Raw genomic sequence first — 57,671 nt, 5'->3', positions numbered from 1 at the left:
GTTTGCGTCATCAAGTTAAGGAACTGACTCGCCTGGCTATCGACCCTAGCAGTCATTGAAGCAATTACTTCGGTATTTACTGCTGCCTCGTTGGCGGCATCAGTCACAATAGCCGTCAAATCAATGCCAGGCTCTCTACCTTGCTGAACTTGTTGCTGAAATTCATTAATACCAGCAATGATATTTGCCTTCACTGCTTGTTGTTGTGCACCACTTGGTATTACTGTAACTACACGTTCAGCAAACGCCTCGGTAGCCTTTTGTGCAGTTTGTGGGGGAAGTTCACTTAACGCAGTTAATAGGTCGCTTTGTGAATCACCAGACATTTCAAAGCTAGTATTTGAAGGTATAGCACTTTGAGAAATAGCATTTTGGGCATTCATTACTGACGCTTTGTCAGTTACCTTCTTTTTGCCTGCTCCGTTAGTATTTACATCACCATTTTCTACGACAGATCCGTCAATGGCTACTTCAGCGGCTATGTCAGTGATTGTGTCAGAATACAATGCTTCTAACTGAGAGCTGGCTTCATCTGAAGATAATTTTTGCATCGCTTTAAGCTCATCAGATAACAGACTCAACACAAGAGATTCATCTGATGCGTTTGTACTATTTGTCAGCGTTTCCTCAGCTCTATTACTTGCACTTTGATCCGCATCGATATCGCTTTCTTTTTGCTGCATGAGTTGTGCAATTAGCGCAGAAAGTTCACTGGCATTTGAATCTAATTTATCATTGGCGAGGAGTTGTGAAAGCTCAGCGTTTACTTCGCCGTTAGCACTATTTTGTTCGCTTTCAGCGCCAAGCAATAGTGCGGTTAAAGCACTCAGTGTTTGTTGTGCTTCAGTAGAAAGGGATTCTATAGCGATTTCTCCCTCACTGCTGTCACTATTAAGCTGAGAAAGTAAATGCGCCATGACCGAGGGCACGTCGCTGGCATCTACACCATCTGGGATCTTCCAAAGCTTTCCGTTTTCTTTTACAGAAAGAACATTAACCGTCTCATCTGAAACTTCAGAAATACCATTGGTTGTTCTGTTACCAGGATGCTCTTGTGTTTGCTCTTTGTTATCAGTCTTACCAAAGCGTTCTGCTAAAGTTTCAACATAGGCAATCCAGTCGGGCTCTTCATCAGCCTTATCCGGCTTTCCATCAGGCGTACCTGGTGTGGTAACAACGCCTGCCTCAGCATCTTTTCTGCCGCCTTCTCCGATAACAAACTCTGCTTCGGTTACGCCTTTTTGTTCAACCCCACCTTCAGTGTCATCTACTGCCAAACTGGCCTTTTCTTTTTCGCCCGAGTTGAGCTGTGCTTCTGTCTCTTTTCGAGCAAAGGCTGCGTTTTCTTCTTTTGTACCTGGCGCTGACTCTGTAGGATTGTCTGTTACTTTCTTTTCAACAGGAAGATTGGTATGTCCGGCATCGCGGTCTTTACCCTTCTTCACCGTTTCATTAGAAACTGAAGTGTTAGCTGATGAGCCTGTCGAACGGGTTGTCTCCCCGGACTGAGCGCGTATAGCATCTTTGTCATTTAAAACAAAATCTGCTTTGCTCGATTTTGCTTCCTGATAAAGTCGATTAAATGCTTGGTTGTTTTCGCTATTCGCTTGCTGTTGCGTACCAATACCTGTTTCAACCGCTTTAGCTGTGCTAGAAGCAGAGAAAGGTAATGCGGCAATGTCTGTTTTATGTGCGGCAACTTGTTGCATATTGTCCTACCGTCCTACATTTATCTCGTCTTTCACCAAGAAGACTTTATGTGATGCGAATAAATCACTGGGCGTTATTTTTAAACAAACCGAGAGAAATAAATCGCAAACCCACCAACGCTTATCTACATTTCAAACACTTAGCTCTACTCAGATAACCTCTATGGCTATCGTTTGGCTTAAGGTTTTATGCTCGCTATCGTTGAATTTCCTACTTTGTAATAAGTGTAGAACTTCAAACAAACACTCTTAGAGCGTAATAGCCATTGCTTTAAAACTAAGGCGCGCTGTTACATTTCATATTGATTTTGCAAGGGTTGAGCCAAAGTGGCTTAAGAAGGTACTAATTATTAGAAAGGTGAGCGCTTAGCTCTGAAAAATCGTTGGGTAGCAAACTCATCCATCATGGCCTGTTCTGCCTTGGCTTCTTTTTTCTGCTCTGCCAATTTTTTCTTATCTAGTAGCAAGGAAACGGCTTTCACTTTTTGCTGTTGCTTTAACCACATTTGCTTGCGCTGGTCCGCTGCCATTTGTGCACGGGCAATCACTTGCATTTGCTGTTCACACGCTTTATCTAATTTTCCAACAAAGGATAAGTGTTGTTGATAATAAGTAGCCGTAACGCCGGTTTGACCGGTTTGTTGAATACCTTTGATATAATCAATGCGATACTGCTCAAGGCTAGTTAATTTTTGCTTTTGCTGATTAACGTTTTGCTGAGCCTGCTGGTAATACCGGGCTTCTCGCTGCTCTTTTTCTCGCTCAAACTCGGCTAGACGCTCTAGTTGTTTAGACATTTTTGGCTTCCTCACTCACGGAGCCTAATTGACTGTTCGTTAAAGCCCATGCAGCCGCTACTGAAAAACACATTATCCTTGCCCTAACCCTTTGGCGAGGGCGGCCATGCCTTCCAAACTTTCATCATAAGGAATGACTTGCTTCATTCCTTGCTGCAACAAAGCATTGATAGCGGGCTCTGCACGAATGGCTAAATCAATACGTGGGTCCGACCCTTTTGCATAAGCACCAATAGAAATAAGGTCTTGGTTTTGTTTGTAGTTGGAGTAAACCTGGCGAATGCGACGAGCCATAAGTTGATGTTCTTCACTCACCACCATTGGCATTACACGGCTTATCGACGCTTCAATATCAATTGCAGGGTAGTGACCACTATCGGCAAGGGTTCGCGATAAAACCACGTGACCATCCAAAATGGCACGAGCAGCGTCTGCTATGGGGTCTTGTAAATCGTCGCCTTCAGTGAGTACCGTATAAAAGGCCGTGATAGAGCCTTGCCGCTCGCTGCCATTACCAGCTCGTTCAACTAATGCAGGTAGCCGAGCAAAGACCGATGGCGGATAGCCTTTTGTTGCTGGAGGCTCACCTACAGCCAGCGCAATTTCACGCTGCGCCATGGCATAACGGGTTAACGAATCAATGAGCAACAGCACTTTCATGCCTTTGTCACGAAAATACTCCGCAATAGTTACCGCAGTTTCACAGCCCTTTAAGCGCATAAGCGGTGAAGTATCGGCAGGTGCAGCTACTACAACCGCACGTTTGCGTTCTTCTTCTGTTAGGATTTCGTGAATAAATTCTTTTACTTCTCGGCCACGCTCTCCGACAAGCCCTACAACAACTACGTCGGCTTCACAGCCCCGGGTCATCATGCCTAATAACACACTTTTACCCACGCCACTTCCTGCGAAGAGCCCCATACGCTGACCGACACCCACCGTATTGAGTGCGTTAATGGCGCGTACGCCTACATCCATCGGGGTGTTTATGGGACGGCGGATAAGCGGGTTCATTGGCGGCCTAGTCGTCGGCGCGCGGGCTTCGGCATTTATTTCACCTAAACCGTCAAGGGCCTGACCATTACCATCTACCACGCGCCCTAAAAGCCCCATACCTACCGGCAAACCGCTTTGTCGATTTAGCGGCATCACGCGACTTCCTGGTACAATACCGCGTACCGCTTCGGTGGGCATTAAATAAGTTATATCATCGCCAAAACCAACCACTTCGGCTTCTATCTCACCTTCAATGGTCTGTACTAAACACTGACTGCCAACGGGTAGCTGACACCCCACCGCTTCGAGAGTTAAACCGATACCACGAACTAACTTGCCGGCAGCGACTACCGGCGGAGAAGAGACCTGTTTTGTGAGGGATTCAAAATGCGAATGCCAAGGGCTAGTCATCTGACAAACCTTGGTTTAGTAAAAATTTATCTATAACGTTACGGCATCGGCGCTCAATAGACACATCTACGGCGTTTTGTGCAGTGGTAATATCGCACCCTCCGCGTTCCATCGCCGGGGCTTCAACCAGACTCCATCCTTTTTTGGCAATTTCTTCGTCGCCGAAATGCGCTTTTACCAATTCAATATCGTCTGGGTTCATGTGAATTTGATAATCTGCTTGATTAATGGGTAACGCCTTAATGCCTTCACTTAACGCTTGAAGTATCACTTGTTGATTAGTGCTGACCTCTGTTTTAATAACTGCTTTTGCAAGTGTTACAGCAAGTTTAACCAGCTGGTCACGGGTTTCATCGTTAGCCTGAGAAAGTGGGTCGTGAAATTTTTCAGCAAGCATTTGCCATACTTCGGCTTGAGTTGCCATTTGCTGGCGACCTTCTTCTAAGCCCTGTTCAAGACCTTCGTTATGACCTTGTTCTTTACCTTCGGCCAAGCCAGTTTCAAGACCTTCAGCTTTACCTTCTTCAAAACCTTTTTCCTTGCCTTCCTGAAAACCTTCGTCATAGGCAGCCTGGCGAATAGTTTCTATCTCTTCAGCAGTAGGAGGCTTAATTTCCTCTTCAACTTCAGGGGGCTCATACTTCCAATCTGAGCGTTTGTTCAGTGCATTGGTTGTCTCGTCTTTTCTAGCTGCCCGTGGATCATCGACAAACGGTAGATCCCACGCTTTAGCTTCGTTTATTTCGTTTTCACTGAAATTTTTATTACCAGACATTTTTTATTACCAAAGACTTTTTATTTCGAGGCTCTTTATTAAAAGACCTAGTTCTACCTCAGCTACAGCGCTAAGGGCATCAGAGTGCTTACAAGAACTCTTCACCGCCACCGCCGCCAAGCATGATTTCACCTGAGTCAGAAAGTCGACGGGCAACAGAAAGAATTTCTTTTTGTGCAGTTTCCACTTCACTGATACGAACAGGGCCAAGCGCCTCCAAGTCATCGCCAAGCATTTCAGCAGCACGCTTAGACATATTGCGCATAATCTTATCTTTAAGCTCTTCGTCAGCACCTTTAATCGCTTTAAGCAGCGCATCTTGCTGCACTTCTCGCAATATTGCCTGAATGCCTTTGTCGTCTACATCGACCAAATTGTCGAAGACAAACATAAGATCCTGAATTTGCTGACTCATCTCTTCGTCTTGCTCGCGAATAGCGTCCATCAGCTGACCCTCTATCGCGGTATCCAAGTAGTTCATGATGTTCGCTGCAGACTTCAAGCCGCCCATTTTCGCCGCTTGCGTTCCCGCTTGACCAGCAAACTGCTTCTCCATAATTTCGTTTAGTTCTTGCAATGCTGCTGGCTGAACTTCTTCTAGATTCGCAATACGCATCAACAGATCAAGACGTACTTTTTCTGGGAATTGCGCCAAAATTTCAGCGCTTTGCTCAGGCTCTAGATAAGACAGTACAATGGTTTGGATCTGCGGGTGTTCGTTGCGAATAATGCTCGCCACCTGCTTAGAGTCCATCCATTTCAATGAATCTAGACCTTTTGCGCCACTGCCCATTAGGATCTGATCGATAAGGTTTGCCGCCTTGTCTTCACCTAAAGCCGCAGTTAGTGCTCGCTTAACAAAGTCTTGGCTCTGGAAGCCAATAGTGCTGTAGTTCTGAATCTCTTCAATGAAGTGTTTGTGAACTGACGTAATTTTGGTCTGCGTCATATCGTCCACTTTCGCCATTTCAGAACCCAGCTTCTGCACTTGTTTTGGTTCAAGGTGCTTTAATATCTGCGCCGCATCTTCTTCAGATAAGCTAAGTAGTAAGATGGCAGCTTTTTCTACGCCTTCTAATTTACTGACGTCGTATGACGGTTCTTCAACATTGGCAAGTTCTTCAGCCATAATCTTATCTCACTACTCGTCTTGCATTAACCAGCCCTTAACTACCTGGGCTGATAATTCTGGTTCATTGGCCACTAGCGCGCGTACGGCTTTAAGTACATCTTCGTCTTTGTGCAAGTCAGGTAGCATAAGTGAACCATCTGGCGCAAAGCCTACCTGTCCTTCGTCAAAGTCAGACGTTAACATGCTAATTGTGTCATCGCCTAAGTCTAAGCCTTCATCGGCATCAAATTCATCTGCCTCGTTAGACTCATCTGGGTTAATAAGACGACGTAGCATAGGTCGAATCACAAAGATGATAAGTACTATTATAACCAAGCCACCAACAACTAGCTTAAGAATTGGTAGAAAACCAGGCTGTTCCCACAAAGGCGCATCTTCAATTTCACCTGCATCCATACGAGTAAAGGGTACGCTAACCACTTCTAGCGAGTCGCCGCGGGTTACGTCAAAGCCAATACCGCCTTGTAATAGTCTTCGAATATTAAGAATTTCTTCTTGTTTGCGTGGCGTTGGCGTCATAGCGCCGTCTTCACCTGCAACTTGGGTATAGTCCACTGCCACCGACACACTTAGTCTGCGGATTACACCTGTCTGTTTTTTAGTATGACTAATGGTGGTATCAAGCTCATAGTTGCGCGTTGACTCTTTTGCCGTGCGCCCTGGCATGGTTTGTTGACTGCCGCCCACTGCGTTTTCTGGAATATTGGAATCTAACGGAGGCTGATTTGATAATGCGCCAGGAATACCCCCAACGCCGCCACCCACGCTGTTCTCTTCGACGATCATTTCACTGCGAACCGCAGGCAAGTCTGGGTTGTAGCTACGCTGGGTTTGCTCCATCGCCGTGAAATCCATTGTAACGTCAGCTTGCGCCGTGTAGTTACCTATACCCAAAACTGGAATCAATATAGCGTCAATTTTTTCTAGATACTCTTGCTCGCGCTGACGTTCAATTTCGTACTCTTTTCTGGCACGAGCACTCATTGAATCTTGCGAGCCAGAGTTAAGCAGACGACCGTTGCTGTCAGTTACCGTTACTTTAGACGGCTCCATGTTTTGTACTGCAGAAGCCACGATATCAACGACCGCATCAACCTCTTCACCAGCAATGATGGCACCACGTTTAGCGGTTAATACCACTGTTGCGGACGCTTTCTTCTCTCTACGGGCAAACACGTTTTCTTTTGGCATCGCCAGCAGTACTCGAGCTTTTTGAATACTTGCGATATCTTCGATGGTCGAGGCAATTTGCTGTTCACGCGCATGTTTAAGACGTTCCATCTCAACACGCTGACTTACACCAAAACCCATGTCCTGCATGATGATATCGGTACCAGCATCTGAGGTTTTAGTTAACCCTTGGCGTGTCATACCCAGGCGGATATTTTGGAATTCGTCACTTCTTACATAAACAGTATTGCCTTCAAGCTTATAGTCGATTTGATTCGCATCCATATAATCGAGAGTTTCGATAAGCTCTTGGGTTTCCATCTTAGCAAGGGGACGATAGTCAGGCTCTTGTGACCAAATAAGGATGAAAATAGCAATAGCCACACAAATAACCAAAACAACCACAAGGGCCATTTGGCGCATCATATCTGCGCTACCTAACGTATCCATGAAACCAGATTTATTCTCTGGCTCATTGTCCGCTGTTTGATTTTGATCAGGAACCGTAAGGTTTGTACCTGTTGCTTCAGCCATAACCTACTCCACCTATACCGGCATATTCATTATTGTTTTATAGGCTTCAAGTACTTTGTTACGTACCTGAACAGTAGCTTCGAAAGCAATGCCCGCCTTTTCTTTTGTCAGCATAACTTGCGCTAAACTTAAACTTGGGTCGCCCATTTCAAAACGTTGCTGTGCATCTTTTGATTCAAGCTGCATACCGTTTACACCGTCAACCGCATTCTTAAGCATGGTCGAGAAATCGCTTGCAGAGGTGTTTACTTCAGTAAGCGATTGCTGCTGAGGCTCGTTAACTTGAAGACGAGTTTGCCCTATCATGTTTTGCATTTCTTGATACAAACTATTGGCTTTAACGTCCATACCCACTCCTAGCGTTTCTTTAAAAACCGCCTGAACAACGGCGAATAACTAATTATATGAGTGATTTAGCAAGGGGCTTGCCAACTTTAAAAACCCATACATATCAATATGATAAGAGCAAAAAAAGGGAGGAAGCCAAATTTATGGCGTTTGATTTGATGGGAGCAACAAAAAACCGCCGCCTTCTTTACTACAGAGGCGACGGATAACGGGGTTAAACGAGAGGTTCAAAACAGCAGTATTAAGCCGGTACTTCAATGCCGTCTTCACGCATGCGCGCTAGTTTATAACGAAGGGTTCTAGGGCTAATGCCAAGTTTTTCCGCAACGTCCTTGCGCTTACCATTGCACGAAACTAATGTATCAAGAATAATTTGGTGCTCCTGATAGCGAAGTTCTGAGCCCAATTTGTTGTCTTCAACCTGCTCTTGTGTAACTTCAAGCGGGGCCGACATGTCTTCGTCAATCATTAGATCGCTTGCATCTATTTCATTGTTTTCACAAAGAATAAGTGCTCGCTGAACCACATTCTCTAACTCTCGAACGTTTCCTGGCCAGCTGTATTGCGACAATTTATTGCGTGCTGCAGCACTTAACCTGATTGTGCCTAGGCCCTGTGAACTTGCATGACGCTGAACAAGGTGCTCCGCAAGTGGCACAATGTCTCCCGGGCGTTCCGATAGAGGACGCCATTCAATAGGAAATACGTTTAAGCGGTAGTATAAGTCTTCTCTGAATTCACCTGCATCTACTGCTTTTCTTAAATCTCGGTTACTCGTAGCAATAACTCGCACATTTAGTTTAACGGTTTTTCGGCCGCCAAGACGTTCAACTTCACGCTCTTGCAGCACGCGCAGCAATTTAGCCTGAAGCGCCAAATCCATCTCAGTTATCTCATCAAGTAGCAGGGTGCCGTCTTGAGCTTGTTCGAACTTACCTGGGCACGCCTGAATAGCGCCAGTAAAGGCTCCTTTTTCGTATCCAAACAAAGTGGCTTCCAACATGTTTTCTGGAATAGCAGCACAGTTGATGGCAACAAAAGGCGCATCGCTTCGCGGAGACTGGTCGTGAATATAGCGGGATAGCACTTCTTTACCCGACCCACTTGGGCCCATGACCATAACGGTAGCTTCAGACTTCGCGACTTTCCGCGAAAGCTCAAGTAGCTTCAAACTTGAGGGGTCGGCTACGATTGGCGTACGTGATTCAATTTTTTGTGCAGGGGCGTAGCGCCCCACTAAGTTTAGCAATACTTCTGGCGCAAAAGGCTTTGAAAGGTAGTCCGTAGCGCCATCACGCATCGCTTGTACCGCATCATCAATAGTGGCGTAGGCCGTCATTAACAGCACAGGCATATTAGGGTATTTAGCTTTAATGCTTTTTAGCAGCGTTAAGCCACTCATTTCGCCCATTTGTATATCGCTAACCACCAGATCTACACTCTGAGAGGACAGCATCATTAATGCTTCTTCTGCACAATCGGCGGCAATTACGTTGTAATTACCTAATAATAGAGTATCTAGGAGCGCTTCGCGTAAACCCGCATCATCTTCAACAATTAGTATGGTAGTTTTAGACATTATTCTCTCCTATGACTTACGCGACATGAGTCAATGTTTGTGAGGTTTTAGCATTCGCCGAGCACGGTAAGGACACGCTAAAACATGCTCCGCCCTCGGGTACGTCAATTACATTAAGTGCGCCGCTATGCGCACTTACCACCGACTTCACCACAGCAAGACCCAAACCGGTACCGTGAGTTTTAGTTGTAAAGAAGGGTTCAAAGATTTTGGTTTTTAACCGTTCTGGTACACCAGGGCCTTTATCTATAACTGAAACATGTAAACGCTGATTGCTTACCGATGCCTGAACATGTACACACTCACCTTTCGGGGTGACTTGGCTTGCATTATGTATGAGGTTTAACAACGCACCTTGAAGAGCAGTCAAATTCCCAGTTATTGCTACGTTTTGCTCAAAACCTGAAAACGTTAGCTTTTGCTGCGCTTGAGTTGTCATGCTTTGTGCATTCCCCTCAATGGCACCGAATAATTCAGCGAGACTAATTTTACTTACCACTTGCTCTTCGCCCGATTTAGCAAAAAGCAGCATGTCATTAACCTGGCTTTCCAGCTCTTTAAGCCTGTCTGTTAATTTGTTCGCAAATTGTGTTTGTGCATCTTCCCCTAACCCTTTACGCGTTAAGTTTGACGCATAAAGCATGGCTGCAGAAAGTGGAGTTCTGATTTGATGGGCTAGTGATGCCACCATTTTTCCAAGAGAAGACAACCGTTGCATGTGACTTACGCGCGCTTGCAGCTGACGGGTTTCAGTTAAGTCTGTGATAACAATTAGCTGACCTGGCTCATTGTCTAACGGGGTAATGGAAAGCTTCACTCGTCTACCATCAACGAGCGATACTTCATGACCATCATCTGCGCGAGGCTTGAAAGAGCGAGTAATAATACTGCGCCACACTTCCTCTTCCAGCGGTTCGCCTAACAATGCTTTTGCCTGCTCGTTGGCTTGGCGAACAATACCCTTGCCATCAATAACAATAACACCCGCTGGCATTACTTGAAGTAAATGTTCGAGTCGACTCGCCTGCAATCTCAGGGATTCAATATCATCATTTTGCGACGTTTGATAATCATCTTGAGATACCGCAGAGCCGCCGTTAAGTGCATAGGCAGATGCGAAATACTCTGTAGATTGTTGTGTGCTGTCGAAAGCCATATCATCCTCGTCAAATTGCAGACGCTGTTTAACTATGGCTTAGATAAAGCAGAAGACATGCCAACTCAACATTGGCTTATTTATCAGTAAGATAGCTGGTATTTTTGAGAGAAAGCGTAACGTCAATTAGCTGACATTACGCTTCTTCGGTACGCTGAATATCGTATTTTCGCATTTTTTCAACGAGCGTGGTTCTGCGCATTCCAAGCTTGTCGGCGGCACGTGCGACCACCCAATCTTGGTTTTCTAGGGCTTGTTTTATGAGATTCACTTCTAGCTCAGAAAGATACTCTTTAAGGTTAACCCCTTCTGCAGGTAACGATGACGACACCATACCGTTTAGGCCGTCGTGACTCTGCTCGCTAACGTCTTCTTCTGGCTCTTGCGCTGCAGCCTCAGCAAATAGTTCATTAAAGGCTTCACGCTCAAGCATTTCTTCTGGATAGTCTGGCTCGTAAGCTTGAACATCCCCGTACTGGTACTTTTCCGGTAAATCAGCAATATCAACAATCTGCCCAGGGTAAAGGATTGTTAATCGCTCAACTAAATTTGAGAGCTCTCGAACGTTCCCCGCCCACTCATGCTCCATAAGCGACGCAATCGCTTGCTCGGTAAAGCGTACGCTTTCAACGCCATCCCCTTGAATTCGGCTATTCAATTCCTGAAGTAATAAGGGGATATCGTCTTTTCTTTGTCGAAGCGCAGGGCTGTCGATTGGGAAAACGTTGAGTCGGTAATACAAGTCTTCTCGAAACTTGTCTTCGCTGATCATGGTTTCCAAGTTGCGGTGCGTTGCCGCAATAATACGTACGTTGCATTGAAGGGGCTTATTCCCGCCTACGCGTTCAAACATACGTTCTTGCAACACACGTAATAACTTAACCTGCATTTGAAGAGGCATATCACCGATTTCATCGAGGAATAATGTGCCGCCTTCGGCTAATTCGAAACGCCCTTTACGTGCACTGATAGCACCTGTGAAAGCGCCTTTCTCGTGACCAAACAATTCGCTCTCTAAAAGCTCGCCAGGAATAGCGCCGCAGTTTACCGGAATAAATGGACCGTCTTTTCGTTCGGATAAAAAGTGAACATTGCGCGCAACCACCTCTTTACCCGTACCAGACTCACCTAAAATCAACACGGTAGCGTCGGTGGGTGCGACTTGCTCAACTAAGCGCCGCACAATTTGGATTTGCTCACTTTTGCCCACAAGGCTTCTAAACAACCGGGTTTTTGTGCCTGCCGCACGAGATAAGCCTGGTTTGCGTCGAGAGTACTCTTGGCAACGGTGTATAGCCTGCGTTAAAACAGGGTACGTTAATGGTGTTGCAATAACACTAACCAGGTTACAGCTTGCAGACGCCTGTGTATTGCTCTCAACTAAAGCGACAAACGGTATATGTGGAAACTTTTCTACCAAATTACTTACAGCGGTGGGCGAGCGGTACTCAATAAGCACGGCGTCTGCACCACTTTCATGGAGGTATCGCTCGCATTCACTGAAGCCTCGTGACTGGCACGACTCTCCCATGAAGGTAACGATAGTTTCCAAGTTTTGAATAAGTTCCTGATTATCACTAATCAGCAAAATGTTCTTCATCAATTCCCCGAGAACGCTTTGTTATTATTTACAGTTTAGCGCATTTCTAAATTGTAACGACAAAAGATCGGAGCGCAACCGCTGTTTTGGGAAATATATCAATAAAAAAAGCAGGTTACCCTGCTTCTTTCGATTAAATTTAGCCTAACCTACACCATTTAGTCTAGCTTAATAGCGATAAAACTTGGCTTTGCTGCTGGTTCGCCTGCGCTTGAACAGTAAGTGCAGCTTGCCCTAATACGTCGTTTGAAGCTTGTTGCGAAGTCGCTTGCGCAAAATCTAAATCTTGAATACGACTTCGAGCCTCTGCAGTATTTACGTTAGCTTGAGTGAGTGAACGCGCAGCACTTTCAAAACGATTTTGTGTAGCACCTAAATCGCCCCGCGCACTGCCGAGGGTTTCTATAGCCGCATCTGCTGCACCTAGTGCATCTTCAATACTAGTGCCTGACGTAATATCGATAGATAGAACATCGTTAAGCTGCGCCGCAACATCCTGCGTGTTAACGCTAATCGATTGACCAGGGCTAGAACCTGACTGAAATTCTAGTGAGCCATTTTCAGATAATAACGGCGTGCCGGCAAAATTTGTTTGCTCAATAGTTTGCGAGATGTTTTCTTGTAGCTGAGTTATTTCAGATTGAATAGCACGGCGATCGCCACCGCTAAGCACACCATTACCAGACTGCAAAGTAAGCTCGCGAATACGGTTTACATCATCATTAATGCTGCCTAGACCACCTTCTGCAACCTGCGCGACAGAGATGCCATCATAAACGTTGTTTAATGATTGACGGTTACCTTCGACTTCTGATGTTAATCGGTCAATGATTTGTTGGGCCGACGCATCATCTAAGGCATTGTTTACCTTTTTTCCAGAAGCCAGCTTCTCAAACAAGTTGTCCTGCTTTTCTTGGATTTGACCAATTAGCGATGTTGAGCTGCTGTTATTGATTTGCATAATTGCGCCCTCTCATTAACACTTCATCCAAATATAGCATAACGCTGTATAACTTCTAATCAACACAAAGTATAAAAATTCATACTCTCTAAGGTAAAACTATAAACGAGAGGCGCTTTTGAGCCTAAGCCTTTGGCACTTTTTAAATAAACATACTGGTAGTTGAATACCTTTATTTTGTAATTATTTTTGATGAATAATCGTTGTGGCCTAATGGTTTATGGCATTGTTGCCGACACATGATATATTTAAACGATAATCATAAAAATCGTGGGCGATCTATGTTTGACGGTAAGTCTATATTGATAACAGGTGGTACAGGTTCATTCGGTCATAAATACACCGAAAACTTGTTGTCACGCTACAACCCCAAGCGCTTAATCATTTATTCGCGTGATGAACTCAAACAGTTCGAAATGCAGCAAAAGTTTAACGCTCCATGCATGCGCTATTTCATAGGCGATGTGCGAGACAAAGACCGTCTTACCCGAGCAATGCAGGGTGTGGACTACGTTATTCATGCAGCCGCTATGAAACAAGTTCCCGCTGCTGAATATAATCCCACTGAATGTATCCGCACTAATATTGATGGTGCTGAGAATGTTATTAACGCAGCTATTGATAATTCGGTAAGCAAAGTCATTGCCTTGTCGACAGACAAAGCGGCTAATCCTGTAAACCTATACGGCGCTACTAAACTTGCCTCCGACAAGCTATTTGTAGCGGCAAATAATATGGTGGGCTCAGGAAAACCTCGATTTTCGGTAGTGAGATATGGAAATGTAGTAGGCTCTCGTGGCTCGGTTGTTCCTTTTTTCGAAAAGCTCATTGCAGAAGGTACAGACCATATTCCTGTTACGCATACAGATATGACCCGCTTTTGGATAACCCTTCAACAGGGCGTAGACTTTGTTCTAAAGAATTTCGAGCGGATGCTTGGCGGCGAAATATTCGTTCCTAAAATACCATCAATTAGAATCACCGATTTGGCCGAAGCTATGGCACCAGGTGTGCCAATAAAAATTGTGGGCATTCGACCAGGTGAAAAGCTTCACGAAATGATGTGCCCCGGCGATATGGCTTTTCATACTTTCGAGTATGACGACCACTTCGTGATTGCGCCGGCTATTAAGTTTTTCAATAGAAGTAACGACTTCACTGCAAACGGGCTAGAAGAACAGGGTAAACCAGTATCTGATGGCTTCGAATATGTTTCCGACACCAACCCTCATTTTCTTACGGTTGAAGAAATCATTTCTTGTAATAAGGACGCTGCTAAGTGATCCCTTACGGACGCCAGTCAATTGATGAAGATGACATTAACGCTGTTGTCGACACACTAAAATCAAGCTGGCTAACGCAGGGGCCTGCTGTTCCCGCTTTTGAAAAGTCCTTGACTCAATTTTGTGGCGCCGAGCATGCGGTCGCAGTAAATAGCGCTACGTCTGCGCTGCACCTTGCTTGCCTCGCGCTTGGGGTACAGCAAAACGATATTGTATGGACAAGTCCCAACTCTTTCGTAGCTTCAGCAAACTGTGCTGTTTATTGTGGTGCGACAGTCGACTTTGTTGATATAGAGCCTAACACTGGCAATATATGTGTTAATGCATTAGACGCTAAGTTAGCACAGGCCAAAGAGCAAGGGACTCTCCCTAAAGCTCTGATCCCAGTGCATTTCGCAGGTCAGTCATGCGACATGAAAGCGATTTCCACACTTGCTAAGAAATATAATTTTTATGTCATTGAAGATGCTTCCCACGCGATTGGTGGGAAATATTGCGAACGCCCCGTAGGTAGCTGTCAGTATTCAGATATTACGGTTTTCAGTTTCCACCCCGTAAAAATAATTACGACGATGGAAGGAGGCGCGGCGTTAACGAACAACGGTAAGTTAGCGCGTCAAATGCAATTGATGCGTAGCCATGGTGTGACTGCTAATAAAGGTGAAATGACTGAAGAATCACACGGGCCTTGGTATTATCAGCAAATACAACTAGGGTTTAACTACCGCATGAATGATGTGGAAGCGGCCTTAGGTACAAGCCAGCTAGCAAAGCTAGAGCAATTTGTTGAGCAAAGGAACGAATGCGCGTTTTTTTACAATGATGCATTCAGACAACACGATAAGATTTCGCCGCTTGAGGTTATAACCGAATGCTACAGTAGCTATCACTTGTACGTGATTAGATGCACAGGTTTAAACCCAGATTCACACAAAGCGGCAATCGAAGCCTTAAGGGAAAAAGGAGTTTTTGCTCACGTTCATTACATTCCTATTCACCTTCAGCCATATTATCAAAAATTAGGCTTTAAAAAGGGTGATTACCCTCAAGCAGAACAATACTACGAACACGCGATTACGCTTCCTCTATATCCTTCACTTACCAGAGAAGAAGCGCAATATGTAGTTGATACAACAGTTAATATTGTTAATCAACTATCGCGCTAACTTCGTCAGCTAATATTGGGTCGCCAATATTGTAAGCCTTTGATGCATTTTGACTTAGAAGTGCGTCTAAATGTTGCGGGGCCAAGCCAAAACCTGTTCGGAGCGATTTAACATTGTCATGAGTGAAGGGCTGACCTTTCTCAATGGCCACGCTAGCGTAAAGCGAGCGGCGTCTTAACTTATCTTTTTCACTTACCTCGTAAGTGACGTTACCTAACGCAAGCTCTACCTGACGAACACTTTTTACCATGTCAGCGAACTCGCCTGGCTCCATTGAAAACGCGGAATCTGGACCACCTAAAGCTCTGTCTAAGATAAAATGCTTTTCTACGACTCTGGCTCCCATCGCTGCGGCCGTTACCGGTACCACAGAGCCCATGGTATGGTCAGAAACACCTACAGTGGTGTCGAACGTATCACGCATATCTACCATGGTTTTAAGATTGGCATCAGCAAGAGTAGAAGGGTAATTTGACGTGCACTTTAAAAGTGTTACTTGATGGTTGTTTTCTTGGTGACAGGTTTCTAACGCTAAGGCGATGTCCGCTTCTTCCGCTACCCCTGTTGAAATAATAATAGGTTTGCCTGTTTTTGCTACCGCTCTAATCAAGGGAATATCAGTAATTTCGAAGGACGCGATTTTATAGAGGGGGACGTTAAGCTGCTCTAAAAGTGCCACACCATCTAAATCAAACGGGCTAGAAAAAAATACCAAGCCCAACTCTTGAGCTACTTTCTGAAGCGGCTTATGCCATTCGTAAGGCATAGATGCTTCTTTGTATAAATCCCATAAAGTACGGCCTTTCCATAGGCCGTCTTTGCGCTTTCCAAAAATGTCATTATCTATATTTATGGCCAGCGAATCAGCAGTATAGGTTTGTACTTTAACCGCGTTAGCTCCTGCTTTCGCCATTGCTTTTATCGTATCGACCGCCAAATCAAAATCGTTATTGTGATTAGCGGACAACTCGGCAATGATGAATACTTGATCGGTAAACGGGTACATCTATTAAGACTTATTAAAGTATACAAGTACGTCGTCAATAGACTTTAGCTTATCAAGGTCTTCGTCTGGGACAGTGACGCCAGTTTTGCCTTCAAGCTCCACAAACAAATTGAATAAATCTAAGCTATCTAAACCATACTCTGAAAACGCTTGTTCGCTACCTAGGTTGGTCACATCTGCTGTTACACCAGAATCAGTCATTGCTTGCTTTACGTCTACTTCAGTTAACATATTCTTCATTCCTCTTTAATAGGCAGGTCGCCCACGAAAACCCTACACCAAATCCGCTTAAAACGAGTCGCGTTGAGTTGTCGCTATGTAAATAGTTTTTCAATATGAGCGGGATAGATGAAGAAACAGTATTCCCCGTCTCCTCTAAAGCTTTAATAAACTTCTCTTCACTGCCTTTGAAGCGCCTTGCTATTGCGTCAACAATAGCTAAACTCCCTTGATGTAAAATGAAAGCATCCACACTCTCTTCGGACCAATCATTCTTTTCTAATAAGGATTTTATAGCAGGAGCAACATTCAATGAAGCAAAGTTAAAGACCTGCCTTCCATTCATATAAAGCTCGCCTTGCTCTACCTTTAGATGTTCAGCGCCTTTTCCATCCGTCCCAAAGGTACAATCTGAAACTAAAAATTGTGGATTTTCTCCCATCCATGTAGCAGAAGCGGCGTCGCCGAACAGCATAGAGGTTGTTCTATTGGGCGTTGTAATCACTTTTGAGTACGGATCGGCGGTAACCAAGACGCCATTTTTCTTACCAGATGCAGTCAAGAAGCCTTGTAGAATTGATAAACCATAAACATACCCTGAGCACCCCAGTGAAACATCAAAGGCAGCAACATGAGTAGGTAACGCTAGTTTTTGATGCACAAGGGCCGCGCAGTGTGGCAAACCGTGACCGTCTGGGTTTTGAGTTACAACAATTAGTGCATCTATGTCTTCTTTAGCAAGGTCCGATTCAGAAAGTAAAGTTTCCACCGCCTTTACTGCCATATCAGAGGTATCATCACCCTCTTCTAATCTTGGCAAAAACCGAGCACCGAGTTTGGTCTCAACAAATGATGCTGTTTCCTCAAAAGCTTCCGCTTGCTTGAAGTTGTCTACACCGTCTTTAGGTATGTAGCTTGAAATAGCTTTAATGCCTATCATGCTATTCTCCAACAATAAACTGCACGGTTCCAAAACGTTTACCATCGATTATAACGTCGTTAATCGAAAACTTGTTTTGCATCATTCGCGTAGTTTTTATAGAAACGCTTTCATAAACTATCGGCAGCTCATCGGAAAAGTTAAGCTGTCCCACCAACCACTTTCCTTTATTTAGACTAAAGAGGGTGTTGTGCAGCTTTTTCGTTAGCGCCACTACAAGTTCAACGGTTGTGCAGTCGTTGTGACAAGAAGCAGTAATTTGTTGCTGCGAAGCAACTATTTCAGCATCTTTTACTAAAGCATCCTCGTCAAATGGATAAGATTCGTCCACTGGTGTAGCAGTCTCGACCATTACACCATTTATACTCTCCCGAGTATTCTTATCAAGGAACTGAACAGCGCCAACAATATTTTCTTCAACCCCCACCGCGCCTTGCCCAAGTAAAACCTCACATTGGCGATGAATTAACTGCTTAAATATGAGTTTAGTCACAATTTGATTTTCATCACACACTGCCGTGCTAAGCCACGTATAGAAATCCGTACTGTGTAAATAATTTCGCGAGCCTTTAAACTTGAGTTCTGTTTTCATTATCGAATCCTTTTAGCCGGATTTCCCAACATAGTTGCGCCAGGGGCAACATCTTTGAAAATAGCAGCGCCAGCAGCCACCGTGCTGTACGTACCAATACGTACGCTGTCTCTAACCACTGAATTTGGGGCTATTTGAACGCCTTCTTCGACATGAGCATAGCCACACAAGGTTGAATTAGGGCCGATATCAACTAGATTATCAAGCGTTACATCGTGCCCCAGGTTTGCATTCGCGCGAATAAAGCAGTTGTCCCCTATCTTTACTCCAGGCTGGAGCACTGCATTGGCTGCAACGACTACCCCGCTCCCCAATTGAACATTAAAACTGATGCTTGCAGATGGGTGTACCAGTGTCGCCAAACGGTTGTGTGGGATATTTAGCTGTTTAAACTTGTCGGCGCGAACTTTCATTTTTCCAACAGACAGTAGCGCATAAACGAACGAAACATCACCGTCTAAGCTTTCCCATTCATGAGGAGCGCCTAATACTGGCCATCGCTCGATATACTCCCCGACAGGAATATTGTCATTTAAAAACCCTACAAGCTCGACTGGCTCGCCGGCCTTAATTAAATCAAGAACAATTTGCGCGACAACTAAGCCATTCCCGCCACCACCTATGATCACTACCTTTTTCAACACATCCTGCCTTTAACTTATAATTTCATCTACCCACGGTTGAGCGTGGTTGTATGCATCCATAACCGATAGCGCCTTAGCAGACATTTCGTTCAATTTATCTGAAGAGCACCTTAAGTCCTCAAGCACGTTAATAACACGTTGCCCAACCTCTTTTAAGTTTTCACATTTTGTATTGAAGTCGCCAACATAAACCACCGCTCCCATGGCTTCTAATGCGTTTGCTTGCGCAACTTGATTTTGAGCAATGGTGAGGATAACTGTGGGTAAGGCCATCATACAGCGCTCCCAAGATATGGTACCACCTCCGCCAATAGCTAAATCAGCTTGTGACATTAACGATGAAATATTCGATGCCTGCACATGTAATTCGATGTCATGTTGTCCACAAAACGTTATTATTTCTTGCTTATGTGGATGATGCTTGCCTATAACAACATCTACGCTGACAGGGTCATCTAACGTTTCACTCCATTTGGCGAGCAGTTCGCATACAAACAAGGTGGCATTATCTTTGTCCATGCCGCCAAAGCAAACAAAAACGCGTTTTACTGATTTGCGCAGTATAGGAGAGATTTGAGTGAACTCTCCTCGCAACGGAAAGTACTCTGGGCCAATCATGAGCCTAGTGGACTTTGGTATTTTTGCACCCCATTTCTTTTGTGCATCGAGTACTAAATTAGGGTCAATTAATACATCGCATTGCAGCGCACGGTCTGCTAGACCATCAATTACAACGACTTTGGCATTAAGGGCTTCTTTCACCGTATCGTGCCATTGAGAGGTAAGCGAAAAATGGTCGACTACAACAATAACACGCTCAGATAGCGTAACCGGCTGTATTGCCGCCAATGACATCTCTGCGTCATTCAGTTCTGTACCACCTAGCCATTTAGCATGGGGGCACCAACTCCCTTCATATTCGGCGGGCTTGGTCACAGGTAGCTCAATAACCTTAAAACCTGCTCGCCTCACTTCATCTAAACAATGACCTTTATGAGGCTTTGAGATAAAGGTTATTGATATGCCACGTTCATACAGCAACTTAGCCAACGTCAGGCAGCGCATTATGTGACCTGTTCCTATGTGCTCAGCACTGTCCGCGCGGATCAGCACCCTAACTGAGTGGCCCACCCTTACAACCCTCGAGACTGTATCGCGCTAAATAAAAGTTCTGCAGTTTCCCAATCTTCCTCGGTATCAATATCTTGTACGCGATATCTTGGCATCAAAAACGCGCTGGCGTGATGAGAGTACATAGGCAAGTTTTGCAAAAAAGCCTCTGCTTTTCCCCAGTAAAATTGCCCGGCATCATGATAGGCTTCTTGTAGATCTTGAGAACGTGTTTTCATTTGCTTTTTATCGAACATTTCAATATCGCCTTGCGGCGTGAAGTAAAAAGCACGCTGAATTGGGAAAGGGAAACTGGTAGCTGCAAAGCAAAAGTTTCTCTTTGAACTTTTTAGCTGTGCAAAAGCCCCAGCCAAATCATTAGATGTTACAAAAGGGGCGGTAGCATATAACACACAGCAATAATCTGCCGGTTGCTCGTTTTCTGCTAGCCATGTCAGCGCGTGATTAACTACGTCGCGGGTTACTGCGTGGTCATCGGACAGTTCAGCGGGTCGGACGAACGGAACTGTTGCCCCCTTTTCAATAGCAAACTGCGCAATTTCGTCATCATCAGTGCTTACAATAACCTTATCAAATTGCGCAGAGTTCAAAGCGGCTTCGATAGACCAGGCAATAATAGGCTTGTTGCAAAAAAGACGAAGGTTTTTTCGCAAAATACGTTTACTACCGCCGCGCGCTGGAATTATTGCTACATTCATATATGTCTCTGCTGTTAGCGTATTCTGGTTTAGTAACTTTTGACGCTAATGGCACGATGACTCAACGATTCAGTCACGCTAAGCCGACTTCTTTTTACTGAAAATGAGTTTCGTCTCACAAAGTGATGTTTCTAACGGCCTTGGACACAACCAAAATCTATCACCGCCTTCATTAGTCATCTCTTTATCGGCCAGAGGTTCAGAAGCTAAAGCAAACATGTTATAGGTTTCAAATGATGTCATACCGCAGGATAGTCTAGAGAAGTAATTCTCAAAGAAGCTTCCCCAATCTTCTTGCTCAAGCTTAGGAAACACCAATTGCAATTTATCGCTCGAGGTTAGCGCAAGTACCGCGGTAAAAACGGCTTTTTCGAGTCTTTTGTCATCAGAACCTTCAAATGGACAAAATACAAGCATATTGCTTTCTTCAGGTTTGAGTTGTTTATGTAATGCCACTAGAAGCTCTGGGTCATTTACGATATACGCCATTCGGCTAACTCCAGCCTTTCGCTCTTTCAGAGCAGAAACACTTGAAATAATTTCAATTTGATAATGGCAATGGGTATTTTCAGCGTTTTGATTAATTCCTAATGCACTTAGTACGTCGCTAACAGATTCACTGACGAAGGCTACGCGTTCTCTTTCTGTAAACTCTTGAAGGGCGATTTCTTGTCTTTCTCTTGTAAAACTTGAGACAGTGTCAAAGGCATCTGGGTACATAGAAATACTCGTTAACGCATCATCGAGAAAGTTGTGCCAACACTCTCTTATAGCCTCAAACTTTTCCATCACAAGTTCGTCGTTCTTGAAATGCGTTAGTTTACTAAAAATACTGTTTATATAGTTCGATGTACCATTGAAGTAGAAAAACAGAATAGAGCATTTACGCAAATACGCTTCGACCAAAAATTTTCGCTGGTCGAACACAAGCTTATCAATATCTTCGCGCCCGTTAAATTCTCTTTCAGATAACGCTTTGAAATTGGTGATATCCTCAATTAACGCTTCATGGTTAAAACGTTTAGCAAATCGCTGTTTGAATTCATCGGCTGGAATAGGAACATGAGCCTGAGTTTGAATCCAGTTCATCGCTGCCTGTTTGTCTTCCAATGAATTAGTGATAATTAACGCGTCTTGCTCTAACGGAGGGCTGCCGACAATTTTTGCGCCATCATTTAAGTTATACACGTCGGCATCACTAAACGCTGCAAGGGTTTTCTCAATCACGGATTTAGACATATTGAATTCAAATTTGGTATTTACATAGGGTCTTAAATTCCCCGGCACTACCAATGAAGTGTCTATCCGTTCGGCGTGATTGAACAGTTCACCACCATCTTTTTTATAATAGCCTGAAGACTTAGAGTGATGATGGTTAACATCTACCATACCGAGATCTACCCCAAACAAATAAACTTGTTTGAAACCCAGTTCTAACACGTAATTGATAACGAAATTAGACACGGTGGGATAGGAAAAATGAAGGAAAGGCAAATCTAACTCAGGAAAGAGTTCTTTCATGAATACCGTCGATGACTCCCCCTCTTTGAAAGCGAGATAAGTATTCTTATAAAGCTCTGCCGTATCGGGGTGCACGCCATTACAGCTGATAAAATTAATTTGCTTTAAATACGCTTTGTCACCAATTCGAGATGCCCAGTCAAAAGATGCTCGGTTCGATTCCACTTCAGCGTGAAAATCAGGAACAATGCCATTACTATACATTGCCTGAAGAGCCGTACCGCACGAAATGACAATTGCATGTTCTCTTTCTTCTTTTAAAAGCGGCATTAGACTATCAAGAGAGGGGCCATTTCCTACAATAAATACGGCAACATCACTTAGGTCTTTACCCAAGGGCTGCACACCAGCTTTGCGATAAAACCCTATATTGTTTTCTACCGCCCACTTGGTATGTGTTGTCCCAAAGCGAGAATGTTCGAAATATTCTCCCATAGCAACTATCAAACGCAGGTCTTCTCTGAGTTTATCGACAGCAGGCAGTAGCACCTCGTTATCGTAACCAAGGGAGAGGTAGGTGTTAGCAATAATATGAGTTCCAATGGAATGGAACTGACTTAACAGGTCGCGAACTAAGTTGCTACCATCATCGCCTATGTTGAGATAAATTCGGTGCCGCTTTTCTTCAACCTTATTAAGTATTGCTGCCCAATCTATCGCATACAGGGAAGCAAAAAAGTAATCTCGATTAGGCTCACAAACAAAAAGCTTTTCAATATCTCGAGACTCACTTAAAGCTTCAAGCTGATAGCCCACTCCCATTCCAAAAAGAAGCATCGACTTAACAGTTTCAGGTAACTCGCCTTCTTCCTCTTCCATCCCTGCCAAATGTTCTTGAATTCTTCTGACCATTTTATGGTGCGAGTAATGAATTAGCTTCCCGCCTGCGTAACCTAAAATTAAGTTATCCCGGTTGGGCTGTCTAACAAACGCCTCATAAGCCAGTTCAGATTCGCGTTTTGGACTATCACCATAAAGTGGCGTACAGGTCTCTATATGAAAAAGGTTTACTTCTCCACACTGGTTCGCTTGGGGCTCCCACTTGAGCGGAACATAATCTTTGAATTCGTGTGCAATGTCTGGGTAGTACTTTGAGAACGCCGCTATATTTTTATCAAAGGTGTCGCGACTAAGGTGGCTTTTATCCCAATTACTTCTCGTGACTATAGGGCTCCATGGGACTAAATAATCGTCGAATGGTTGCACTGAAGGGAAAGAAAACAAACGTTTTTGTACGTTATCGATGGTTAGCTCTGACAGGCTTCTCATTACTGAGTCGAAGCTCACACTGTGATAGTGCTGATAAAAATAAACACTAGTAAAATGGCTAACTTGCTTTAATTCACTTAAGTCCTCTAAGACCGAACTTCCATCACGCTGGCTTTGAAAGTAAATCGCCGTCCCTTTCCCAGCGGCAACCTTAAAAATTTCCGGCCACACACCTGTGTGCAAAGAGCAGTGTGTGTATTCAAAATTTGGTTCGTAAAGAATAATACTTTTAAAGTTAGTTTCTCTCACTAGCTTTAAAAGGTGAATGCCTAATCCCAATCCCAACACCACCAATACGTCAGCATTACCTTCAAGAGGATATGCTTGCCGTGAAAAACCGTTTTTATCTAAAACCGATGGTGAACGTAAAAAAGCATCCACATGTTTGTGGATATTGGCTGTTACCTGGTCGCCATACAATACCTTGCCGCTATTAAAATCGACAATATCAAGCTCTTTATCTTTGTTGATAAACACAGACGTAGACGTGCTTCGCGATTGCATTAACTGAGCACAGATAACAGGCATCACACGTTTGAAGGCTATTAGACTTTTTTCTTTGTTCTTTTTTATCGCATATGCAGATTCGACTTCTAGTGATGTTTGCCGTTCTTCATCATCTGAAAGGTAGAATTTAATGGCTTTAAGCATTATTTTTTATATCTCTTTGCCGCTTTTTGCGCTCTTGAAAAGCCAACTATCTCCTCTTTTGCTGCTAACTTCAACTCAAGCGCTAGCGCTTCGAGTTCTCGGTTAATAGTTAATTCATTTTCAGCAAAAGCTGAGCGGGCATCGTCTGAAAGTCGGCGCAACTCGCGCAGCACTAAAGAATGTCGAAGGCTAATAAGGTGATGGAATTGTTCAGTCGAGAGCGCGGCAGGCTCTGCCGCCACGCAAACCGCAATTGCTGCGTTAACTTTACCTAGAAAAAGTGGTGTTAAGGAATGGTTTAATTTATCAAGGTTCAAATGGCTTGCTTACTTTCTCGTTGCGCCCGAAATGCCTCTTCTTTGGCTTCCTGAGGAATTTGCACCCATGCATCTCTAATCGGTGCTAAAAGTGACGACACTTCATCTAACAAAGCTACGTCATTGTTTACATGAGCTTCATTTAGCTTTTCAATCATAAATTCATATAAGGCGAACATATTTTCAGCAACTTCTCCGCCCACTTTTACGTCTAACGTATCACGTAAATGAATAATAATAGCTGTGGCTTTAGAAATGAAAGTCGCCTTTTCTTGAAGCTCTCTTCTTTCCATTGCACCTTTTGCGTAGGCAATTCTATCTAACGCGCCCTGAAGCAACATCAAGGTTAATTTATGTGGATCTGCATTGGCAACATCTTGCTTCAAATTGCCTTTTTTGTAAGCATTTATACCTTTAAGGGACATACTTTCTCCGAAACTCGTACGTTATAGTGCGGCTAATAATGCCGAGCTTGTCTGGTTCAATTGGGCCACGGTCTGATCTAAGTTTAGGTATTTGTCTCGTAAAATTTGTTCATAACTAAACATACGAAGCTCTAGGGTTTCCCTATCAGCATAGACATCTTCCCTATTCTCTTTCGCCGTCTTTTCACGCAAAGAAATAAGGCCACCAGATGATGTGAACTCGTCAACGAAATCGTATAAACGAACAGCTATACCTTCGTTTTCATCAGTAAACAATGTAGCGATATCGTCAAAATTATCTTCCAACGCATCTTTTAATCTGTCTTCACCAGACCCGATTCCGAAGTCTGAAGAACTAATTTCAAGCTTTCCATCTTGATCTAGCTCTATGCCTAGTCTGAATAAGCCACCAAGTTCTGATGAAGAAACATTGTCCCCGATAATTGAAGAAAGCCCTGACTGAACACCTCTTAGCAATGAGTCTCCAGCTAGTGCCCCATCTTCTTCCAACTCGGATTCACCGTAGCGTGTTAATGTACCTATCTCGTCAATTATAGCATTGTAATTATCAACGAAATCTCTAATTTTTTGTTCTAGTCCTTCTTTGTCAAAACCTATTTTCAGCGTTGTTGACAAAAAATTGCCTGCATTGTCTTTCGGTGAAATTTCGTTTACGTCAAAGGTAACGTTTTGAATTGTATTTTCAAACTTGTTCGATTCGCTTTGAACTTCAATACCATCCACAAATGCTATGGCGTTTTTCGCCGACTCAATATTAGCTGCACTAATATTATTAGTACCGCCAGTAGTTGAAAGTCTGTCAAGTTCAGCAGCGCCCGTATCGTTGTTGATAACTAGATCATTACCTTCACCAGTCTCTTCAGACAAAAACACCAAGCGAGGCCCTTCGGCAGTACCTGTATCTATGATATTTGCGGTTACACCAAAGTTATCGTCGGCACTGTTAATCGCTTCTCTCAGGTCAACAAGAGAAGTGCCAGAATCAACGTTGATAGTAAATGAATCGCCACTAGGAATGCTAAAGGTTAACGAGCCTGTTCCAGAACTTAAAACAGGATCTGAACTTGAAGTAAACGCACCTGCGTCAGTGGTAATTCGGCTTCCTGAAGCAAGCTGTTGTACGGTGATATCGTAATTTCCGCGCAGGGCTGAACTCGACGCATCAGCCGATAGAACGTCGTCATCTTCAGAGGGGTTAACGATTGTAGGCTCTCGACCATTGATATCAGTATCGCTACGCAAATCGTCTACTGCATCTTTAAAATCTGACAGCTTTGACTTTATTTGACCAAGACCAGATATTTCAGCTTCGATCTGCTCTTCTTTAGCGTTTAGTCTTTCCTCTTTAGGCAATCTCTCAGCGTCTAAAAGCTGCTGAACGAGATCGTCAAGGGCTAAACCTGAACCTACACCTAGCGACTGAATAGTCATAACCTACCTCATTAAACCTGATTGTTGATAAACACCCCTACACTATTGCCTACATCCTGCTGTAGTTCTTGGATTCTTTCGGCAAGCTTCAAAAGCTCCTCGGAAGGTATTTGCCGAATAACATCTCCAGATTGACCGTCTTTAACCGTTACTACTGAACGGTTAGTATTTTCGTCGATCGAAAAAGTTAAGTCCCTGTTTTGAACAGTTAAGAATGATTCAACTTTTGCCACTGCCTCTTCGAGTTTAGCAGCATTCCTCTCTCCACCTTGGTTATCGGCGTCTTGGGATAAACCTTGAGACAAATTTTCCTTTTCTAATTCAGCATTAACTTGCTGAGTTAAAGGCGCCTTTGCAAGCTCATCTGTATTGATAACGCCATTTTGCCCCTCTTTAGGTGAACTTAGATTCTCCTTTACAGACGGTGCAGTATTAGCAGCACTATCCGGCGATGCCCCTATTCCTGTACTTGATGCAAAAGGCTGACCATTTTGAATATTCGGTATTTCCACGTTTCTACCCCCTTCTGAAACGACAAAACGGGAGCCTGCCTAAGCAAGCACCCGTTACATCTCAACTAAGGCTAAATTGTATTATAGCTTATCCAAGCAACGATAGCGCAGTCTGTGGACGCTGATTAGCCTGGCTCAGAACTGAAACAGATGCTTGTTGAATAATCTGGTTACGTGTTAGTTCAGCCGTTTCCGCCGCGAAATCTGTGTCTCTGATTTGAGAGCGTGCCGCAGACAAGTTCTCACTGATGTTACTCAGGTTACGAATAGTCGACTGGAATCTGTTTTGAAGCGCACCTAAATCAGCACGAACGCCCCCAACACCAGAAATTGCAGCATCGACAGCACTCAATAGTGCAGCAGCACCTGAAGCAGTTTCAACACTATCACCATCAATACCAAGGCCAGCTGTACTAAAGCCTGTGATTGAGCCTAGATTACCGGTTGAAAGGTTCACTGATATAGTCTGACCTGCGTTAGCACCCACTAGGAATGAAGCAGAAAAGTTACCATCTAAGATGTTAACGTTACCAAACTGAGTATCCGTTGCGATACGAGAAATTTCAGTTCTTAGCGCTGATACTTCTTTTTGCAGAGCTAAACGGTCTGCAGAAGAATTGATACCGTTTTGCGATTGGATAGATAACTGGCGAATACGCTGTAGGCTTGTTGTGATCTCGCTGATCGCACCTTCGGCTGTTTGCGCTAACGAAATAGCATCATTTGCGTTACGTACAGCTTGGTTCAAACCTTCAACCTGCGATGTAAGTCTGTCAGAAATTTGAAGGCCTGCAGCGTCATCTGCTGCACTGTTAATTCTAAAGCCTGAAGACAATCTTTCGAACGACGTAGATAGACGATCATTTACGTCAAAAAGCTGACGTTGTGCGTTGATCGAAGACACATTTGTGTTAACGAATAAACTCATTGGAATACCTCCTAGGGACTCGTCGACCAATGTGGTACGATCAAATCCTTCCAGTTCATATTAGCTTGGTCACTACTCCGAGCTAACGCCTCTGTTAAAAGTAAAGTAAATTACCCCTCAACTATAGGTATCGGCCAACCCTTTAGATTCTTTAGTCTTATTTTTATTTTTTTTGAAAAAATTATTCAGAATTACCCTAAAGCAATGATTTATATAAAAAAGAAATTTAATAAAAATAATCTAACTACGCGAATTCTTCGTTATTTTTTGGATAAATGTAGGTGCAAGTATGAAAGTTGTTCAATGAGGGTACTTCAATTCAGTCGTCAAAAGGCAACCCAATATAGGTTTGCACATTCAATTTAAGTGCATAGAAAATAGAAGTAAGTGATTAATGCATATCGGCACGCGATAAAAGTCGGATTTTTTTAAATACTCTTCAAAATTGGCATCGAAGCTGCAAGTAAGAGTTTGAACAGATTGTCTTGCTCTGCAATTTGTTTGAAATTGGCGGGATGTTTCGGTAATACTAAAAAAAAGGCCGAGACAATTTAACTCTCGGCCAATTTGCTCACGTTAGGAGATTGAGCAAATTCAGTTTCTGTCGGCTGGCAGGTATTTAGTAGGATAAACTGGCCTCTCAACCAACACTTCTACACTCTCAGTCCTGTTAGTCGACGCTTTCTTAAGGGAGCGGCCTCATTGGCCGCTTACCTTCTTTAGGGGATGGCCTCTCAACTCCTTCCCAAATAAAGCGTCTAACCTATTAACCACCTAGTAGTGAAAGTGCAGCCTGTGGACGCTGATTTGCCTGCGCCAGGATAGTGGTACTTGCCTGCTGCAAAATCTGGTTGCGGCTCAATTCTGCCGTCTCGGTGGCAAAGTCCGCATCTTTAATTCGCGATCTTGCCGCTGATACGTTCTCTGAGATGTTACTTAAGTTTCTAATTGTAGATTGGAATCTATTCTGGATAGCACCCAAATCTGCACGTAGGCCACCAATTGCCGATATTGCCGTATCAACATCATCAAGAAGTGCTGATGCGCCAGCGGCAGTTAGTACGTCAGCTGAAATAATTCCCAAGCCAGTAGCGCTAAAGCCGGTTACACCTGCTGCAGTTAGTGCTGGAGACGATAGATTAACTGAAATCGTCTGACCTGAGTTCGCGCCAACTAGGAACGATGCTGAAAACACACCAGAAAGGATACTTACACCGGCAAATTCGGTAGTCGTTGCAATTCTTGAGATTTCCGTTCTTAGTGCAGACACTTCTTTCTGTAGCGCTGCTCGGTCTGCAGAGCTGTTAATACCGTTTTGAGATTGAATCGCCAAGGTACGAATACGCTGCAAAGCTGTGGTTGTTTCGGCCATTGCGCCTTCAGCTGTTTGCGCTAATGAAATACCGTCGTTAGCGTTTCGAACCGCTTGGTCTAAACCTTGGATTTGAGAAGTCATACGGTCAGTAATTTGCAGTCCAGCCGCATCATCTGCCGCGCTGTTAATTCTGAAGCCTGAAGAAAGGCGCTCAAAAGCAGTGCTCAGATTATTACCTGTAGTGAACAATTGACGTTGTGCATTTAATGATGACACATTGGTATTAACAAATAGACTCATGGGTCTCTCCTAACAGTTTCGAGTATGGCGCTATTGGTTTTATTATTTGCGCAATTAATTTAAATATTTGGCATAACCTGTGCTTTGAAAACTCTGTCAGTTTATTCTGACGTTTCATTGGCACACTACCAATGGAACTTGCTAAATAGAGAAGCTTCTTCTCTTTGCTGGTCGGTGGGTTTGGTGTTCCAGAACCTCAAACCTCTCACTACCTCCTGGCTCTATTCTCGCCGGTCAGCAGCTCTAACCATCTATCAGCAAACTCCATCTTTTATCGACCTTTACTTGAAATTACTTTAGTATTTTTTTCAAAACTTTTTGTCGATTTAAAGCACTGTATTTCCTAACTTTTAAACTCAGAATCTTAAAGTAAACCTGAATTAAAACGGTGCTATTAACGCTTTTAAACATAAACTTTAGAAGCGTAGAGGATAAAAACATCGTTTATCTCCCCTTTGTATTAGTTATCGTCAAAGATCGAATTTTACTTTAGATGTTTTTTCAAATTTTTAGATAAAAAAGAGAATAAATAAAAAAACCACTAAACTTCATAGTGTTAGGGCTATGGATTGAAAGCACAAATATGTGTGTAGGCGGGCTTTATAACAATTAAGTGGCTGAGATATAAAAAAGCTGGCCTTGAAAAGACCAGCTTTAAACGCACGTGAACTAGAGCACTACCTCCTGGCTTCACGCTAATTACGATTAACCTAGAAGCTGTAATGCAGCCTGTGGACGCTGGTTAGCCTGTGATAATACAGTAGTACTTGCCTGCTGAATGATCTGGTTACGGGTTAGGTTAGCTGTTTCAGTCGCGAAATCGGTATCCTTAATCTGTGAACGTGCAGCCGATACGTTTTCAGAGATATTGCTTAGGTTACGGATAGTTGACTGGAAGCGGTTCTGTAAAGCACCTAGATCGGCACGTAAGCTACCAATTGCAGAGATAGCGCTATCTACACTATCAAGAATTGATGATGCTGCACTCGCTGTAAGTACGTTACCACTGATACCAAGCCCTGTAGGGCCAAAACCTGAAACACCCGCAGCCGTAAGCGTAGGTGAAGACAAGTTAACTGAAATTGTCTGACCTGAGTTCGCACCGACTAGGAACGAAGCAGAGAACGCACCAGAAAGAATACTTACACCGGCAAATTCAGTTGTTGTAGCAATACGTGAAATTTCTGTACGTAATGCAGACACTTCTTTTTGTAGCGCTGCACGGTCAGCAGAGCTGTTGATACCGTTTTGTGATTGGATTGCTAGAGTACGAATACGTTGAAGTGCTGTAGTTGTTTCAGATAACGCACCTTCAGCAGTCTGCGACAGTGAAATAGCATCGTTAGCGTTACGTACAGCTTGGTTTAGACCTTCAATTTGTGAAGTCATACGGTCAGTGATCTGTAGACCCGCGGCATCATCAGCAGCGCTGTTGATACGGAAGCCTGAAGATAGACGCTCAAAAGACGTGCTCAAAGAATTGCTTACATCAAAAAGCTGACGCTGGGCATTCAATGAGGATACATTGGTATTAACGAACATAGACATAAAGTCTCTCCTACACTCTCAGTCCAGCGTGCGCTGGCTGTCGGAATTTCCGACGTTTTGTTTTAGTAGTCATCAAGACCTGAGGGGTAATTGATGAACTGGCTCTCTCAGAAACTGTATCGACAACATGCAAATTCTCTTTAGAAAAAATTACGATATTTGCCGATTAGCGGTAATATATTGCCGCTATAAGAGCTAGAATCCTTCACTAAACATCAGATTTTTAAAGGAGATTTCAATTGAATAAAAAACTCAAATTAATTGAAATTTGTCGTATCTCACCGCCCGCTATACATGCAGCCTTTACTGATTTGATGGAAAACCCCTACGACAAAAGTAGTAATTCATTGTTGTGTTGTTATCGCCAGGCAACTAATCATGTGAGCAAAGATGGGGTAATAGTTATCCTCACTGTTTGCGAAAAAACATCTCAGGTTCTCAGTAAGGTAATGATCAATGAGCCCGGTACAGATTTAAGAGATCCTAAACTAATGTTTGACGGGCATAGGGTAATATTAACGGCCTTTGCAAAGACTATTGATGAAAATGATCAAGCCCACACAAAAATGCTCAGCCTTTTCACTACCACTGGAAAATCTTGGTCCAGTAAACATTGGTTTGGGGATGATGGATGGTGGATATGGAGGCCACAATGGATAAACAATAAAGCGTTCGGTTTTGCTTATCATCGTCCAGCTGATCACATTTCGCTGTATGAAGGCGACCCAACACGAGCCATGCGCATTCACAAATCAAACGTTTTTGGACTAGCTAAAAACAACAAAGGTTTTCCAAATGAAAGTGCACTTCTGTTTAACTCTGAGGGGCACGCCGCTGTTTTTGTGAGACGTGACTCTGATACATTTTCTGCTCACTTTGGCACTTCCAAACCACCTTATACAAAGTGGAACTGGTGTGATTTAGGTATCTATATTGGTGGACCTTGTGCCGTAGCCTTAAGCGAAACCACATTTTTGGTCGCTGGTCGACACGTAGATTGGGAAAATCGGAAGTTTTCAACGCGAATTTGGCATTTCGATGCAAAAAGCAAACAGCTTACCGAAGTACTAACATTGCCTAGCAGCGGTGATACGAGTTACCCAGGAATAGTATTAAAAGATGACGTCCTTTATATGTCTTATTACTCGAGTCACATCGACAATGAGGCCAGAGTTTACCTGGCCAAGATCAAAGGTGTTGAGTCGCTATTTTAGCGTCTGTTAAATGTAGTTAAACAAAGATAAGTTAGATACTTGAGGAAACGTCGTAAGCGCAGCATTTAGTGCAGTTTCTTGTTTTGCGAATTCAGTAGACGCTTCAGCATAGTCAACGTCTTGGATAGAAGAGCGTTGCGCTTTGGCTGCAATTTCCATATCCAAGTTACTTTCGTAAGTACTTTCAGCAATGTTTAGGCGACTACCTATAGAGGCCCGCTCAAGCGATATTTTCTCTAACCCGTTATCTAAACCGACCAACGCATCGGCAATAGCGTCTTGTAATGCGCCATGATTAATGGTGCTATCCGATAGCAGTGTTTGCACTTCGTGAATGGTTTGCGCCATGCTCTTTTTCTCTGGCTGATCGAGAGAAAAATCAATGCTCGTACCCGGAGCTGCTACGGCATCAAACTGCATTCCTTTTATTGTGAACGGTTCCCCAGACGTGTAGCCCACTGTGTCAATAACTGCACCACTGTTTTGATTAACGAGCTGTGCCTGACCTGTGCCCAAAAAGTCTATGCGAAAATCGTTGTTAGAACTATTCACCGCGTCATAATTGTTATTGAAAAACGTATCAAATGTCCCCTGCTCTGAAATAGTGGCACCGTCTAACGATCCCACCGTACTACCGGTAACCGAGAAATTAAAACGAGATAATACATTTTCAAAAACTTCATAACCGTTACTGGTTGATTGAATTTTCGAACTGTTTGAAAGTTGGATAAAATTAACACCAGCATCTCCAGAGAAAGAGATGGCGTTACCCCCAGACGCGGGGTTGTAAGTAAACGCCTGGTTTCCAGACTGAAAGCCCGCATACAAATAATTTCCGTCTGCATCTTGGGTATTCATCAAGTCGAACACCTCAAGCTTTATTTGCTCTAACTCTGAACCAATAGCACGTTTGTCAGGATCGTCTAAAATCCCATTTCCAGCTTGAACGATAAGCGTTCTCGCACGATTTATTGAGTTGGTAATGTTTGTCAGCACAGCCTCTTGCTGTTCAAGCGACCCCGTTACCAAATCATTATTGCGTTGAAACTGAGTAAGCTCATCGATTTCTTCGGTTAAGCGCAGTACTTTCGCTGCTCCAACAGGGTCATCGCTGGGCGTGATTATGCGTTTACCTGAAGCTAGCTGTTCTTGGGTTTTCGCCAAGTCGCCCTGATTTTGCATAATCGAGCGCATGTTTTGATCATAAATTTGATTCGTTGATATACGCATAGCTCACCTACCTTGCTGATTGCAAAATGGTATTAAATAATTCTTGGGCCGTAGATAAAATACGTGCTGCAGCCGCATAGCTCTGCTGGTATTTTATCAAGTTAGCAGCTTCTTCATCTAAGCTAACGCCCGACACAGACTCAAACCAGTTTTGCGATTGAACTTTCATCGCTTCAGCCGAAGCCAATGAGACACTAGCCATTGATGCATCTTCACCAATACGCCCTACCATAGACGCATAGGCATCTTGAAACGTTCTTGGAGTATTGGTTGCTTCACTACTCACCTGAACTTTATTTTCATTCTGAAGAGCAGCTAAATTAAGCGCATTGCTGTTATCGTTGAACCCATCTGTATTATAGCCGATTGAAAAGCTATCACCTGCTTTTGGCACACCATCTAAGCTCAGATCAAAACCTGGATCAGGACTTATTCCCGCTTGAGTGATAAGATTCGTTAAATCAGTTGTACCCGTTACAGTAGCTAAAACCGTCCCGCTTCCATCTAACACTTCATAGGTATCTGCAGCTGTAAAGCTAATTTGAGCTGGTGCTGAATTTAAAAGGCCACCCGCACCATCAAAAGCAGAGGTTCCCACTTCCGTATTTGAAACAGTTACATCTATTACGTTAGCGCTGCCTAAGTTTGTACTGTCAGCCCCAGCTCGTACCGGATTGGCGAAAGCTAAATCCTCTGGGCGATTTGTATCTAAACTTATATTTGAAGCCACATCCTTTGTTGGCTGAATCAAAAACTCGTTACCCACGGTGTAGGGATCGCTACCTGCAAAGTCTACTTCGATGCCCCCAGGTAGCTCATTAAAGCCTGACGTAACAGCAAAGTTTGAAAAGATAATATCATTGCCTGAACCGTCTTTTTTAGGCGTGCCGTCTGGATTTAGAAATGTGATTTCTATTTCACTGGGTACACCAGCGGCAACGGCCGTCACTTCAATTTTGTAATCAGCGTCGGTTAATTCAGCGCCCTTACCTTCTGTAACCTGTGCTGTAACTACATAATCGCCATTGGTATCTTCATAGGCTAGCCCTCTAAAAGAAGGAATGTCGAAAATGTTACCACCTATTTGCCCGTCTAAGTCCATACCCAGTTTATTCTGCGTATTCATAGCATCCGCAAAAGCGACGGAGAGCTGACCTACGTCGCGCATTGTTGGTCCTAAAACTTCATTGCGATACCTAAACAAGCCTCCTAAAGCCCCGCCTAAGTCTTCTTCGACGACACGTATCGAAGCATCGTTTTTAGTTTGCGAGCCAAAATTAGTTTCTAGTTTGATCTCTTTGGTTGTTAGATCAGCGTTAGAACTTAACTCAAAAAGGTTAAATGCACCGTTTTCAAGTACGAGTGACTCGCCGGAAGTTAGGTTGATAGTAACAGCGCCGTTTTGAGTGGTGCTCTCTTTTACAGTAATTCCCATTATTGAGGCAAGCTCGTCTATCGCCTGATCTCGTTCGTTAAGAAGAGCACTGGGCTGGTCACTCGTATTGTTGCCATTTGCAATAACGATATTGCGATTTAAATCACCAATATTGCCTATTAGGGTATTCGCTCTGTTAACCATTGAAGTGAACTCTAAATTGAGCTCTTCTTCTTTTTCTAGCATGTAGTCCGACAAGGTTCTCATTCGGTTATAGAGGGATTCAGATTTACTAAGTACCTGTTCACGAGATGCAAGGTTTGTTGGATCATCAGCGGCGGTTTGCAATGCAGAAAAGTATTCACTTAACCCCTGAGAAATAGAGTTGGCTTCGCTGGCCAGAAGATTATCAATTGCCGTAGTTTTACTAGAAAAGGCTTCGAGTTCACCTACCGATGTAATATCACGACGCAGTTGGTTTTGTGCAAATACGTTGATAACGCGCTCAGTATTACCAATCTCCACGCCAAATACTTGGCTGTTTTGAAGTTCGGTGCGCTCGCGGACATAACCAGGTGTATTCACATTAGCAATATTGTTACTTGTAGTTTGAAGTAACTTGTTGCTAGCGTTTACGCCACTTGTGGCTAATGAATATAAATCAACAGAACTCACTGTATTCTCCTCACCTATAGCACCTAGACTATGGCATTAGCGCACTAAGACGTTCGCTGTTGTAAACGGCCATTATCTTGCTGGCATATTCAGGGTCAGTAGCGTAACCCGCGTCTTGAAGCGCACTTGTGTAACGCGCAGCATCTGAAGCATTTTCCACAGCATGGCTATAGCGAGGCTGTGAGGTAATAAAGCGCCCGTAGTCTTCCATTGCCTCTTCTACCGATGAATAGGATCTAAATGCAGCTTTTTGTTTCTGTGGCAGCCCACCGTTGAATTCCAGTGTGTCGACTACGGCCTGGTCGCCCTGCCATCCTTTGTTCGCTTTGATACCAAACAAATTGTGTGAACTACTTCCGTCAGCTTTATGGATAACGAATTTTCCCCAGCCTGTTTCTACCGCAGCCTGAGAAATGATTGCTTTCGGATCCATGCCGTATTTTGCCGCTACTTTCTCAGCAATAGGCATAAGGCTCTCAACAAAGTCTTCGGGACTTTTGAACATGGCATCTTTTTGCGCCGACTGGCTTTTGATCGAATTAGAGGAAAGTGCTAAATCTTGTGCCTCAGCAACCTTGTACTCACGGTTTCTATTTAACGATGAAATATCACCGTCACTTCTTATGACACTCGCTGGCGTATAGCCATCTTCGGTCTGACCCAGCTGTTTCACAATGACATCAGCTAACCCCAGGCCTCCGCCTGATGTTAAATCTGTAGCCAGCTGTTGGTCGTGCATGTCACGGTAAAACTTCACTTGTTGAGAATTGAACGGACTATTTTCATCGGCAAGGGCATCTTGTGCTTTACGCATAGACTTCAACATCATTTGCACAAATATTGCCTCAAACTGCTGAGCAGCTTCTTGCAATACCGTTTCATCGCCTGACGCAATGGCTTCACGCATTTTGTTAATGCTGCCCATATCATGGACATTACGTGCCATATCAAGCTGATTTTTTGTGCTTAGTGCTTCCATCGTATTTGTTCCGCTCTAACCTTTTGTGTTCCTATCAGATACTCTTAAAATCTACTCGCTTACTTTAGATAATCACAAGCTCACCGCGTAAAGCGCCCGCTTGACGCAGCGCCTCTAAGATTGCCATTAAGTCACCCGGAGCAGCGCCCACTTCATTAACCGCACGCACAAGTTGATCAAGCGTAACCCCTGGCTCAAACTTGAACATTCTGCTATCAGCCAAGTCCACATCAACAATTGACTGCGTTGTTACCACGGTCTCACCGTCAGCAAATGCATTAGGTTGAGCAACCTGCTGGTTTTCAGAAATCGTTACCGTTAAACCGCCGTGGGTAATTGCCGCGGGCAATAAGCGAACATCGCTGCCTATTACGATAGTTCCGGTTCGGCTATTTATCACAACGCGTGCTGGTGCATCTGCTGGCGTGAATTCAAAGTTTTCCAGAGTAGCCAAGAAGCCGACTCGCTGGCCAACATCACGTGGAGCAGTAACTCGGACCGATGCAGCGTCAATGGGTTTTGCAATGATGTAGCCATTTTCAGGCTGCGCACCTAAGCGTTCGTTAATAGTGTCTGCAAGAGCTTTTGCAGTTGAAAAGTCTGGGTAATGAAGATTAAGGGTCAGCGTGTCGCCATTGGCAAAACCGCTAGGAACCGATTGTTCAACCATGGCGCCGTTCGGAATTCTGCCAACAGTAGGTGTATTCACAACAATGCGAGAACCGTCTCCCCCCTGCGCACCGAACCCACTAACCACTAAGCTTCCTTGCGCAACTGCGTAAACTTTGCCATCGACCCCACGAAGAAACGTTTGAAGAAGTGTTCCACCTTGAAGGCTTGATGCTTCACCTACTGACGAAACCGTGATATCAATCGTCTGACCCGGCTTGGCAAAAGCTGGTAATTCAGCATGCACAGCCACCGCTGCAACATTTTTGATTTTAGGCTTAGTGTTGGCATCTAAACTAATACCAAAATTACTCAGCATAGTTCTAAAGCTCTGCTCGGTGAATGGGCTTTGCTCTCCTGTACCAGGTAAACCAACAACAAGACCATACCCCACTAATTGGTTACTACGAACGCCCTGTATGCTCGCTAAATCTTTAATGCGCTGCGCCGCTGCTTGTGAAGATAAAAGCAGTGCAAATACGGCTAATACGACTGAAAATAAACGCATGTCCACTCTCCTACCAAAGCCTAAAGAGGCCACCAAGTTGAATCAAAGAACTTAGTTAACCAGCCCTTTTCTTGTGCTCTTGCAAAAGTACCCGTGCCTGAATATTGAATGCGAGCATTGGCTACCTTCGTAGACACTATCTCATTCTCAGGACTGATATCTGCAGGGCGAATAATGCCAGTTAGACGGATATACTCATCACCGTGGTTCAACGTTAGCCACTTCTCACCGCGAATAACTAAATTATTGTTTGGCAATACGTCTACAACAGTTACCGAAATAGCACCGTCTAGGCTGTTACTCTGGTTTGCTTCTGCATCACCGGTGAAATCACGGGACGAGCCGATACCTAATTGAATAGATTGACCGCCAATATTCACAGCCTGACCGCCAAGACCCGTAATCGTATCTAGGTTTACATTGGTATCTTTGGCTGTAGAAGTATCTGCAGATTTACTCGCAGAAGTGCTTTCGTTAAGGGTAACCGTAATGATGTCGCCAACTCGCCTAGCGGTAACATCTGAGTACAAACTGTTTGCCATGTGTGAACGAAACAAAGACCCATCTTCCACTACCGTTTCACGCGGGTAATCTGGCACTACTGGTGCAAACGAGGGGTCGTTTGCCTGTACAGGTGGTTCAGTTGTACTGGCGCAACCGCCTAGTAGCAGTAGAGCAGCAGATAAACCTAAAATACGCATGGCGCTACCTATTAAAGTTGCTGGATAACTTGACCAAGCATTTGGTCAACCGACGAAATGACTTTCGAGTTCATTTCGTACAAGCGCTGGCTTTCGATAAGGTTCACCAACTCTTCAGTTACGTTTACATTTGACGTTTCAAGGGTACCCTGAGAGATGTAACCTAACCCTTGAAGTCCAGGTATACCTTGAATAGGCGCACCGCTTGACGCTGTCTCTACAAAAAGGTTCTGTCCCGTAGGTTGAAGTCCCGTCGGATTCACAAAATCTGAAATATTTAACTGACCCAATACCTGAGGCTCTGCTTGTCCTCGGATACTCACGCTTATTTCACCATCCTGTGAGATAGTGATTTGCTGAGCATCTTCAGGAACTGCAATTTCAGGCTGAAGCAAGAAACCAGCACCAGAGGTAACGATTTGCCCTTGGTCGTTAAGTGAAAACTGACCATTCCGTGAATAAGCGATAGTGCCGTCGGGCTGCAAAATTTCAAAGTAGCCACGGCCTTGAATTGACATATCCAACGCATTTTCAGTGGTGAGCAAGTTACCCTGCGTATGTGCTTTTTGCGTAGCGACCACTTTTGAACCTGAACCAAGCATTAGTCCAGATGGTAGTTCGGTGTCAGCAGAGGAACGACCGCCTGGCTGGTTAATATTCTGATAAAGCAAATCTTCAAATACTGCGCGGTCTTTTTTAAAACCTACGGTTGATGCGTTTGCTAGGTTGTTAGACACCACTGCCACATCGGTTTGTGCGGCGTCTAGTCCGGTTTTACTAATCCATAGTGCTGGATGCATGTTAACCTCCGACGTTGCTCAAAGGGCAACGGTGTTTAAAATTCGTTTACAGTATGCGCAACAAAGAATTGCCACGGGTATCAAGCTCTTCCGCTTGTTTCATCACTTTTACTTGGAGCTCGTAGTGACGTTGAAGACTTATCATGTCTACCATCTCTTCAACAGCATTTACGTTAGAACCTTCAAGCATGCCAGACGCCACTTTTACGTTAGCGTTAGCGGGCGCAATTGAGCCATCTTCCATTCTAAATAAGCCGTCGGTGCCTCGCTCCATATCAGCGTAGTTTGGAGAAACTAGCTTGAGACGTCCTACTTCCTCGATAACATTGGCTGGGGCTCCCAGCTGCCTCATGGACAAGGTGCCATCAGCGGCAATGTTAAGATTGTCCAAAGGTACTGGAAGAAAAATAGGGCCGTTATCGCCTAGCACCACACGGTCGTGAATGTCTGTCAAAATTCCGTCATCGCCTAGTTTGAAGTTGCCATCACGGGAATAAGCTTCTTGACCATTTTGATCTCGCACCGCAAACCAACCATCCCCTTGAATGGCCACATCTAAATCTCGATCCGTTTTAATCATTGGACCCGACTCATAATTGTTAGACGGGCTTTCAGTCATAGAAAACACGCGGGTTGGCAAACCTTCGCCGTAAGCCGGCATCGATCTCGCTTGCTCTAATTGAGCTCTAAACCCGGTTGTCTGCGCGTTGGCTAAGTTGTTGGCTCTAACCCCAGTTCCTAATAGGTCTTGGGATGCGCCACTTGCTGCAATGTAGAGAAGTTTGTCCATGACTGACTTTTGACTCTGATTAAACCTTAAGCAAGATTTTGCAAAGGCGATGCCAATCTGTGGATTTTTAACCCAAGTAGAAAATATGAAAGGTATTAAATTGATATTTAAAGGAAAATAAAAGAGCCGCTGTTGTGCGGCTCTTGTAAATATCGGCAATAATGGCGGTCTTAAACGCCAACGTATTGCCGCTTTTATATTCTAACAAACGGCGCTTTACCTAAACTATCGAATGTTCAGAATAGTCTGGTTCAGTGAGTTGTTAACTTCGAGCGCTCTTGAGTTAGCCTGGAAGTTACGCTGAGCAATGATCATGTCGATTAGCTCAGTGGTCAGGTTAACGTTGGCTTGTTCAAGGGCCGATGAATTAATCTCACCGAAAGTACCGGTTGTTGCTTCACCTGCTAGCGCCTCACCTGAAAGAATACTCTCTTTCCACTGCGTGCTGCTTTCTTGCGTTAGGCCCTGCTCATTAGAGAAACGAACGAGCGCAACACGAACAATAGGCTCAGAGGTTCCGTTAGAGAAGGTAGCGCGCACTAAGCCATCAGGACCGATATCGATACCTGTTAGTCGGCCTACTGGCAGACCATCTTGTTCTAGTGAGGTTACTTCAAAGGCTGAAGCAAACTGAGTCGGTTCATTAGGTGTGGCGCTATTTACATCAAGATTAAAATCTATGCTTATCTGCTGCGTAGGATCCGAACCATTTGCAAGAATACCCGCACCTAGCGCTTCAGTTTGCATTTTAAAATCTAGTGTTGGTAAGCCATCTGGCGTTTCCATACCAGAAAAATCACCACCCTGAGAGAAAATAAGTTTAGATGCGGTTACGGCATTACCTGTATTACCGCCCACCGAGTTAACTGCTGTAGTAGGGTCGGTATCGGCACCTGTCGAGTCAGTCATGTCAACTAGGGTATCGTCTATCGCGGTAGCAACATACCATTCATTATCTACGCCTACTGTATTATCCTTGATAAAGTAATAAGTCATTACATGACTGTCACCTAATGAATCATATACAGTAACTGACGTCGCCGCGTTGTACGTTAACGGATCTTCTGGGTCAAAATCTTGCGGATCTAACGCAGCATCGCCGGCCGGTAGATTCATGCGAATATCGACTTCTGAAGTTTGCGCGGGTGAACCTGATGAATCAGGAATACGCACTGGCTCAGTGGTACTTAGCGCAACCGATGCGCTTGTACCATCAGAGTTTACTGGGAAACCCAGAAGGTTGTCGCCGTTACTGTTAACCACAAAGTTATCACTATCTAACTTAAACTGACCGGCACGAGTGAACGAGAAGTCACGAGAAGTGATTTCAGGTACGGTAGCAAAAAAGCCGTTACCCGTAATAGCAAGGTCAAGCGATGTATTCGTAAACTGAAGGCTACCTTGAGAAAATTGCTGTGCAACTTCTTGGGTAAGAACACCGTCACCTACTTTCGTTTTACCACCTGACAGCAATGATGCCGCATAAACGTCGCCAAATTCAGCTCGTGATTCTTTAAAGCCAACTGTATTAACGTTTGCGATGTTGTTGGCGGTTACATCCAAATCTTTTTGTGCGGCCGATACGCCACTCAGTGCAATATTAAAAGACATTATTGATTCTCCTACTAACTGCCGATTTGGATGACGTCATCAAGATTGATACTGACATCACCATCCAAATTCAAAATTACGCCCTGACCGCTGCCGGCCAAGCTGACACTTCCAACATGACGATTGACGGCAGTATTCAGCTGAACACCTTCACCGTTTAGTTCGCCGGTAGCGCTGATAACATATTCACCAGGTTCCATCTGGTTGCCGTGTTTATCTTTGCCATCCCATTCAAACTCAATGTTGCCCGCACTTTGTGTACCTGCATCAATGGTTTTGATTACTTCTCCAAACTGGTTCTCAATGTTTATCGTCATGTTTTGAACCGTTTTCTCGTTTACAATAACGCCTGAAAGGCCTTCCCCCTCATTCGCCATGTAACCGACATTGCCTTGAACTAACACGTTTTGACCGATGAGACTCGATGCCTGTAGAGCTTGGTTCGATGTCATTGAGGCCGCAAACGATTCGAATTTCTCGTTAAGCTGGGAGATGCCGTCTGCCATCGTAAACGACGTCATCTGCGCCACCATCTGATCGTTATCAACCGGTGCCGTAGGATCTTGATTAGCAAGCTGTTCAGTTAACATTGAAAAGAAGTCTTCCTGGGTTAACTGCTGCTCGGTACCATCGGCGACTTTTACAGTTTCTTCCTGCCAGTACAGGTCGGTATTTAGGCCGGTGTTGTTTATGGTGTTCACTGATTAATCCTCACATTATTCAAGCGGCAAGTTACTGCCCCTGACCTAACTGCAGTACGCGGCGGAAGATTCGTTTGGTGGTGTCCGCTACCTGTACGTTTGTTTCATACGCTTTAGACGCTGACATCATATTCGCCATTTCTTCTACAATGTTGACGTTAGGTTTATAGATATAGCCTTCTTCGTCTGCCATTGGGTTATTAGGTGCATACTCCACCTGAAGTGGAGCATCACTCTCTACTATCCCTTTAACTTGAACACCTGCGCCCTTCGAGTGATCCCGCATAGCGTCTTGTAATGCTGTTGCGAAAACAGGGTGACGAGCTCGGTAGGTTTCGTCATAGCTGCTGCTTACCGAGTTTGCATTAGCAATATTACTCGCCGTGGTATTAAGACGGACATTTTCTGCCTCCATACCCGTACTCGAAATTTGCATTACGTTAAATAAACTCATGACTATTGACCTCCTGAGCTAAGTGCTTTTTTCATGCCTTTAATTTTCCCATTCAAAAATTCAAGGCTTGCTTGGTAGCGCAATCCATTGTCTAAAAATCTGTTTCTTTCCGCTTGGACTTCTACCGTATTACCGTCGCCAGTATCAGGTTGAGTAGGTACGCGGTACTGCATGTCAAAATTTGCCGCAACAGACGAAGGATTGCCGCCTAAATGGCGCTCATTTGTCCGCACTAACCCTGATGAAGCATGACTTGTTGCGCCACTAGATGCTTCACTCATTGCAGACTGCATGGCTTTGTTAAAATCAATATCCCTGGCTTTGTAACCAGGCGTATTTGCGTTAGCTAGATTCCCCGAAATAACCTCCATACGCTCTGTGCGTATTTTAAGTGCTGACTCGTGAAAGCCCACCAGCTTATCTAGGTTAATAGCCATAACATGACCTCTGACATACTTTAAAAACGTTTCGTGTAGACAAGCTAAACGGAAATTTAAGCGTTAAACTTTTGCCGTTTTACTGTCGTTTGTTTAAATAGTTAGCAAGGCAGATGCCACAATGGGATTTTGACGGAAGGTATAGAGGTCAGTAGATCGGCTTGAGTTTTAAAAAACTTTATTTATCAAGCCGATAAGTTAGATCATTTTTTTTGGTAGTAAAGACCAGGGTGGCACTTCACCATGCTGTAGATATCACTGGCAGCACTTATAGACTCTGATGCGCCAAGAAATAGAACGCCGTTAGGCTGCAGTTGTCCGGCAATTTGTTGCAGGATCCGCTGTTTCACTTCTGCCGAAAAATAAATTAATACGTTGCGGCAGAAAACGATGTCAAACCGACCAAGCGCGGCATAGCTCGTAAGCAGGTTCAAACTTCTGAAGCTTACCATGCGGCGAACCTCAGGCTTCACTTGCATAAGCCCTTTTTCATTTTGTTGGAAAAAAGCTTGTCTTCGCTGCGGAGATAAGCCTCTGGCAAGAGAGAGCTCGTCATAAATGCCAGATTCACATTTTTGCAGCATTTCTGATGATAAATCGGTTGCCACAATCTCAACGCCCGCTCTCAACGCGCCTGGACGTTGACGTTGGTACTCAAGCACAGACATTGCGATGGAATAAGGCTCTTGCCCCGACGAGCAAGCAGCACTCCAAATGCGAACCTTCTGATTTTTAGTAGATAAGGATGGCAATAGGTCCTTTAAAAGAAGATCAAAGGGATAATTATCGCGAAACCATAAGGTTTCGTTGGTTGTCATTGCGTCGATAACACTTTGTAACAAGGTGCGATCAAAACCACGAACAACAACATCAATCAGTTCATCTGCAGATTCGTACTTATGTTTAAAAAGCAATGAAGCCAAACGGCTGCGGACGAGGTATTGTTTATTCTCGCCCAAAACTATGCCGCATTGCTTTTCAAGAAACTCTCTGAACTTTTGGTAGCTCGCGGGCGAAACGTCTTTATTAGCCAATCCTTTCCTGCTCCGTTATTCGCACTCGGTCATTAGCCACTTCTGTACAGCAGTTGCTAATTCGTCTGGGTGAAACTTCGCTATAAAGTCGTCCGCTCCAACTTTTTGTACCATTGCTTGGTTAAACACCCCGCTTAATGACGTGTGCAGAACAACGTGAAGTTTTTGAAGCTCCGGTGTATTTTTAATTTCTGCAGTCAAGGTATAGCCATCCATTTCGGGCATTTCAATATCAGAAACTAGCACACCAACGCGGTTAGTTACGTCGCCATACTCTTCAGCGATTTGTTTAAGACGATTAAGCGCTTCAAGACCATTTTTAGCAAGCTCGATTTCAAGGCCTAATGACGTAAGCGCTTTTTTCACCTGATTCCTCGCTACCGCCGAGTCATCCGCTATAAAGATAATTTTGTTTTCTTGCCCCTCTGTCGTTAGCCCCTCGGCAACGTCAGCACTAACTTCAGCGTTTAGCGGGGAGATCTCATTGAGAATTTTTTCTACATCGAGTATTTCAATGAGTTCGTTTTCTACTTCAGTAACCGCCGTAAGATAACTGGCCCGCCCTGTGCCCTGTGGCGGCGGCATGATGGCATCCCAGTTGGTATTGATAATGCGCTCAACAGCGCCAACCAAGAACCCTTGAACCGAACGGTTGTATTCGGCAATAACGATAAACGCATTAGAGAGGTCTTCAATTTTACGACCACGTGTAGCCATACTTAGGTCAATCACCGAAATAGTTTGGCCACGAATGTGTGCTACCCCACGAACCAATGGGTTTAATTTTGGCATAGCCGTAAGCGGAGGACACTGCAACACTTCTCTTACTTTAAATACATTAATCCCAAACCGCTGACGGCCGTTCAGTCTAAACAGCAACAACTCTAAGCGGTTCTGCCCAACAAGCTGCGTTCGCTGGTTTACCGAATCTAAAATACCCGACATAGGTCACCTCTAAGTAATACTGGGCATGATCATTGCCTCTTATGATAAGAGTAGACAATATCACTAAATTTTTGCAGGTCAAACGACAGAAAAATGACACTTAAGGTTTGTTTAAGCGTTACTAACCTTTCAATACTGCCAGTTAAATCTTGTCATGTTGAAGCGTGTGCTTTTACACCTTGAACTAAGCATTGTTGTTAAACCCGCTGTTTACAAACATAGATTTCACTAAGCATAGTCAATTAATCGCAAACTGAAACACGAAATGTCATGATGAAAAAGATAAACGAAAAAATGCGTACTGAATTCACTCGCTCGTTCACCCGTTTAGTAGTCGGTTTGCTAATCGGCTTACTAAGTAAACATTGCTATGCAGCGGCGTCCAATCATGAACAAGTTGAAGAAGGTGCCAAGCAGTACTTGATAAATCAACTTAACGATAATGCGCAGGATACTAACATTGATGTGGATATTGTGAAGATAGACGATCGGATAAATATCCCAGACTGTCCAACCGGTTTCCAATATAATGCGTCACAGGAAGCGCTGAACCAATCTTACATATCTGTTCGAGTAAGCTGTAAAAATAATGAGTGGTATTTGTTTACCAGCGGCCAAGTAACGAGAACGAAAGAAATTGTAGTTACGCAGGGCGCAATTAGCCCTGGAACTGTATTAACCTCATCAAATTTAACGAAGGCAAAAGTAGACGTGAGACGTCTACGCTACACGGCATTCACCGATCTAGAGTCGTTAATTGGCGCTAGAATGAAACGCCGGGTTACCGATGGTCAAGCGATACAGTCGAATATGCTATGCTTTGTATGCAAAGGCGATAGAATTACTATTACCGCGGAGGTTGCGGGAATGGAAGTTAAGACAGCTGGAATAGCGCAACAAGATGGTGTGGTTGGCGATAACATAAAAGTCTTAAATGCCAGTAGTCAGAAGGCCATTATTGCTAAAGTCGCAAGCCCTGAAGAAGTCGTGATACACTTGTAAAAGTGGGCTATAAATATCTACTATTTTGTTCTCAATTTAGCTAAAGATATTTGCCAAAAGGCCGATATATATACCAGAGGCAAAAAGTAGTGAGGACTGATTATGGCAATTAATAATATAAACAATGGGTTACCTAAAACACCCGTTGATAACGGGAAAGTTGCGCAGCAGAACCAGACGCAACAATCTCAACAGCAGACTTCAGCACAGTCTGCGCAAACAGCACAAGCGCCAAGACAAGATTCCGTTTCGCTGACTCAATCTGCACAGCAGTTGAATCAAGTTCAGAAAAAAGGGACTGAGGCGCCAGTGAATCAGGAAAAAGTTGATCGTCTTAAAAAAGCGATCCAAAGTGGTGAGTACAAGGTTAACCCTGAAGTTCTTGCTAATAAAATCGCGAAACTAGAATCCCAAATATTTGGAACTAAATAATTTGGTGCTAAATAATTTGGTGCTAAATAGTTTGGTGTTACAAAATCAGCGACAATTTATCAAACACGTTCAATGAGACAAGTATAGTGACAGAACAAGCAAGCCAGTTAACACAAGCATTATCTCGTCAAGTGGAGCAAATGACTTCACTTGCGTCGCTGCTTGAAAAAGAGCTGCAGCTTATTAGCTCGCGTGACGCTGAATCTTTGATGAATTTGTTAGACGAAAAAACAGCCCTTCTGGGTTCTATTCAATCGCTGGATGCAAGCATTGAAGATGCTATCGACAACGAAAATGCGATGTCGGAAGACGATGAAGCATTAATGGCTGACGCCAAGAAGCTTCTGGAAGATTGCAAATATCGAACACAGGTTAATCAAAAAGCCGTAGAGCAAGGACAGCTACGCCTCACACATTTGCGGAATTTGATGATGGAAGTTCGAGCAAAAGAATCACTCACTTATGACAAGAAAGGTAAGCCGAAAGGCGGAACTTTAGGCTCTGGAGTGAGTGCTTAGGCTTTTAAATAGTTTCGTATCGCCGCAGTGCATTAACCACACAATGCATTGCCCCCGCAGTACATTCACCGCGCAGTGCATTGACTACATAGACAGCTAAGTTCACTTTATTATCACGTATTTTCTAGCATCCCACTGCAAAGTAATTAGCGCGAATCGCCTTTAACTTACTTCCTAGTAATACTTTACATCTTTCACTCGGCGCGGCTTAGCCGTCGACAAATAAATATCGTAGACTTGCTGCATATCTAAAGAAAGCTCCGTAACGTAGGTATCCTCACCCACGGGATAAGTCTTAACAACCTCGGCGCCTCTAATTACTCCCTCAACAGATGCGCGTAACGTTTCACTGTCAACAACAAGGCGTGATACAGACTGACTACCTTCTATTTTTTGACCGTATACCTGTTCGGTCAACTCGCGGTATGCATCTAATTTTGACGCTTTCATCGCCATTATTAGCTTCATACTGTCAGACTCGCCTTTTTGCGATGAAATCGGCGCGTAACCAACCGCCTTTAAAACAGGGTAAGTTTCAGGCTCAACGGTTTCCCATTCGACGTGTTTATCAATAATGCCACAACCACTCAAAGAGATTGCCAGGCCAAACATGGAAGACCGCAAAAGTAATCTCGAATTTTTTAGTCCATTCAACCACATAATTTAAAACCTCTTTGTGCATCAATAACGAGTTAGTGACGTCTAAACATTTACCTTTATAACCTTTATAGGCTAATAACATTTCAACAAAGCGTTATGAATAACATCAGATTCCATAACGACAGTTTGCAGTCATATACCCTAGTACAAAGCAAGTAAGCAATATGTGCGCCCGTTTGCTTTTAAAAATAGCTTCCTCCTTTAATTGGCACTTTTTTCGCATAGTTCTAGCAAAGGTTACGACATTATTTAACCGTAATAACTAAACAACCGCAGAGGTGTCACGTGCGACAAGCAAGCAAAACAACGCTAATGGCATGTTTAAGCAGAGCGATGGCCGCTGTTTGCCTACTTGGACTAATGGCTGGGCAAGCCCATGCCGTTTGGTATGAAGCCACAGGGCAGGCTGTGGTAATGAACGGTAACAAGGAAGCAGCAAAACGCGCAGCGACACAGGATGCGCTCAAACAAGCGATGTTATTTGCTGGGGCTTCAGTGCAAAGTGTAGCCAAACTCACTAATGGGCTTCTGAAAAACGAAGAAATGACGATCCGTTCGACAGGCGAAGTCGAGCAATTAGAGCTCGTGAGCGAAACTTATAACGGTGATGTAGTCACAGTTAGTGTACGTGCAGACATTTTTCCTAGAGGAGAAGTATGCTCAGCGCAGCGGGACGAAAAACACTTTGCCACTACTCACTTTAGGATAAGAAACAGAGCACAGCTGACCCAAGGAAATATTCCGCAATTTGATAAGGCGTTTACACAGCGATTAGCTAAAGCAATGCAAGAACAGACAGATAATCTGAGCCTTACTTACGTTGCTCCCCATACTGCAAAGTTTGATAGCCGTTATACCGACAAAAACGTACGTACGCTATCAGATCAAAGTAACACGCAATTTGTCATTATTGGGGTTATTGATGATTTAAGTGTTGCGCAAAAAGAAGTATCTGTATTTGCACCTTGGCGAAGCGACACTTCATATCGTGCGTTCGCAATGTCTGTACAAGTTTATGACGGGATAAACGGCGGTCTTCTGTTCAGTTCCTCTTACGATACTAATGAGGAATGGACGTTCGATAGGTTTGAAGACGTTGACGAATTTTCGTCAACTTTTTGGCAATCACGCTACGGCCAAGCAATTGATACATCAATCAGTCAATTAATAGAAGATATTAAAGAAGCAACAGCCTGCCAACCTGTTACGGGGCGGGTGATTAGCATTGCGAACAATAAAATTTCGGTATCTCTAGGACGAGATAATGGCATATCTGAAAAAGATGAACTATACCTTTATCAGGCCAAAGAGGTGGTCGATAATCGCGGTAGAAGGTATCTTCAATATACGCTCTACCCCGGTACATTTATTGTTGATAGTGCATATGGCAATTCGTCTGTGGTAGTCAACGCTACGTCGGGAATTACTGCGAATATTCAGGAAAATGATTTTGTAGTTAAGAAGTAAATTAGCTTTCACTTTATCAAATGTAAGTCACTGGCGTTGGGGGAACAGGGTTGGAATATCAACACACCCGTGTTATACCTATAACTACGTATAGTATCTAATACTTAAACTTTAGATAGAGACAAGTACTCTCTCTTATACTTTAGTATGACCTACATTATAAAAATATGACCCTTTCTCTGTTTGCGTCGCACTGCTTAGCATTAGTAGCCTTGCTACTGGCTGGACAACAACTGAGGGATCGCTATGTCATCGAGTTTCCAAAGCTCGAACAGGAAGTTAAAAATAATTTTGGAGCTGACAAAGCATTACATGTCAGTGCGCTAGAAACTAAACTTCACGACCTTGAAAATAAGGCTGTTAAAGAGCAGCTTATCGGTGTAAACGCTTTCTTTGACGAGCACATCCAGTACGCTACCGACGATATCGTATTCAAACAAAAAGACTATTGGGCCACGCCTTCTGAACTTTTTGGACATTCTCGCGGAGATTGTGAGGATTATGCCATTGCAAAATACGTAGCTCTGCTACACTTAGGTATCGATAGTTCTAAACTTCGCCTAATTTATGTAAAAGCGAAAATTGGTAGAAGCCGAGTAACGCAAGCACATATGGTACTAGGATACTATGATTCCCCTTCATCGGATCCTTTGGTGCTCGACAGCTTAGTGTCTAATGTGTTGCCAGGCTCTCAGCGGACGGATTTAATTCCTGTTTTCAGTTTTAATGATTCGGGTATTTGGCAGCCGGGTAAAACTGCACAAGTTTCTTCGTCCACCAGCAGGCTATCAAGGTGGCGTGATGTTATTGAGCGCATGAAACAGGAGGGGATTAGCAGAAGGTCTTAGGAGTCTATGTCAATAACAAGAGAATTATGGCTCGCCATAGCAGTTGTTGTCCTTGTTGCAATTGCAGGTAGTGTCACAATTCATGGAATAACTACCAAACACTATGTAGAAGAGCAGCTTTATTCAAAAAACCTAGACAACGCGAGCATGCTTGCCCTAACACTTAGTGGGCTGGATAAAGACCCTGTTTCATTAGATCTCTTCATAATGTCACAATTCGACATTGGTCACTACGCCTCTATTGTACTTCAAAAATCTGACGGTGAAATTGTCTCTGAATATACTCATGAAGTGCAGTTGGACGAAAATACCCCAAAGTGGTTTTCAGATAACTTTTCTCCTATTGTGAAACCAGGTATTGCCCAAGTAAGCGAGGGTTGGGGTCAATATGGTACGGTTTATGTCGAAACAGATACCAGCTTTGCCGTTGCATCAATGTGGCGCGCCACTAAACGACTTATTTTTGGTTTATCACTGGTCGGCATATTTTCAGGCTTTTTAGGGGGCTGGGCACTGCGCTATATTATCAGGCCTTTAGACAGTGTTGTGCGCCAAGCTGAATCATTTCAGCAAATGCAATTTATCCGGCTAAAAGAGCCTCGTACATTAGAACTTAAGCGTGTAGTGCGCGCTATGAACTTTCTTGCTACTAACTCTAGAAAGATCATGGATGAAGAAAATACACGCCTTGATCTTATGCGCTACAAAACGCAGTTTGATGACGAGTCTGGCGTTGCTAACAGAGATTACTTCATTTCAATCTTGAAAGGGCAGCTAGCTTTTAGAGACACCGAAGGGGTGAACTGCCTTTTCTTTGTGAGGTTCACTGAAGGCGAAGGCTTTTTACGCTCACCTGCGAATATCAGAAAAAAACGTATACGCGATTTTGTTGAGGAAATTAACGACTGCCTTTCACTACATCATCATCAGTTTACTGACAGCCGTATAGCTAGAATGCAAAAAAACGAGTTTGCTATTTTACTTACTGAAACCCATGATGCTGTTGCTATTTCAGAAGCAGTCCATGGCGCGTGTTTAAGCGCGTTTAGCGACGTAGGTGATCCGAAGGTATTTCAGTCTGTTGTTAAACTTCGCCCAGACGATAGCTTCTCTGCTTTATTAATGCGCGCAGATGCGATGATTGATGAAGCAGAAATGTTAGATATGGATGAACCCTTTATCGAATCGACCCTTAAAGAATTTATTAGCTTGGTAGAGCAAAAACGCTGGGAAAAAGAGTTACAAAATACTATTGACGAATGTGGTGTAGAAACCTTTAACTTCCCGGTTTTAGATATTGACCGCAATTTGGTTCACTATCAGAGTTGGGCGGGCGTTACGATAGATGGTGAACTAAGAAAAAGTGGTTATTATACCCATTGGGCGCGCTATCTCGGGCTTCTACCCCAATTAGAGCTAACAACGGTTACTAGCCTGATCAACTATATTAATAACACTAAAACAAACTCAAAATTTGCATTTCTCTGTTCTGAGCAGTTTATGCTGAATCCAGAAATTCTTGCTCAACTTTATTATCAAATTGGAACCAACGAAAAAGCGGCTAAGCAATTGTGTCTTGAGGTGCGAGAATCTACCGCTACACGCTTCCCTGATGAATTTAGAGATTTTTGCACAACGTTAAAAGCCAAAGATTGCGAAGTAGGCTTGAAACGAGTTGGAGAATCCTTCTCGCAACTGTTAAACGTTCAGGAAATGGGATTAGATTATGTAAAAATCGATTCGGCGTTTATGGCAGATATCGATTTCAATCCTGCCAATCACGCCTTCATACGTGGGTTCTGCTCTCTTGCGCATACTTTTGGTATAAAAGTTTATGCAGACGGGGTTAAGCGCTCAGATCACCAAGAGCTATTTATTGAATTAGGGATAGATGGTGTGGTTTCACATATTGAAGTTATAGAGCATCTTTTAGATGACTAAACTCACCTATACGAAGCAATAAGCTTATCCTGTCTTTCGCTTCAAACTTGTGAAGGAGCGTACCAACATATTCTTTAACGGTACGCTCGGTAATACCGTGTTCTCGTGCTATCTCCTTGTTGCTTAACCCTTCCAAAATACCGTTTAAAACATCTTTTTCTCGGTTGGTTAGCTCTCGCAGCACAGGTAGATTCCGCTTCGTCTGCAAATTAGCAGCGGCATTTGATGTAGTCACTGTTAATAACTCGTTGGGCAACCACATACCCCCAGCTTCTATAACCCGAGCTACAGAAGACAGTAAAGACTGTGTCCCTAGCGCATGGCAATATGCTCTAGCACCTAACATTAATGCTGTTTGCATCTCTAGTCGGTCATATTTGTACGTAAGCAAAACAAGGTTATCGGCTTTCTGTTTTGCCTCAATCAGTAACTGACGCCAGCTTTTATCACTTGCCATAATCCATACGCAGTCACTACTATCGCACTTTAATTCATTGACACTACTATAACTAGACCAAGAGTATTGAGTAAGTGCCCCTTGTAAGTCTTTTTCTGCGATAAAATGTCTCATTAACGCTCCCTCAGCGCAGAGGCTGTCACATTAAATAAGGGCGATAAAATGTAATTAAGAACGGTTTTCTTACCCGTTAAAATATCTACTTGCACAATCATACCGGGCAAAATATCTAAGGATTCATTTGCAATGCTTCGCTTTGTTTCAAGTCTGACAAGGTAATAGGTTTCATCTTTTTCATTGGTAATGGCATCTGCACTAATGTGCTGTACTTCCGCCGACATGCCACCATAAATAGTAAAATCGTATGCACTAAATTTCAGGATAGCCGGCTGCCCTTCTCGAATAAAAGCGATGTCTTTCGGAGAAACTTTCGCCTCAACAATGAGCTGGTCGTCTTGAGGTACTAGCTCGACAACGGCGCTACCAGGTGTAATAACGCCGCCAACCGTGTTGATGAGTAGCCGTTGAACCGTTCCATTGATAGGCGAACGCAAGTCAGCTTGCGACACAACATCTTCTAAACTCGTTTGAGACTGCTGTAACGTCGCCATTTCGGCTGTAGCCTCGGTCAACTCTTGATTCCATCGATTGACTAGCTTGAGGCGGGCTTCTTCCTTCTTAATAATTTCTTCTTCAATAGCATTTAACCCACGCTCTATTGCCACTTTAGATTTGGTGATATTGCCTTCAAGTTCGACAATTTGACGCTCTAATCGAAGAATTTCGATTTCCGACACAGCTCCAGATGCTAACAATGGTTTAGTCACCGCCAGCTCTTTTTTAGAAAGCGTCAGCACGTTTTGATATTGGGATAGATTAGCTCGCTCTTCTTCAACATCTTGTCGGCGTTGTAAGATGCGAGAGTCAGAACCCGCCGCGATTTCATCAAGCTCAGCTAAATTTGAGTTATAGAGTTTTCGCTCATTATCAACGATGGTAGGCGCTTCCTCTTGAAGCTCTCTATTAAACCGCAACACCTCGCCCTGGGTAAGCGCAGACAAGCGCTGAACCTTCGCGGCAAGTGCAGCGAATTGCGTGGTATTTTCTTCTAAACTAGATAGAAAACGCGTTGGGTCTACTTTCAACAGCACCTGGCCCGCTTCTACTGTCTGTCCTTCACGTACTAAGATTTCCTGTACTATTCCACCATCGTATGACTGAAGCACCTGCAGTTGCTGTGACGGAATAACTTTCCCATCACCTTTAGCCACTTCATCAATCTCGGCGAAATAAGACCACACCACTAACAAAAACAGTACTATTAATACGACATAGAGCAGGCCACGGGCTTTTACCGGCGTTTGCATAATGCGCGACCATTCCGCTTCTAAAACCCAATCTTGACCTGGGGGCGGCGCAAGCCAGCCTCGCATTAGCCGCTGTAACCAGTCCTTTTTTTCACCATCACTTTTCAAAATCATGGCGCCCTCTTCAATACTTGACTGGGTTGTCTAAACTGCACTAGTACCTCTTCCTTTTTACCATCGGCAATCACTTTTCCGTTTTCTACAACAATGACCCGTTCTACCAAGTCTAGTAATGTGGTTCTGTGCGTATTAATGATGAGAGTTTTACCTGCCGTTGCCGCCTTAATCGTTTCCTTCATCTGCGCTTCATTAGTTGAATCCATGGCTGAAGTTGGTTCATCCATAATGTAAATTGCAGGGTCTCGTACTATGGCCCTTGCCATCGCCACAGCCTGACGCTGCCCACCTGACAGCAAGCAGCCGCGCTCCCCCACATTTTGCTCTATGCCATTCGCACTTCCATTGACTAATTTTGCCAAACCGCATTGGGTAATGACTTCCCAAAACTCAGCCTCATCAATATGTGTATCTTCTGGCAAAATATTGTCTTTTAATGAGCCGTGAAAAAGGCTCACATCTTGCGGTACATAGCCTATTTGTTTACGCAACAGCGTTGGGTCATACTGCTGAAGGTCTATTCCATCCAATAAAAGTTGTCCCGATTCAGGGCGATAAAAAGCCATGAGAAGCTTGTTTAACGTTGACTTTCCGCACCCGTTTTTGCCCAAAATAGCAACGTGCTCTCCTTGCTTGATAGAGAAGTTTATGTCTTTTAACGCGAGAACGGTTTCATCTGGATACTTGAAGCAAAGCTGGTTAGCGTCAATATTCCCTTTTAGCACGACATTGTTTTTAATCTGTTTGTTGCTACCTGTTTCACTTGGCAGAGACATAATGTCATCAAGGGCATTCTTTGCGGTTTCAGCGTGATGGAATTGAGCAAGCAATGCGGCAGCCTGAGAAACCGGCCCCATAGCTCGGCTTGATAGTAAATAAGCGGCTATTAGACCACCTTGTGTAATCACACCCTCAATAATAAGGTAAACGCCAGTGAGGATGATAACCACACCCACCGATTGCTGGATCCAGAGCGCAGCATTATTGACCGACATTGATACTAAGCGAAGTTTTGCGTTGACTTTGGCAAGGAAGATAGTCTGCTTTTCCCACGCACTTTGATTTCTACTTTGGTAACCAAACGCTTTAACGTCTTCCAACGACGTTACGCTTTCAGTTACAAGGGAGCTTTTACGAGAGCTAATTTCCATCGATTCTTCAGAAAGAGAACGCATTACCCGCTGCGCCTTTATCGCATAAAGAAAAAGAGCAGTAGCACCAATGAGTATTGGAATGATCAGATAAAAATCGATCATGGCGATAATGACTACGAACAGTAGCCCAAAGGGTAAATCAACCAGCGCCACTAAAGTGACTGAGCCGAAGAACTGCCGAATACTTTCAAAAGACTGTAGGCTATTTATGAATGAGCCACTTTTAGCAGGCTTGCTCGCTAAATTTATAGACAGCACTTTTTCCATTATTTTCGCCGATAGCGTGACATCTAATCGACTCGCCGCTAACTCTACGAAGTACTGTCTAAGCATGCGCAATAAAAAATCTGCCGCTAGCACAAGTAAAACACCAATAGCTAGTGCCCACATGGTTTCTAGCGCAGCATTTGGCACTACCCTATCGTAAACATTCATCACGAACAGGGGCAATGCGATAGAAAGCAAACTTATAAAAACGGATGCTAAAAGAACATCGCGATACAAACCTTTTGCCGTTCTAATGGATGACCACAACCAATGTCCTACTGATGACTTGTCTATTTGGGCATTGGTTTCTTGTGCATTCATCTCGGGGCGAGCAAAAATGACATACCCTGTATAGCTGGCAATTAGCTCATCTCTTGGTACTTCGACTACAGCGTCATCTAGCTCAGAGTATGAGACTCTGGCATGCGTTTTATCAAGCCCATGTAGTACGCAGGCTTGCTTATCTTTTAACACTAAAACAGCGGGTAATATCGCAGTATTGATATGGTCGAAATCGCGTTTTACTGTTCTACTGGCGAGCCCTGCTCGTTTCGCTGCGCGTTCAAACCCCGTAGGAGACAACTCACCGTGGTCTAAGGGCAGTCCGCTAAGCAGGCTAACTCGAGATACATCCAAATGGTGGGCATGGCAGATTGTTATTAAACAATCCATCAATACGCCACCTTGTTTCTCAAGATATGATATGTCGCTGTCGACCTTTTTTTCCTTCATATAGGTCTACCACACCACTATTGCGTTGAAGGAAGCTGGATGATAGCCGCCTCAATTCTACGATTACGGGCATTGGCCGCTTCTGACTCTTCATCGACAAGCGGACGAGTTTCCCCATAACCGACAGCGGTGATTCTTCTAGCCTCTATGTTTGCTTTAGTCATAAGCATTGATGCGACAGCTTTCGCTCTGCGTTCAGATAGACGCTGATTGTAGGCGGCGTCTCCATCTAAAGATGCGTGACCGTGAATGATCACCCCTAAACTAGCGTCACTATTAAGCGCATCGATAACCTCTTGAAGTGAGTTCTCATACTCAGGTAAAACCTCGGTAGAATTTGAGGCAAACTCAATGTTTACGTTAAACGACTCTATTATATTTGCGTTATCCAAGGTGAAGTCAGCAGCACTTGGCTCTGGCGCCAATTCAGGCTCTTTTGCTTCACAACCAAAGTCATCGACCATAGCGCCCGGCGTTGAATCTACACAGTCATCCCATAAATCAACAATACCGTCACCATCAGAATCGCGCTTTAGAATATTTAGCTCATCTTCAAAATTAGTGCGAACTACAGGGCATACGTAATTAGGGTCGTAGCTAATTTTTTCTTCTGCTTTACTTAACACATCAGGTACGCCTTCCTTCGTTATGCCTAACGTTTGCGCTAAGCTTCCCGATGCCGCAAGCAGCCTTACTCGTGCTTTTTCTAGCGTATACTGCGCTTCCAAGTAAGCACGACTCGATTCGTAGTACTCATTTTCTGAATCTAGCAAATCCAACAAAGAGCGTTCACCTATAGTGAATTGGTCCATATATGCAGATTTTACTCTGTCTGAAGATAGTCTATGTGCATTTAGCGCTGGAAGTTGCTCTGTAATATTGATGATGTCGTTGTAAGCAATCTGTACCGTTTGTCTCATATCGATACAGGCTTTATCTCTTAAGTCTTTTGCTAAGTCCACCTGCGATAGCGCCTGTCTTATAGCCGCGCTATCCGACCCACCGTTATACAAGTTATAAGAAAAATTAACGCCGACACTCGCCTCGGTAATGGTGTTATTTAATGCAGCTTGGTCTCGTGTTTGCGCGCCATAACTTGCGGTCAAATTAACCTGAGGATGGTAGAGACTCTTTGCACTATCTACCGCATAACGCTGCGCATCTATGTTGTAAATAGCAGCATTAAATTGTGGATTAGTGCCATACGCGCTAGTAAGTAAAGATTGTATATCTGTGACGTTTGCATCAACGAAAGCAGAGTTTATCGATACTGATTGGAGGTTTTGAGCAGGCTTTTCACCTACCAACCGCAAAAAGCGTGCGGTAACATCGTGTAAATTCGATAGCTCAGTAAGCACATTAGATTCGGCAAGTGATAGACGACCGCTGATTTGCTCCAAGTCAGCTCTACGACCTACCCCGGCTTCCACGCTTTCTTCAATTTGTTTGAATACATCAACGTGAGTGATCAGGTTTTCTTCGGCGAGCTTTAAAAGCTCTC

The 57,671-nt window shown here is 43.9% G+C and carries 54 protein-coding genes (2 of these 54 cut by a window edge); 10 read left to right on the top strand and 44 right to left on the bottom strand.

Going from position 1 to position 57,671, the window contains the following annotated elements:
* From IW644_RS00425 to fliE, 7 genes are all read right to left on the bottom strand, one after another.
* Positions 1-1,709 carry the 5' portion of a flagellar hook-length control protein FliK gene (locus IW644_RS00425; RefSeq protein ID WP_269915969.1) on the bottom strand. Its footprint begins 568 nt before the window's first position, so 1,709 of the gene's 2,277 nt are visible here — the first part of the coding sequence; its start codon is at positions 1,707-1,709; its stop codon lies off the left edge, out of view.
* Positions 1,710-2,059: 350 nt separating this feature from the next.
* The gene (fliJ, locus tag IW644_RS00420; protein ID WP_269915968.1) at positions 2,060-2,506 is read right to left on the bottom strand and encodes a flagellar export protein FliJ; all 447 of its coding nucleotides are present in this window, start codon (positions 2,504-2,506) and stop codon (positions 2,060-2,062) included.
* 72 nt (positions 2,507-2,578) lie between these two features.
* Entirely contained in the window at positions 2,579-3,913 is a 1,335-nt protein-coding gene (gene fliI / locus IW644_RS00415; RefSeq protein ID WP_269915967.1) for a flagellar protein export ATPase FliI, read from the bottom strand.
* Complete coding sequence (gene fliH / locus IW644_RS00410) at positions 3,906-4,688, bottom strand: flagellar assembly protein FliH (protein ID WP_269915966.1); 783 nt, start codon at positions 4,686-4,688, stop codon at positions 3,906-3,908. The genes fliI and fliH overlap by 8 nt, the downstream gene beginning before the upstream one ends.
* A gap of 88 nt (positions 4,689-4,776) precedes the next feature.
* Positions 4,777-5,817: a flagellar motor switch protein FliG gene (gene fliG, locus IW644_RS00405; protein WP_025254367.1), complete on the bottom strand. Its 1,041-nt coding sequence runs from the start codon at positions 5,815-5,817 to the stop codon at positions 4,777-4,779.
* Positions 5,818-5,829: 12 nt separating this feature from the next.
* Positions 5,830-7,524 carry a flagellar basal-body MS-ring/collar protein FliF gene (gene fliF / locus IW644_RS00400; RefSeq protein WP_269915965.1) on the bottom strand — a complete coding sequence of 565 codons (1,695 nt, stop codon included), beginning with the start codon at positions 7,522-7,524 and terminating at the stop codon, positions 5,830-5,832.
* A gap of 12 nt (positions 7,525-7,536) precedes the next feature.
* Positions 7,537-7,872 carry a flagellar hook-basal body complex protein FliE gene (gene fliE / locus IW644_RS00395; protein ID WP_269915964.1) on the bottom strand — a complete coding sequence of 112 codons (336 nt, stop codon included), beginning with the start codon at positions 7,870-7,872 and terminating at the stop codon, positions 7,537-7,539.
* A 56-nt stretch (positions 7,873-7,928) separates the two neighbouring features.
* Between fliE and IW644_RS00390 the strand changes: the two genes are divergently transcribed.
* On the top strand, positions 7,929-8,081 hold the full coding sequence (locus IW644_RS00390; protein ID WP_269915963.1) for a hypothetical protein: 153 nt from the start codon (positions 7,929-7,931) through the stop codon (positions 8,079-8,081).
* Positions 8,082-8,113: 32 nt separating this feature from the next.
* Here IW644_RS00390 and IW644_RS00385 read toward each other — a convergent pair whose 3' ends face one another.
* From IW644_RS00385 to IW644_RS00370, 4 genes are all read right to left on the bottom strand, one after another.
* Entirely contained in the window at positions 8,114-9,451 is a 1,338-nt protein-coding gene (locus IW644_RS00385; protein ID WP_269915962.1) for a sigma-54-dependent transcriptional regulator, read from the bottom strand.
* 16 nt (positions 9,452-9,467) lie between these two features.
* Positions 9,468-10,607, bottom strand: coding sequence for a sensor histidine kinase (locus tag IW644_RS00380; protein ID WP_269915961.1), 1,140 nt, complete (start codon positions 10,605-10,607; stop codon positions 9,468-9,470).
* 136 nt (positions 10,608-10,743) lie between these two features.
* The gene (locus IW644_RS00375; protein WP_269915960.1) at positions 10,744-12,207 is read right to left on the bottom strand and encodes a sigma-54 dependent transcriptional regulator; all 1,464 of its coding nucleotides are present in this window, start codon (positions 12,205-12,207) and stop codon (positions 10,744-10,746) included.
* 163 nt (positions 12,208-12,370) lie between these two features.
* Positions 12,371-13,168, bottom strand: coding sequence for a flagellin (locus IW644_RS00370; RefSeq protein ID WP_269915959.1), 798 nt, complete (start codon positions 13,166-13,168; stop codon positions 12,371-12,373).
* A gap of 281 nt (positions 13,169-13,449) precedes the next feature.
* On the opposite strand from IW644_RS00370, the gene pseB reads away from it, so the two are divergent.
* Together pseB and pseC are read left to right on the top strand one after the other, a co-directional pair.
* A complete protein-coding gene (gene pseB, locus IW644_RS00365) occupies positions 13,450-14,451 on the top strand; it encodes a UDP-N-acetylglucosamine 4,6-dehydratase (inverting) (protein ID WP_269915958.1) in 1,002 nt (333 codons plus the stop codon).
* The gene (gene pseC / locus IW644_RS00360; protein WP_269915957.1) at positions 14,448-15,617 is read left to right on the top strand and encodes a UDP-4-amino-4,6-dideoxy-N-acetyl-beta-L-altrosamine transaminase; all 1,170 of its coding nucleotides are present in this window, start codon (positions 14,448-14,450) and stop codon (positions 15,615-15,617) included. The genes pseB and pseC overlap by 4 nt, the downstream gene beginning before the upstream one ends.
* On the opposite strand, the gene pseI is transcribed toward pseC, so the two are convergent.
* From pseI to IW644_RS00285, 15 genes are all read right to left on the bottom strand, one after another.
* Positions 15,598-16,623, bottom strand: a complete 1,026-nt coding sequence (gene pseI / locus IW644_RS00355) for a pseudaminic acid synthase (RefSeq protein WP_269915956.1) — start codon at positions 16,621-16,623, stop codon at positions 15,598-15,600. The two genes, pseC and pseI, sit on opposite strands and share 20 nt — an antisense overlap.
* 3 nt (positions 16,624-16,626) lie before the next feature.
* A complete protein-coding gene (locus IW644_RS00350; protein WP_179982649.1) occupies positions 16,627-16,854 on the bottom strand; it encodes an acyl carrier protein in 228 nt (75 codons plus the stop codon).
* Complete coding sequence (locus IW644_RS00345) at positions 16,844-17,782, bottom strand: ketoacyl-ACP synthase III (protein ID WP_269915955.1); 939 nt, start codon at positions 17,780-17,782, stop codon at positions 16,844-16,846. The genes IW644_RS00350 and IW644_RS00345 overlap by 11 nt, the downstream gene beginning before the upstream one ends.
* A gap of 1 nt (position 17,783) precedes the next feature.
* Positions 17,784-18,374, bottom strand: coding sequence for a hypothetical protein (locus tag IW644_RS00340; protein ID WP_269915954.1), 591 nt, complete (start codon positions 18,372-18,374; stop codon positions 17,784-17,786).
* A complete protein-coding gene (locus IW644_RS00335) occupies positions 18,374-19,018 on the bottom strand; it encodes an acetyltransferase (protein ID WP_269915953.1) in 645 nt (214 codons plus the stop codon). The genes IW644_RS00340 and IW644_RS00335 overlap by 1 nt, the downstream gene beginning before the upstream one ends.
* Positions 19,019-19,027: 9 nt before the next feature.
* Positions 19,028-20,131: a UDP-2,4-diacetamido-2,4,6-trideoxy-beta-L-altropyranose hydrolase gene (gene pseG, locus IW644_RS00330; protein ID WP_269916562.1), complete on the bottom strand. Its 1,104-nt coding sequence runs from the start codon at positions 20,129-20,131 to the stop codon at positions 19,028-19,030.
* A gap of 20 nt (positions 20,132-20,151) precedes the next feature.
* Positions 20,152-20,847, bottom strand: a complete 696-nt coding sequence (pseF, locus tag IW644_RS00325; RefSeq protein ID WP_269915952.1) for a pseudaminic acid cytidylyltransferase — start codon at positions 20,845-20,847, stop codon at positions 20,152-20,154.
* 78 nt (positions 20,848-20,925) lie between these two features.
* Positions 20,926-24,288 carry a motility associated factor glycosyltransferase family protein gene (locus IW644_RS00320; protein ID WP_269915951.1) on the bottom strand — a complete coding sequence of 1,121 codons (3,363 nt, stop codon included), beginning with the start codon at positions 24,286-24,288 and terminating at the stop codon, positions 20,926-20,928.
* Entirely contained in the window at positions 24,288-24,605 is a 318-nt protein-coding gene (locus IW644_RS00315) for a hypothetical protein (protein WP_269915950.1), read from the bottom strand. Before IW644_RS00315 ends, IW644_RS00320 begins: the two co-directional genes overlap by 1 nt.
* Entirely contained in the window at positions 24,602-25,030 is a 429-nt protein-coding gene (fliS, locus tag IW644_RS00310) for a flagellar export chaperone FliS (RefSeq protein WP_269915949.1), read from the bottom strand. Before fliS ends, IW644_RS00315 begins: the two co-directional genes overlap by 4 nt.
* 21 nt (positions 25,031-25,051) lie before the next feature.
* The gene (fliD, locus tag IW644_RS00305) at positions 25,052-26,482 is read right to left on the bottom strand and encodes a flagellar filament capping protein FliD (protein ID WP_269915948.1); all 1,431 of its coding nucleotides are present in this window, start codon (positions 26,480-26,482) and stop codon (positions 25,052-25,054) included.
* Between the two features lie 11 nt (positions 26,483-26,493).
* Entirely contained in the window at positions 26,494-26,994 is a 501-nt protein-coding gene (locus tag IW644_RS00300) for a flagellar protein FlaG (RefSeq protein ID WP_179982639.1), read from the bottom strand.
* An 88-nt stretch (positions 26,995-27,082) separates the two neighbouring features.
* Positions 27,083-27,922: a flagellin N-terminal helical domain-containing protein gene (locus IW644_RS00295; protein WP_269915947.1), complete on the bottom strand. Its 840-nt coding sequence runs from the start codon at positions 27,920-27,922 to the stop codon at positions 27,083-27,085.
* Positions 27,923-28,688: 766 nt separating this feature from the next.
* Entirely contained in the window at positions 28,689-29,537 is an 849-nt protein-coding gene (locus IW644_RS00290; protein ID WP_269915946.1) for a flagellin N-terminal helical domain-containing protein, read from the bottom strand.
* 705 nt (positions 29,538-30,242) lie between these two features.
* Positions 30,243-31,085: a flagellin N-terminal helical domain-containing protein gene (locus IW644_RS00285; protein WP_269915945.1), complete on the bottom strand. Its 843-nt coding sequence runs from the start codon at positions 31,083-31,085 to the stop codon at positions 30,243-30,245.
* Between the two features lie 239 nt (positions 31,086-31,324).
* Between IW644_RS00285 and IW644_RS00280 the strand changes: the two genes are divergently transcribed.
* A complete protein-coding gene (locus IW644_RS00280; RefSeq protein ID WP_269915944.1) occupies positions 31,325-32,299 on the top strand; it encodes a hypothetical protein in 975 nt (324 codons plus the stop codon).
* A 6-nt stretch (positions 32,300-32,305) separates the two neighbouring features.
* Here IW644_RS00280 and flgL read toward each other — a convergent pair whose 3' ends face one another.
* The 13 genes from flgL to IW644_RS00215 form a co-directional block, all read right to left on the bottom strand.
* Complete coding sequence (flgL, locus tag IW644_RS00275) at positions 32,306-33,529, bottom strand: flagellar hook-associated protein FlgL (RefSeq protein ID WP_269915943.1); 1,224 nt, start codon at positions 33,527-33,529, stop codon at positions 32,306-32,308.
* A 7-nt stretch (positions 33,530-33,536) separates the two neighbouring features.
* On the bottom strand, positions 33,537-35,579 hold the full coding sequence (gene flgK, locus IW644_RS00270; protein ID WP_269915942.1) for a flagellar hook-associated protein FlgK: 2,043 nt from the start codon (positions 35,577-35,579) through the stop codon (positions 33,537-33,539).
* 28 nt (positions 35,580-35,607) lie between these two features.
* Positions 35,608-36,558, bottom strand: a complete 951-nt coding sequence (flgJ, locus tag IW644_RS00265) for a flagellar assembly peptidoglycan hydrolase FlgJ (RefSeq protein WP_269915941.1) — start codon at positions 36,556-36,558, stop codon at positions 35,608-35,610.
* Between the two features lie 64 nt (positions 36,559-36,622).
* Positions 36,623-37,735, bottom strand: a complete 1,113-nt coding sequence (locus IW644_RS00260; RefSeq protein WP_179982632.1) for a flagellar basal body P-ring protein FlgI — start codon at positions 37,733-37,735, stop codon at positions 36,623-36,625.
* 20 nt (positions 37,736-37,755) lie between these two features.
* On the bottom strand, positions 37,756-38,436 hold the full coding sequence (flgH, locus tag IW644_RS00255) for a flagellar basal body L-ring protein FlgH (RefSeq protein ID WP_179982631.1): 681 nt from the start codon (positions 38,434-38,436) through the stop codon (positions 37,756-37,758).
* Between the two features lie 11 nt (positions 38,437-38,447).
* The gene (flgG, locus tag IW644_RS00250; RefSeq protein WP_269915940.1) at positions 38,448-39,236 is read right to left on the bottom strand and encodes a flagellar basal-body rod protein FlgG; all 789 of its coding nucleotides are present in this window, start codon (positions 39,234-39,236) and stop codon (positions 38,448-38,450) included.
* A gap of 46 nt (positions 39,237-39,282) precedes the next feature.
* Positions 39,283-40,026, bottom strand: a complete 744-nt coding sequence (locus IW644_RS00245) for a flagellar basal body rod protein FlgF (RefSeq protein WP_269915939.1) — start codon at positions 40,024-40,026, stop codon at positions 39,283-39,285.
* 225 nt (positions 40,027-40,251) lie between these two features.
* Positions 40,252-41,637, bottom strand: a complete 1,386-nt coding sequence (gene flgE, locus IW644_RS00240; protein WP_179982629.1) for a flagellar hook protein FlgE — start codon at positions 41,635-41,637, stop codon at positions 40,252-40,254.
* A 14-nt stretch (positions 41,638-41,651) separates the two neighbouring features.
* A complete protein-coding gene (gene flgD / locus IW644_RS00235; RefSeq protein ID WP_179982628.1) occupies positions 41,652-42,338 on the bottom strand; it encodes a flagellar hook assembly protein FlgD in 687 nt (228 codons plus the stop codon).
* Positions 42,339-42,369: 31 nt separating this feature from the next.
* On the bottom strand, positions 42,370-42,792 hold the full coding sequence (flgC, locus tag IW644_RS00230) for a flagellar basal body rod protein FlgC (protein WP_179982627.1): 423 nt from the start codon (positions 42,790-42,792) through the stop codon (positions 42,370-42,372).
* Positions 42,793-42,794: 2 nt separating this feature from the next.
* Positions 42,795-43,229, bottom strand: a complete 435-nt coding sequence (gene flgB / locus IW644_RS00225; protein ID WP_269915938.1) for a flagellar basal body rod protein FlgB — start codon at positions 43,227-43,229, stop codon at positions 42,795-42,797.
* 203 nt (positions 43,230-43,432) lie between these two features.
* Positions 43,433-44,263, bottom strand: coding sequence for a CheR family methyltransferase (locus IW644_RS00220; RefSeq protein ID WP_179982625.1), 831 nt, complete (start codon positions 44,261-44,263; stop codon positions 43,433-43,435).
* 15 nt (positions 44,264-44,278) lie between these two features.
* Entirely contained in the window at positions 44,279-45,208 is a 930-nt protein-coding gene (locus tag IW644_RS00215; protein ID WP_179982624.1) for a chemotaxis protein CheV, read from the bottom strand.
* Positions 45,209-45,478: 270 nt separating this feature from the next.
* On the opposite strand from IW644_RS00215, the gene flgA reads away from it, so the two are divergent.
* The 3 genes from flgA to flgN all read left to right on the top strand — a co-directional run bounded on the left by flgA (position 45,479) and on the right by flgN (position 47,160).
* Positions 45,479-46,210 (top strand): flagellar basal body P-ring formation chaperone FlgA, encoded by a 732-nt coding sequence (gene flgA, locus IW644_RS00210; protein ID WP_269915937.1) that lies wholly within the window; start codon positions 45,479-45,481, stop codon positions 46,208-46,210.
* A gap of 102 nt (positions 46,211-46,312) precedes the next feature.
* A complete protein-coding gene (flgM, locus tag IW644_RS00205; RefSeq protein WP_269915936.1) occupies positions 46,313-46,642 on the top strand; it encodes a flagellar biosynthesis anti-sigma factor FlgM in 330 nt (109 codons plus the stop codon).
* Positions 46,643-46,728: 86 nt separating this feature from the next.
* Positions 46,729-47,160, top strand: coding sequence for a flagellar export chaperone FlgN (gene flgN, locus IW644_RS00200; RefSeq protein WP_269915935.1), 432 nt, complete (start codon positions 46,729-46,731; stop codon positions 47,158-47,160).
* A 174-nt stretch (positions 47,161-47,334) separates the two neighbouring features.
* Here the strand turns inward: flgN and IW644_RS00195 are convergent, their stop codons facing one another.
* Positions 47,335-47,772 carry an LPP20 family lipoprotein gene (locus tag IW644_RS00195; RefSeq protein WP_269915934.1) on the bottom strand — a complete coding sequence of 146 codons (438 nt, stop codon included), beginning with the start codon at positions 47,770-47,772 and terminating at the stop codon, positions 47,335-47,337.
* A 333-nt stretch (positions 47,773-48,105) separates the two neighbouring features.
* On the opposite strand from IW644_RS00195, the gene IW644_RS00190 reads away from it, so the two are divergent.
* The 3 genes from IW644_RS00190 (at position 48,106) to IW644_RS00180 (ending at position 52,076) form a co-directional block, all read left to right on the top strand.
* Positions 48,106-49,287 (top strand): flagellar assembly protein T N-terminal domain-containing protein, encoded by a 1,182-nt coding sequence (locus tag IW644_RS00190; RefSeq protein WP_269915933.1) that lies wholly within the window; start codon positions 48,106-48,108, stop codon positions 49,285-49,287.
* Between the two features lie 167 nt (positions 49,288-49,454).
* Positions 49,455-50,135 (top strand): transglutaminase-like cysteine peptidase, encoded by a 681-nt coding sequence (locus tag IW644_RS00185; RefSeq protein ID WP_269915932.1) that lies wholly within the window; start codon positions 49,455-49,457, stop codon positions 50,133-50,135.
* A gap of 6 nt (positions 50,136-50,141) precedes the next feature.
* A complete protein-coding gene (locus tag IW644_RS00180; RefSeq protein ID WP_269915931.1) occupies positions 50,142-52,076 on the top strand; it encodes a bifunctional diguanylate cyclase/phosphodiesterase in 1,935 nt (644 codons plus the stop codon).
* Here the strand turns inward: IW644_RS00180 and IW644_RS00175 are convergent.
* The 4 genes in view from IW644_RS00175 to IW644_RS00160 are tightly spaced (at most 17 nt apart) and all read right to left on the bottom strand, a layout consistent with a single transcriptional unit that may run on beyond the window.
* Complete coding sequence (locus IW644_RS00175; protein ID WP_269915930.1) at positions 52,051-52,647, bottom strand: helix-turn-helix transcriptional regulator; 597 nt, start codon at positions 52,645-52,647, stop codon at positions 52,051-52,053. The two genes, IW644_RS00180 and IW644_RS00175, sit on opposite strands and share 26 nt — an antisense overlap.
* Positions 52,647-54,014, bottom strand: coding sequence for an HlyD family type I secretion periplasmic adaptor subunit (locus IW644_RS00170; protein WP_269915929.1), 1,368 nt, complete (start codon positions 54,012-54,014; stop codon positions 52,647-52,649). The genes IW644_RS00175 and IW644_RS00170 overlap by 1 nt, the downstream gene beginning before the upstream one ends.
* The gene (locus IW644_RS00165) at positions 54,011-56,170 is read right to left on the bottom strand and encodes a type I secretion system permease/ATPase (RefSeq protein WP_269915928.1); all 2,160 of its coding nucleotides are present in this window, start codon (positions 56,168-56,170) and stop codon (positions 54,011-54,013) included. The genes IW644_RS00170 and IW644_RS00165 overlap by 4 nt, the downstream gene beginning before the upstream one ends.
* Before the next feature lie 17 nt (positions 56,171-56,187).
* Positions 56,188-57,671, bottom strand: the 3' portion of a protein-coding gene (locus IW644_RS00160) for a TolC family outer membrane protein (protein ID WP_269915927.1). It continues 463 nt past the right edge of the window; the window shows 1,484 of its 1,947 coding nt (coding positions 464-1,947); its start codon lies off the right edge, out of view — the gene reads right to left on this strand; its stop codon occupies positions 56,188-56,190.

It is taken from the genome of Alteromonas sp. PRIM-21 (genome assembly GCF_027563165.1).
Lineage (GTDB): Bacteria > Pseudomonadota > Gammaproteobacteria > Enterobacterales > Alteromonadaceae > Alteromonas > Alteromonas macleodii_A.
Note: the sequence above shows the minus strand (reverse complement) of the source record. Positions and strands in the feature narration are given on the sequence as shown.

Coding starts and splice junctions, on each gene's coding strand:
- fliD (WP_269915948.1), bottom strand. CDS start 26,482: ATGACTATTCAGTCGCTAGGTGTAGGTTCAGGTTTAGCCCTTGACGAT.
- flgB (WP_269915938.1), bottom strand. CDS start 43,229: ATGGCTATTAACCTAGATAAGCTGGTGGGCTTTCACGAGTCAGCACTT.
- flgG (WP_269915940.1), bottom strand. CDS start 39,236: ATGCATCCAGCACTATGGATTAGTAAAACCGGACTAGACGCCGCACAA.
- IW644_RS00260 (WP_179982632.1), bottom strand. CDS start 37,735: ATGCGTTTATTTTCAGTCGTATTAGCCGTATTTGCACTGCTTTTATCT.
- IW644_RS00320 (WP_269915951.1), bottom strand. CDS start 24,288: ATGCTTAAAGCCATTAAATTCTACCTTTCAGATGATGAAGAACGGCAA.
- flgJ (WP_269915941.1), bottom strand. CDS start 36,558: ATGGAAGCACTAAGCACAAAAAATCAGCTTGATATGGCACGTAATGTC.
- IW644_RS00170 (WP_269915929.1), bottom strand. CDS start 54,014: ATGATTTTGAAAAGTGATGGTGAAAAAAAGGACTGGTTACAGCGGCTA.
- IW644_RS00375 (WP_269915960.1), bottom strand. CDS start 12,207: ATGAAGAACATTTTGCTGATTAGTGATAATCAGGAACTTATTCAAAAC.
- flgH (WP_179982631.1), bottom strand. CDS start 38,436: ATGCGTATTTTAGGTTTATCTGCTGCTCTACTGCTACTAGGCGGTTGC.
- fliH (WP_269915966.1), bottom strand. CDS start 4,688: ATGTCTGGTAATAAAAATTTCAGTGAAAACGAAATAAACGAAGCTAAA.
- flgM (WP_269915936.1), top strand. CDS start 46,313: ATGGCAATTAATAATATAAACAATGGGTTACCTAAAACACCCGTTGAT.
- fliF (WP_269915965.1), bottom strand. CDS start 7,524: ATGGCTGAAGCAACAGGTACAAACCTTACGGTTCCTGATCAAAATCAA.
- fliG (WP_025254367.1), bottom strand. CDS start 5,817: ATGGCTGAAGAACTTGCCAATGTTGAAGAACCGTCATACGACGTCAGT.
- pseI (WP_269915956.1), bottom strand. CDS start 16,623: ATGTACCCGTTTACCGATCAAGTATTCATCATTGCCGAGTTGTCCGCT.
- IW644_RS00215 (WP_179982624.1), bottom strand. CDS start 45,208: ATGTCGGGTATTTTAGATTCGGTAAACCAGCGAACGCAGCTTGTTGGG.
- IW644_RS00175 (WP_269915930.1), bottom strand. CDS start 52,647: ATGAGACATTTTATCGCAGAAAAAGACTTACAAGGGGCACTTACTCAA.
- fliE (WP_269915964.1), bottom strand. CDS start 7,872: ATGGACGTTAAAGCCAATAGTTTGTATCAAGAAATGCAAAACATGATA.
- flgA (WP_269915937.1), top strand. CDS start 45,479: ATGATGAAAAAGATAAACGAAAAAATGCGTACTGAATTCACTCGCTCG.
- IW644_RS00290 (WP_269915946.1), bottom strand. CDS start 29,537: ATGAGTCTATTTGTTAATACCAATGTGTCATCATTAAATGCACAACGT.
- IW644_RS00385 (WP_269915962.1), bottom strand. CDS start 9,451: ATGTCTAAAACTACCATACTAATTGTTGAAGATGATGCGGGTTTACGC.
- IW644_RS00370 (WP_269915959.1), bottom strand. CDS start 13,168: ATGCAAATCAATAACAGCAGCTCAACATCGCTAATTGGTCAAATCCAA.
- IW644_RS00345 (WP_269915955.1), bottom strand. CDS start 17,782: ATGATAGGCATTAAAGCTATTTCAAGCTACATACCTAAAGACGGTGTA.
- IW644_RS00340 (WP_269915954.1), bottom strand. CDS start 18,374: ATGAAAACAGAACTCAAGTTTAAAGGCTCGCGAAATTATTTACACAGT.
- IW644_RS00165 (WP_269915928.1), bottom strand. CDS start 56,170: ATGAAGGAAAAAAAGGTCGACAGCGACATATCATATCTTGAGAAACAA.
- flgE (WP_179982629.1), bottom strand. CDS start 41,637: ATGTCTTTTAATATTGCACTGAGTGGCGTATCGGCCGCACAAAAAGAT.
- IW644_RS00180 (WP_269915931.1), top strand. CDS start 50,142: ATGTCAATAACAAGAGAATTATGGCTCGCCATAGCAGTTGTTGTCCTT.
- IW644_RS00195 (WP_269915934.1), bottom strand. CDS start 47,772: ATGTTTGGCCTGGCAATCTCTTTGAGTGGTTGTGGCATTATTGATAAA.
- IW644_RS00285 (WP_269915945.1), bottom strand. CDS start 31,085: ATGTCTATGTTCGTTAATACCAATGTATCCTCATTGAATGCCCAGCGT.
- pseB (WP_269915958.1), top strand. CDS start 13,450: ATGTTTGACGGTAAGTCTATATTGATAACAGGTGGTACAGGTTCATTC.
- IW644_RS00245 (WP_269915939.1), bottom strand. CDS start 40,026: ATGGACAAACTTCTCTACATTGCAGCAAGTGGCGCATCCCAAGACCTA.
- pseF (WP_269915952.1), bottom strand. CDS start 20,847: ATGAATGTAGCAATAATTCCAGCGCGCGGCGGTAGTAAACGTATTTTG.
- fliJ (WP_269915968.1), bottom strand. CDS start 2,506: ATGTCTAAACAACTAGAGCGTCTAGCCGAGTTTGAGCGAGAAAAAGAG.
- fliS (WP_269915949.1), bottom strand. CDS start 25,030: ATGTCCCTTAAAGGTATAAATGCTTACAAAAAAGGCAATTTGAAGCAA.
- IW644_RS00390 (WP_269915963.1), top strand. CDS start 7,929: ATGAGTGATTTAGCAAGGGGCTTGCCAACTTTAAAAACCCATACATAT.
- flgL (WP_269915943.1), bottom strand. CDS start 33,529: ATGCGTATATCAACGAATCAAATTTATGATCAAAACATGCGCTCGATT.
- fliI (WP_269915967.1), bottom strand. CDS start 3,913: ATGACTAGCCCTTGGCATTCGCATTTTGAATCCCTCACAAAACAGGTC.
- IW644_RS00185 (WP_269915932.1), top strand. CDS start 49,455: ATGACCCTTTCTCTGTTTGCGTCGCACTGCTTAGCATTAGTAGCCTTG.
- IW644_RS00380 (WP_269915961.1), bottom strand. CDS start 10,607: ATGGCTTTCGACAGCACACAACAATCTACAGAGTATTTCGCATCTGCC.
- IW644_RS00295 (WP_269915947.1), bottom strand. CDS start 27,922: ATGAGTTTATTCGTTAACACAAATGTGTCTTCGATCAACGCACAACGT.
- IW644_RS00350 (WP_179982649.1), bottom strand. CDS start 16,854: ATGTTAACTGAAGTAGACGTAAAGCAAGCAATGACTGATTCTGGTGTA.
- flgC (WP_179982627.1), bottom strand. CDS start 42,792: ATGAGTTTATTTAACGTAATGCAAATTTCGAGTACGGGTATGGAGGCA.